This window comes from Planobispora longispora, from assembly GCF_016863135.1.
GTDB lineage: Bacteria > Actinomycetota > Actinomycetes > Streptosporangiales > Streptosporangiaceae > Planobispora > Planobispora longispora.
In genome coordinates this window covers 1-56077 of the sequence record NZ_BOOH01000054.1, presented here as the reverse complement: position 1 = coordinate 56077, position 56077 = coordinate 1, and the positions used below count along the sequence as shown (strand labels likewise).

The window sequence follows — 56077 nt, the reverse complement described above, 5'->3', positions numbered from 1 at the left end:
TGGCTGTCGTAGAAGCGGCCCAGCTCCTCCACCAGCAACTGCATGGAGTGGGCGTCGATGACGATGTGATGGCCGACCAGGCAGACGACGCTGCCGCCGTCGCCGGGCAGGGTGAAGTGGCCGGCCCTGATCAACAGGTCGCGGCCCAGGTCGAACGGCTCGTCCAGGAAGCGCTGCAGGTCGGCGACCAGCGTCTCCTCGGTCGTGGACCGGGTCACGAGCTTGAGCTGCGCGTCCTGCGGCGCGGTGAGGTGCCTGACCGGTGCGCCGCCCACGACGGGGAACCGGAGACGCAGCGCCGGATGCCGTTTGACCAGGCGGTTCACCGCGATCTGCAGCGGCAGCCTGCGCAGGGGCTCGCGCGTCCTGAACGCCACGGCCAGGTTGGAGACGCCGCTGTCCGGGGCGAGCTGCTCCAGGACCCAGAAGGAGTACGGCACCGCCGCGAGCGGGCGGGCCGGTTCCATGGACGGCGGCAGCTCGCTGCCCGGCCTCGGAAGCGGGATGCGCTGCAGCGGGTGATCGGGGTCCAGCGCCCGCCAGTCCACCGGGCAGCCGGCGACCCAGAGCCGGGCGAGGGCGGCCAGGAATCCGCGCCGGTCCCGCCCCCAGACGTCCTCTCCGGGGGGCTCCTGATCGTCGCGGGCCGCCCGGTCCTCCCGCACCACGTCCGCGACCAGCTCGCCGAGCGGGCGCGTGATCGGCGCGGCGACGCCCAGATCCGCGAGGGTCGCGGTCAGCGCGTAGCGCATGGTGAAGGCCGCGGCCGAGCCCGTCCAGTCGGCCGGCAGCTCGACGTCGTGGGCCTCGAAGGCCTCCGCGCAGACGTCCGCCGTCTCGGTGAAGATCCGGTCGGCGCCGTACAGCGCCGCCGCCAGCTCGGGGGACACCGCGCCCGGGGCGACGGCCGGGGCGGCGCCGGCGCGGCCGTGGAAGACCTCGGCCGCGCGGGCGGCGGCATCCGCCGGTCCAGGAGCGGCCTGCGCGCTCTGAGCGGCCTGCGAGCTCTGAGGGGTCGCCGCGGTCAGGACCGCGGCCGCCTCGGCCGCGCTCTCGCATACCGCCGCTCCGCGCACCGGGTGCGCCGCCCTGCCCCGCTGCAGGGTGCCGACGGCGTCGGCGAACAGGTTCTCGGGCAGGCCGGCGAAGAAGCCCGCCAGGCCGCGCCGTACGGCGTCCGCCTCCTCGGGGGTGCGGCCCGACCACACCACCACGCGCGGCCCGGCGGCGGCGGGGACGTGAACGGGCGGGTAACCGTCCTCGACCGACGCGTCGTCCGGCCAGATGATCCGGTGCACGATGTCGCCGTCGAGCAACGCCCGGTCGAGCAGCCGCAGCACCAGCGTCCCGGTGAGCGCGGCGACGTCGGCGCTTTCCGCGACGGCCAGCTCGCACTCTCCCGCCAGCAGCGCGGCGCACGCCTTGCGCACCCCGTCGAACGCGCGGACGGTCTGCGCCGCCGGGTCGTGTCCCGCCTCCTCGACGGCGTCGTCCGGCCCGGTGAACCGGCCCTGGGCGATGACCGCGACCGGCCTCTCCTCCAGCCCGGTCTCGGGCCCGGCGGTCACGGACTCGTGCGCGGGGGCTGGAACGGGTTCGAGCACGGGCTCGGACCGCGGCTCGGGAGTGGTCACCGGCCGCCCTCCCGGAGGCGGGCGCGGATGTCGCGGCGGTTGCCGGCGACCGGCCGCCGCCTGGCGGCGTCGGCTCGCGCCGGCGCGCCGCCCTGGGCGATCAGGCGGGCGAGCGCCGCCAGGTTGGGGTGGGTGAACAGCGCGGTGGCCGGCAGGTCGATGCCGAGGGTGGTGGTGATCTCGTCGTGCAACTCGACCAGGGCCAGGGAGTTCAGTCCCGCTTCGAAGAAGTTCAGGTCCGGGTCGAGGGGGCGGTCCAGCCGCCTTTCCACGAGCTCCGCGAGTCCCGCCACCAGGCGCTGGTGGTCCGTCGGCCGACTGGCATGGGTCATCCGGCATCCTTTGTCTGAGCCTGAAGACTGAAGCCTCCTGCCGGCGGGATCACCGTCCGGCACTACGCATCCTTCCTGAGGCGCACAAGCTCCGACAAGCCCGGATTTTTCGTACTTCCCCGTGAATATCGGTCGTGTCGCTTGAGGGCCTCCGGAACAGGCATGACAGCGCCGCGAAAGGGCAGTCTGCCGGATACGACGGACGTCATCGGGGGTGGGGATGCCGGCGGTACTCGTGGTGGACGACGATGACGACGTCCGGGACCTGATCACCTTCCGGCTGCGGACGGCCGGCTATGAGGTGCACACCGCCGCCGACGGCAACCAGGCCCTGGCCGCGCTGGACCGGCTCCGGCCGGACCTGGTGGTCCTGGATTGGATGATGCCGGGGCTGTCGGGGCCGGAGGTGTGCCGCCACCTGCGCGCCCTGCCGCCGCTGGCGGGTGTGCGGGTGCTGATGCTCACCGCCAAGTTCCTGCCCGGTGACGTGGAGGAGGGCTTCCGCGCCGGCGTCGACGACTACATGACCAAGCCGTTCAGCCCGCGCGAGCTGCTCACGCGGGTGCAGGCGCTGCTGGCCGTCGGCGCCCGCCGGTGAGGCCCGGCGGCCCGCTCGCCTCACAGCACCTTGTCGCCGTACATCTCGCCGAGCGGGTCGGCGATGAGTTCGACGCGGGCGCCGTCGGGGTCGCGGAAGTACACCGAGACACCGCTGTGGATCGCGTACTCGACGCCCGCGTCGCCGAGGCGGCGCACGATCTCCTCCCAGCGCCGCGGCTCCACCGAGATCGCCAGGTGGTGCAGGCCCCGGGCGGTGGACGGCGGGCGCTCGGCGGCCGGGCGGAGGTGGGCGTCCCGGATGCGGCGGCGCTCGGCTTCCAGCGAGGCCGGGTCGGTCTCGGTCATGGGGTCCTCACTCACTGGCTGACGATCTGGCTGACGACGGCAGATGGCGCACACCGTTTATGCCCCGATGTCTGGTACGGCTCCAGCCAGAAGACGCCTTCCCTGGTCGTCTCAATATATATGATGCATCATGCATCTAGGCGGTCCGGGCGGGCGGGGCACCCCGTCCACGAAATAAATGACGTGTCATGCATGTTGACGGGGAAGAACATGACAGGGCACATACGCAAATGGGGAGCATCATGCAGTTCGGTGTCTTTTCGGTCAGCGACATCACCGCCGACCCCACGACCGGGCGGGTGCCCAGCGAGGCCGAGCGGATCCAGGCGGTCGTCACGATCGCCAAGAAGGCCGAGGAGGTCGGCCTGGACGTGTTCGCCCTGGGTGAGCACCACAATCCGCCGTTCTTCTCCTCCTCCCCCACCACCACACTGGGCTACATCGCCGCGCAGACGCGGCGGCTGCAGCTGTCCACCGCGACCACGCTGATCACCACCAACGACCCCGTGAAGATCGCCGAAGACTACGCGATGCTGCAGCACCTCGCCGGCGGCCGCGTCGACCTCATGCTGGGCCGCGGCAACACCGGCCCGGTCTACCCCTGGTTCGGCCAGGACATCCGCAACGGCATCGCGCTCGCGGTGGAGAACTACGCCCTGCTGCACAAGCTGTGGCGCGAGGACGTGGTCGACTGGCAGGGCCGCTTCCGCACGCCGCTGCAGGGCTTCACCTCCACCCCGCGGCCGCTGGACGGCGTCGCGCCGTTCGTCTGGCACGGCTCGATCCGCAGCCCCGAGATCGCCGAGCAGGCCGCCTACTACGGCGACGGCTTCTTCCACAACCACATCTTCTGGCCGAAGGAGCACACCCAGCGGATGGTCGGCCTGTACCGGCAGCGCTTCGAGCACTACGGCCACGGCTCGGCCGACCAGGCGATCGTCGGGCTCGGCGGGCAGGTGTTCATGCGCAAGAACAGCCAGGACGCGGTGCGCGAGTTCCGCCCCTACTTCGACAACGCCCCGGTGTACGGCCACGGCCCCTCGCTGGAGGAGTTCACGCGTGAGACGCCGCTGACCGTCGGCAGCCCGCAGCAGGTCATCGACCGCACCCTGACCTTCCGCGACTACGTGGGCGACTACCAGCGGCAGCTGTTCCTCATCGACCACGCCGGCCTGCCGCTGAAGACCGTGCTGGAGCAGCTCGACATCCTCGGCGAGGAGGTCGTTCCGGTGCTGCGCAAGGAGTTCGCGGCGCTCAAGCCCGCCCACGTCCCCGACGCGCCCACGCACGCCGCCCGGGTCGCCGCGGCGGGCGGCGCCAAGGACGCCACCGTGCACGCGCCCGCCGACGACGTGACCGGCCAGTCCCGTCAGGAGGTCCAGTCCCGATGAGCACCCGCACCCTGGCCGTCGTCAGCGCCGGCCTGTCGGTCCCCTCCTCCACCCGGTTGCTGGCCGACCGGCTCGCCCAGGCCAGCGCCGAGGCGCTGGCCGCGCTGGGCCTGGAGGCCGGCGTCGAGGTCGTCGAGCTGCGCGGGCACGCCCGCGACCTGGCCGACAACCTCGTCACCGGGTTCCCGAACACCGCGCTGCGCACGGCCGTCGACACGGTGGCCGGCGCCGACGCCCTGATCGCCGTGACGCCGATCTTCTCCGCCTCCTACAGCGGCCTGTTCAAAACGTTCTTCGACGTGCTCGGCAAGGAGGCGCTGACCGGCAAGCCCGTGCTGATGGGCGCGACCGCCGGGACCGCGCGGCACTCCCTGGCCCTGGAGCACGCGATGCGGCCGCTGTTCGCCTACCTGCGGGCCGTCGTCGCACCCACCGCCGTCTTCGCCGCGTCGGAGGACTGGGCCGGCGGCGACGCGACCAGCGCGGCGCTGAGCGACCGCATCCGGCGCGCCGCCGGCGAACTGGCCGCTCTGGTCGCGCAGCGCCCGCGGGCCGCCGTCGCCGACCCGTTCGCCGACCCCACCCCCTTCGAGACGCTCCTGGCCGGCCTGTGACCGCCGTGCGCCGGCCGGACGCCGGCACCGGATCAGGACGCCGGCCAGGCCGCTGACAGCGCGCTGTGTGCGCCCTGTGAGCGGCGAGGTGAAGGGTGAGGTCGTCCGCCTCACCTATCACCCGGAGGAACCGGTCGATGTCCCAACGCCTTCTCCCGTCGGACCGCACGATGCGTCCGCGCCGTCCGCGCACGCTCACGGCCGCGGCGCTGGCCGTGAGCCTGGCCGTGGCCGCGGTGTTCCCGGCCGCCGCCGCGGCCGCGCCGTCCACGGCCCGCAGCGACGCCGAGCCACAGCGCGCCCAGCTGCGGCAGCTGGCCCGCAAGCTGGTCGACGCCGGGGCGCCCGGCGTGATCGTGCGAGTGGACGACGGCCGCGGCCGTCCGATCGAGATCGCCGAGCAGGCCCCCTGGAGCAGACGGGATCACCGGCTCACGGCGGGTGACGAGTTCCGGATGGGGTCCAACACCAAGACCATGGTGGCCACGCTCGTGCTGCAGCTGGCCGCCGAGGGCAGGCTCGCCCTGACCGACCCGGTGGACAAGTGGCTGCCCGGCAAGGTGCCCGACGGCGAGGCGATCACACTGCGCATGCTGCTGAACCACACCAGCGGCCTGTTCGACTACACCGAGGACCCCGCTCTCCGGCCGTCGATCCTCGGCACGGACCGGCGGCGCTGGACCTCGGCGCAGCTGCTCGCCCTCGGCGTCAAGCACGATCCGCTGTTCGCGCCGGGCACGGAATGGTCGTACAGCAACACCGACTACGCCGCGCTCGGCGCCGTCCTGGAACGGGTCACCGGCGCGAGCCTGGCCGAGCTGGTCCGCGACCGGATCGCCCGGCCGCTCGGCCTCAAGCGCACCTACTACGCCACGGACTCCACCTGGCGCGGCCCCCACGCCCACGGCTACGAACGGGACGCCGCCCACATGCCGCCGCAGGTGCCGGCCGGGTTCAGGCACTTCGCCGGGCAGCGCCGCCACGGCCACGTGGACGTCTCCGGCAACGATCCCGGGTGGGGCGGGGCGGCCGGGGCGGTGGTGTCCACCGCGCAGGACTGGGCCCGCTTCTCCACCGCGCTGATGTCCGGCGAACTGCTGCCCGCCGCCCAGCTGGCGCAGATGCGCACCACCGTGCCGGTGGACCCGCGGCAGCCGGACGGGCCCGGCTACGGGCTGGGCATCCAGACCGGCGCCACCCCGTGCGGCACGTTCTGGGGTCACGACGGCGGCATCCCCGGCTATCTCACCACCAACGTCACCGACCGCGCCGGCGGCCGCACGGCGACCGTCCTGGTCTCCACGGAGCTCTGGGCGGAATTCGACGCCGACCCGAAGATCGCCAAGGCCGCCGGCGCGCTCCAGAGCGCCGTGATCTGCGCGATGTTCGGCAAACCCGTCCCGGCCGCGGCTCACGCCGGCTGACCGGCGCGGTCCGCCGCGGGCGCGGTGACGACCGCGGACACCAGCTCCTCGGCCTCGGCCCGCGACATCTCCGCGCCCGCGGCGTGCGCGGCCGCGAACCCGGCGATGCCCAGAGCCGCCGCGACCCGCTGCGCGATCGCCCGCACGTCGGCGTCGTCGGGGTCGTCCCGGCCCCGCAGCACGGCGGCGGCCCCCAGGAGCCGTCCCGCCCGCTCCGGCCGGTCGCGGCACAGCTCGATCGCGGCGGCCGCGACCGCGGTCCCGGCCGCGACCGGCGTGTTCCAGGTCAGCGTCAGGTGCACCGCCGGATGGTCGAGCCGGCGCACCGCCTCCTCCGGGAGCCCCTCCGCGGCGTCCGCCTGGGCGAGCACGCCCAGCAGCAGTGCGGTCAGGTGCGGGGTCGACCGGCCGGGCGGCCCCTCGGCCAGGCCGGCCCGGGCGTGTTCGCGGGCCGGCCCGGGCCGCCCGGCCCGCCACTCCAGCCGGGCCAGGCCCAGGCGCACCTGGGCCTGCGACTCCGCCGACCCGCTCCGCTCGGCCTGGCCGAGCAGGTCCGTCAGCCGCCGCCGCCCGCCGTCCGCGTCGCCGGCCCGGGCCCGGTGCAGCGCGGCCGCCACCTCGTTCTCCATCGTGTGCTCGGGCATGCCGAGTTCCCGGAAGCAGCCGGTGGCCCGCTCGGCCAGCGCGGGCGCGCCGGCCGGCTCGCCGGCCCGCTGCAACGCCGAGCTCAGGGTGCTCAGCGTGATCGCCAGGCCCCACCGCTCGCCGAGTTCCTCGAAACCGGTCAGCGCACGCGACAGCAGCCGCACCGCCTCGGCGGCGCGGCCGGTGTTCATCGCCAGCACGCCCCGGGCCAGCAGCGCCAGCGACCGGCTCCAGGGATCCGCCTGCCCGTCCGGGGAGTCGAGCGGGCCCGGCGGGAGCCGATCGCCTCCCGAGCCGATGGCGAGCGCCAGCCCGGCCATCTCCGCGATCGGATGGACGCCGTGGGCGCCGGGGCCGATGCGCTCCAGCGCCTCCCTGATCCGCTCGAAGGCCGCTCCGGCCTCGTCCGGGCGGCTGACCGCCTCGGTGGTGGCGAGCGCGTGCGCGGCGGCGACCAGCGCGCGTGCCCGCGGCTCGGCCGGGCCGCGGGCCCGCAGCACCCGGCCGAGCAGGTCCAGCGACTCCGGTGGGTGATCCCGCAGGAACCAGAACCAGCACAGCGCCACGCCGAAGCGGACGGCCAGAGCGGCGTCGCCGGATTCCACCGCCCAGCGGATCGCGGCCGACAGGTTGTCCCGTTCCGCGGACAGGCGGGCCAGCCAGCGCAGCTGGTCGGAGGTGCGCAGGTGCGGGTCGGCGGTCTCGGCCAGCCGGAGGAGGAACCCGGCGTGCCGCCCGCGCGCGAGGCCGACCTCCGCGCGCCGGGCCAGCCGCCCGAGGCCGTACTCCCGGATGGTCTCCAGCATGCGGTAGCGCGGCTCGGCCGGGTCGGCGGTCTCGGCCGGGTGCAGCAGGGATTTGTCGACCAGCGCCGTCAGCAGCTCCCGCACATCGCCTGAGACATCACCCGAGACGTCTGCGGAGGCGTCTCCCGACCGGCCGATCGCCTCCGCCGCGTCCTCGGTGAAGGCGCCGGGCACGACCGACAGCCGTTCCAGCAGCAGGCGCTCGTCGGCCTCGAGCAGGCCCCAGCTCCAGGCCACCGCGGCGTCCAGGGTCCGGTGCCGCGGCAGCGCGGTGCGGCTGCCCCCGGTGAGCAGCCGGAACCGGTCGTCCAGCCGGGCCGCGACCACCTCGACCGGCAGGGCGCGCACCCGTGCCGCGGCCAGCTCGATCGCCAGCGGCAGGCCGTCCAGGCGGCGGCAGATCTCCACCGCCGCGGCCAGCGCGCCGCCGTCCGCGGTGAAGTCCGGCCGCACCGCGGCGGCGCGGTCGCAGAACAGCCGGACCGCCGCGCAGGCGCGGGCCCGCTCGGCCGTCGCCCCCGGCTCGGGCAGCTCCAGCGGGAGCACCGGGTGCAGGGTCTCACCGTCGATCCGCAGGGGCTCCCGGCTGGTGGCCAGCACCCGCAGCCCCGGGCACCGGCCGAGCAGCGCCCCGGCGAGCGCCGCGGCGGCCTCGATCACGTGCTCGCAGTTGTCCAGCACCAGCACCAGGTCGTCGTCCGCGAGCGTCTCGACCAGGTGGTCCAGGACCGCCCCCGGGGCGACGGGCCGTGCCGGCGCGCCCCCCTCGCGCGCCCGCAGCAGATCGAGCACCACGCGGGGCACGTCGTCCGCGCCGACCGGGGCCAGCGGGACCGACCACACCCCGCCGGACGGCGTGAGCCGCCGCCCGACGGTGCTGGCCAGCCGGGTTTTGCCCGCTCCCGCGGGACCGACCAGCGTGACCAGCCGGACCCGGCCGAGCAGTCCGGCCACGCGGTCTACGTCGTCGTCACGGCCCACGAAACTGGTGAGCGGGACGTCCAGGTTGCCGTGCGGGCGGCGGGGCCGGGGAGCCTCACCGCGCAACACCGCCAGATGGGCCTGCTGGAGCTGCGGACCGGGGTCGCTGCCGAAACTGTCGGCCAGCAGGCCGCGGATCCGCTGGTAGGCGGCCAGCGCCTCGGCGCCGCGGCCGCTGCCCGCCAGTGCCCGGATCAGCTGGGCGTGCAGCCGTTCGCGCAACGGGTGGGCGGCGGCCAGCGCCTCGAGCTCGGCGACCAGGTCGAGGTCCGCGCCCAGCGCGAGTTCGGCTTCGATCCGGTCCTCGAGCGCGGCCAGCCGGGCCCGCTCGAGCCGTTCGGCCTCGGCGGCGGCGAACGGCGCCTCACGCACGTCCGCCAGGGCCGGGCCGCGCCACAGGCTCAGGGCCTCACGCAAGGCGGCGGCGGCCTCCGCGGGCCGGGACTGCGCGTGCGAGCGCCGGCCCTCGCGGACCAGCCGCTCGAACCTGACGGCGTCGACCGCGTCCGGCTCGACGGCCAGCCGGTACCCGGCCGGACCCGAGGTGAGCAGCCCGGGATCGCCCAGGACGCGCCGTAGCCGGGACACCAGCGACTGCAGCGCGTGCAGGTGGTCGGCCGGCGCCTCCTCGCCCCACAGCGCCTCGGCCAGGGTCGCCGGGCGGACGGAACGCCCGGCGTCCAGCACCAGCCGGGTCAGCAACGCCCGCAGCCGCGCGCCGCCGACCCGCGCCGGGCCGGCGGCGGTCTCCAGCACCAGGGGACCGAGGATGCCGACGCGCATCCGTCCACTATCGCAGCACGCCCCGCCCGCCCGGACCGCCGAGGCGGCGGACGACGTGCCCGCCGCCTCGGCGGGCCGTCACCGGCGTCACGGCCGGATACGGCTAGCCGCCCGTCCAGCACAACGCCAGGCGGACCCGGTTGGGGCTGCCGGTCTTGGCCATCAAGCTGGTGATGTGGGTCTTCACGGTGGTGACGCCGATGTGCAGCCGCTCGGCGATCTCCGTGTTCGACAGGCCCTCGGCGACCAGTTCCAGGATGTCGCGCTCGCGGGCGGTGAGGCCGGGCAGCGGCGGAGTGACCGTCCGGGCGTGCACCGCCCGGCGCACGAGCCGCTGGAGCACCTCCGGGCTGAAGGGACTGTCGCCGGCGGCCGCGCGCCGGATGCCGTCCAGCAGCTGCACGGGCGGCGCGTCCTTGAGCAGGAAACCGCACGCCCCGGCGGTCAGCGCGGGGTAGAGGTGGTCGTCGTCGCCGAACGTGGTGAGCACGACGACCCGCACGCTCGGCCGTTCGGCGACGATGCGGCCGGTGGCGGTGATCCCGTCGACCCCGGGCATGCGCAGGTCCATCACCACCACGTCGGGACTGAGCCGCTCGACGAGGCGGGTCGCGTCGTGGCCGTTGCCGGCCTCGCCGACGACCTCGATGTCGGGCTGGGACTCGCACAACATCCGCAGTCCCGCCCGGATGAGCTGCTGGTCGTCCACCAGCAGCACCCGGATCACGCCGCGCCTCCGCTCTCACCGGCCGGTACGGCCGGCAGCACCGCGGCGACCCGCCAGCCGCCGCCCGCCGGGCCCGCCTCGAACCGGCCGCCGAACAGCTCCACGCGCTCACGCATACCGGTCAGGCCGTGCCCGCCGCCGGTGAGCCGGTCGGCCGGATGCCCGCCGGGGCCGCCGTCGGGACGTCCCTCGTCGGTGACCTCGACGTGCACGTCGCCGTCCGCCACCGAGATCGTCAGCCGGGCCCGTGCCGTCGGCCCCGCGTGCTTGGCCACGTTGGTCAGCGCCTCCTGGGTCAGGCGGAGCACGGCCAGGCCGCGCACCGCGTCGAGCGCGCCGGTCTCCGGCGCGATGACGGTCTCGACGGTGAGCCCCGCGCGCCGCGCGGTGTCGACGGCCGCACGCAGGGCCTGCGGCAGCGCGTCGGCCTCGATCGCCGCGGTCGCGGCGTCCGGGCGCGCCCCGTCGGGGTCGCGCAGCAGCGCCACCAGCCGGCGCAGGTCGGTGAGGGCCGCGGTGCCGGTGGCGTGCAGGTCGTCGAAGACCTCGGCCACCCGGGGGTCGACGCCGGGCAGCACGTGCTGGGCCACGCCGACCCGCAGCACCATCGACGCGACGTGGTGGGCGACGACGTCGTGCAGCTCACGGGCGATGGCGCCGCGCTCGCGGGCGACGGCCACGCGGGCCTCGGACTCGCGGCGGCGGCGCTCCTCCTCGGCCTGCCGTCCGGCCTGCCGCTCCAGCTCCCGGGAACTGCGAACCAGCAGGCCGGACAGGACGGGCAGGCCGACCGCGGTGCCGATGCCCAGGGCCGTGTCGGCGAGGGCCCCGGGCCAGCCGGCCGCCCCGTCCGCCACGTGGACACCGGTGAGCAGGGCGACCGCCGGCCAGAGCGCCGCCGGCGCGCGGGAGGACATGACGAGCTCCAGCAGCGCCCAGCTCGCCCCCACCTGATTGACCGTGGGGTCGTCCAGCACGGCGAAGGCCGCGCCGAGCAGCGCCGTCTGCACCACCAGGGACGGCAGCGGCAGCCGGTGCAGCGCCAGGACGGCCGCGAAGGCCGTGACGGCCAGCCACCACTGCGCCGCGGACGGCTGCCCGTCGTGCATTCCGAACAGCAGGTAGCTCAGACCGCTGAGGACGAGCAGCACGAGCCGGACCAGTGTGTCCCGTTCGTCGAAGAGCCGTCCCATCCACCGCACGCCGAACACCTTAGGCGCTCGCGGATGCCCGGCGCCGGGCCGGGTGAGCCGCCGCCGCGGTCACCGGACCGCCTCGACGGCCGCGCGGCGCTCCGGGCGCTCCGGGCGCTCCACCCGGGCGGGCCGCCGTCCCGCCCGGAGCACGGCCGCGACGGCGGCCGCGGTCGCCGCGACCAGCACGGCCAGCGCGGCGAGGGTCAGGGCGTCGGGACGCAGCAGCGGCTGGCCGCGCAGGGCCTGCCAGGTCAGTCCCCCCACGAGCACGGAGTAGGAGACCGCCGCGACGGCCAGGAGCCTGCCCCGGGTCGCCTCGTCCAGGCGCGCCACCCGCCCGGCCCGCCCGGTCAGCCACCAGGCCAGCAGCGGGAGCGCCTGCAGGGCGTGCAGTCCGACGAAGTGGGCGACGCGCAGGTCGCCTCCGGTGGTGCTCCAGCCGGTGACGGGCAGTCCGGGGCCTCCGTCGGGAACGCCGACGCTGTGCGCACCGGTGATCACATCGCTGGCGGCCTGGAACGGCATGGTCATCGGGAAGGCCACCAGCATCCCCAGCAGCGAGACGGCGAGACCGAGGCGGATCCCGCGCGCGGCCGTCCGATCGGGGATCGGCCGGCGGGCCGCCGCCACGGCGAGGGCCAGCTGCGACAGCCACAGGATCATGATGGACACGGACATGATCTGCCAGAGCACCGTGTCGAGACTCGTCGTCTCGTTGAAGTGGCTGGCGCGCCCCCGGGCCGCCTGGGCGGTGATGATGAGCATCTCGACGGCGGACGTCGCGGTGATCAGGACGGCGGCCCCTCCGACCACCCTGCCGCGGGTCGGCAGCACCGACAACATCCACGCCAGGGTCACGCCGTAGAGGGTGAACGAGACGGCGAACTTGAACACCTTCAGCCAGACGGGCGCACCGGTCAGGACCCGGTCGTCGGCGAAGACGCCGACGAGGGCGACGAGGGCGAGGACGGCCATGATCCCCGACAGGACGAGCAGCGGACGGTTCCAACGAGTCATGTCCTCAGCCTGTCGGCGCGGCCCGGACGGATCGCCAACCCTGGGGCCGCTCTTGCGGCCGCGGGTCCGAGGCCGCCTCCACCCTGGGGAGGAGGCGCCTTTCCGACCCGGAGGCCGCCCGTACCCCTTCCGACCCGGAGATGGCCACACCGGAGGTCGCCCGTACCGCACCGACGAGCCGGCGACCCCCGCCCGCGACACATCTCCGGACACCCGGGACCTGGAGGGCGCGCGCGCACGGCCTCCGTCACCGATCCGCGGGACCCGTCACCGGCGGGATCGACGCACCGGCCGACAGCAGCCTCTCCGCCAGCGCGCGGCAACGCCTGCCGAGCTCCGGCGGGTCGAGCACCTCGAAATCGTGCCCCAGCAGGAGCACGTGCATGAGCACGAAGTCGAGGTCACCGCCGCCGCTGAGCACCTCGCAGCGCGCGTCCCCCCGCGGCCGTACGACGGCCGCCGCCGCCGGAATCTGCGCGCGGACCGTGTCGGCCGGCGCGTGCACGAGGAAACGCGCCCGGTGCGGGTAGACCCGGCTCGCCACGCTCTCCTGCACGTACGTCGCCGCGTCGGGCGCCACGCGCGGGCGGAAGCGCCAGGTCCGCGCGGCCACACCGGTCATCCGGTCGACGCGGAAGCTGCGCCAGTCGTCACGGTCGAGATCGTAGGCCAGGAGGTACCAGCGCCGGTCGGAGGCGACCAGGCGGTAGGGCTCGACCCGCCGCTGCCGCACCTCGCCCCCGGACGGGTAGCCGAAGCCGGCCTCGACCCCGTCGCGGCAGGCTCTGGCCAGCGTCATGAGCACCTCGGAATCGACCGGCGTACGGCCCCCGCCGAAGGACTCCACCGAACCGGAGAGCGCGCGCACCTCGTGCCGCAGCCGCGTGGGCAGCACCCGGTCGAGCTTGGTCAGCGCCCGCAGCGCGGCGTCACCGGCGCCGGCGACCGCGCCCCCCGCACCGGCGAGCAGCGAGACCGCGGTGGCGATCGCCTCCTCGTCGTCGAGCAGCAGCGGCGGCAGGTCCTTCCCCGGGCCGAGCCGGTAGCCGCCGCCGACGCCGTGACCGGCGTGCACCGGGTAGCCGAGCGCGCGCAGCCGCTCGACGTCGCGCCGTACCGTGCGCGGCGTGACCCCGAGCCGCTCGGCGAGCTCGGGGCCGGTCCAGAGCTGACGCTGCTGCAGCAGCCCGAGCAGAGTGAGAACCCGCTCCGTCGTCCCCCGCTCGTCACCGCTCGCCGCGTCCACGACACCCACTCTGCCAGAGAAAGCGGACCGATCCTGTCCGCTAGAGGTGTCAGAGTAGTCCCACGGACGCAGCGGAACCCGGCCGCGGTCCGGGGAATCCGGCGCCGCGCATCCACCGCGGGCCGATCCACCGCCCGCCGGAGTTCCGCCCGCACACGAGACCCGCTACGAACGGAGCAGCCCGATGAGCCGCCACATCCAGGTCACCTTCGACGCCCACGACCCGCGGGAACTGTCGTCCTTCTGGCGCGACGCGCTGGGCTACGTCCACCCCGGACCGCCCGGAGTCGACCTGCCCGAGGACGCCGACCCGCTCGCCGCCTGGGACGATTTCCTGGCGCGGGCCGGCGTGCCGGAGGAGGAGCGCAACACGGCATCGGCCATCGAGGACCCCGACGGGCACGGCCCGCGGCTGTTCTTCCAGCGGGTCCCGGAGGACAAGGTCGCCAAGAACCGCGTCCACCTCGACGTCCGCGCGGCTCCCGGACTGCAGGGACAGGAGCGGATGGCGGCGCTGGAGACCGAGTGCGACCGGCTCGTCGCGCTGGGAGCCAAGCGGGTGCGCCGCCACGAGCCCGCTCCCCCGATGAGCGCCGGCTTCATCGTGATGACCGACCCCGAGGGCAACGAGTTCTGCCTGGACTGACACGACCGGCCACCGGCCGCCCGGCGTCGACGGCATCAATGATGTCGTTCATCCAGCCGCCGGGCGATTGGTCGTTCTCCATGAGAATTGCCGGTTCCGCGAAAGCGAATCAAAGAGGAAATACTCATAAATAGAGATTCGCATGTGTTTTACAATGAGTCGTGATCACTGTAAGAGTGGATGTCTTGAGTCTTTCTCGGACCAGGTTCGCACCCTCTCCCGCCGCCGAGGTCACCTCCTGGCTGGGATTCACCGCCTTCAACCAGCGCCACCCGCACTTCGGACTGCCCGGAGCCGGCGCCCGATGCGCGTTACGCGATCCCGACGTGGCGATGATCGCCGCGGTGCTGCCCGGCCGTACCGGCTACACCCTCGACATGCTGACACCACGGCCCTCGATCACCACCGCCTGGCCACGGGCCCTGCGCGAACAACTGGAGATCATCAGAGAGACCCCGGACACCGACGTGGCGCGGCAACTGCTCCTGGGCCGCTACCCCAACAACCCCATGCCGGACGGGATACGCCGGGCGATGGAATCGGGCGCCTTCGCCCGGCGAGCCGTCGACGGCCTCCGCCGCTTCTGGTCGATCACACTCGCCGACCAGTGGAAGGCGCTGAGCGAGAACGCAGCCGCCGACATGGCCGACCGCGCGCGGACCATGGCCACGCACGGCGTCGGCCACGTGCTCCACACCCTCCACCCCGACCTCACCTGGACCGGACAGGAGCTGCGCATCGACAAACCGTACGACGAGATCGGCGAACTACGCGGCCACGAACTGGTCCTGTCGCCCTCCCTGCTGGCCTGGCCGGTCCTGCGCGTCCAGCTGTGCGACCCGGACAACGCGGTCATCTCCTATCCAGTCAGAGAGCCGTTCCCCGCCAGACCGGGACGGCGCTCGGCACTGCCCGATCTCCTGGGACCCAGCCGGGCCGCGATCCTGCGAGATCTCGACGTGCCCAGATCGACCACCGAACTGAGCCACCGCCACGATCTCGCCGCCTCCACGGTCTCCTATCACCTCGGCGTGCTGCTCAACGCCGGTCTGGTGGCCCGCACCCGGCAGGGAGCCAACGTGCGGTACCAGCGAGCCGAGGCGGGAGACACCTTGCTCCGATCGGAACCTCCTCTCACCTGATCGCGGATCCGGGCTCAGGGATCGGCGCGCTGCCCGACGGATTCACCCGGGCGGACCTGGGCTCCCCGCCCGAACGACCGCCCGCCCACGCCGCTCATGCCGGATGATCCACGACACGGGCGGATCCGATGATCAGCGCGACGACAGCGGCGGGATCATCACTCATGGCGACGTGCCCGCAGCCGGGAAGCGCCCCGGCACGAGTACCCGGCGGGAGCTGATCGAGATGACGGGACCGGCGCACGAGCAGGAGGTCGCGCGACCCGAACGCGACGGTCGTCGGCACGCCGAGGGGCGCCCCCGCCCGATAGCAGCGTTCGGCAGGATCCGCCCGCAGCCGTACGGATCACCGCCGACGGGCGACCCGCTGAAGCTTGTCGGGGTTGACCACGAAATCGATCTCAGTGATCAAGCTCTCCGCCACGGTGAACCCCATCACCCCGACCACGACCCCGCCGCTTTCGAAGACCAGGCCGGTCGAGCCGTTGACCGCACTGAACCGCGGCGTGACGGCATGCCTGGCCGCGACGCCGGACAGCAGCCGCGCGACGTTGACCGCGCCGACGACGGGCCGCCGCGCCACGCCGGGAACCAGACCGCCGCCATCGGAGCGCAGGACGACACCCGGATCCAGGACCCGGACCAGTTCCTCGACGCTTCCGTGGAAGCACGCCTTCAAGAACGCCTCGACCGCCTGGACGTGCTGACCGTGATCGGGAGTGAAACGGGGCGCGCGACGGCGGACATGCCCCCGCGCCCTGGCCACCAGCTGACGGCAGGCCGCCTCACTGCGGCCCACGACCGCCGAGACCTCCGGATCGGACAGGCCGAAGACCTCATACAGCACGAAGGCGGTCCGCTCCGCAGGGCTGAGCGACTCGAGCAGGACGAGCATCGCCATGCTGACCGACTCGTCCAGGGTCACCCGATCCTCCGGACCCGGCCCCGGGCACGACAGAGCACGATCCCCGGCGGCCCCGACGAGCGGCTCGGGCAACCACGGCCCGACGCAGCTCTCGCGCCTTACCCGGGCGGAGCCCAGCTCGTCCAGGCAGATCCGGGCGACCACCGTGATCAGCCAGGCCCGCGCATCCCGCAGATCGTCTAAGACGAGGAGACCGGTCCAGTTGTGACATGGAGCGAGACCGGCCCGGGGCCGCCGTCCGGGTCCGGGCAGGTCGGGGCGGCTCTCCCCCGTCGTCGCCTTGGTTTTGTTGATCTTGTTTAGATTCGAGAGATGCCCTTTACTATGTAGATTTATATGTTTGTCCTGACACGCCATCATGTCTCCGGTCTCCAGGCGAGCGATCCCGCTCGCCCGGCACCTTAAGGTGATCTCATGTCTGCCCCGCTGAGCTCAGCGAAGACCCGGTCGGCACTGCGCGTCTCGGCCCGCGTCTCCCTGCGGCTGCTTCTGGTCCTGCTGCTGGCCGCCGTGACGTTGTGGACGCTGGGCAAGATGTGGTCGGTCGTGTGGCCGGTGGTCGTCGCGCTGCTGGTGACCACGCTGACGTGGCCGCCGGCCCGATTCCTGCGCCGGCACGGATGGCCCCCGGCCCTGGCCGCGTCAGTCGTGACCATACTGTTCCTCATACTGGCGGCGGGCATCGTCGTGCTGATCGCGGTGCCGGTCGCGTCCCAGTCCGGCGAGCTGACCGCCGGCGTGGTCAAGGGCATCCAGCAGGTGCGGGAATGGGCGGCCGGCCCGCCGTTGAACATCGGCGACGATCAGATCACCCGGGCGTTCGACACGGCGGTCGCCCGCATCCAGGACAGCGTCGGCAGCATCCTCACCGCCACCGTCAGCGGCGTGGGCACGGTGGCCAACGGCATCGTCACCGCGGTGCTGGCCCTCTTCCTGATGTTCTTCTTCCTCAAGGACGGTCCCCGCTTCCTGCCCTGGCTGACCCGCCAGCTGCCCGGCCGGCTCGCGGTCGACCTTCCGACCATCGCCGAGCGCGGCTGGGACACCCTGGGGGCGTTCGTCCGCTCCCAGGCCTTCGTCGGCCTGCTGGACGCCGTCTTCATCGGGCTCGGCCTGTGGATCATCGGCGTGCCCCTGGTCCTTCCGCTGGCCGTGCTGACGTTCGTGTCGGCGTTCGTGCCGATCATCGGCGCCCTCTTCGCCGGCCTGGTGGCCGTGCTCATCGCCCTGGTCTCCAACGGCCTGACCGACGCGCTCATCGTGCTGGCCCTCATCGTCGTGGTGCAGCAGCTCGAAGGCAACGTCTTCCAGCCCATCGTGCAGAGCCGCGGCCTGGGCCTGCACGCGGCGGTGGTGCTGCTCGCGGTCGTCCTCGGCGGCAGCCTGGCGGGCATCATCGGCAGCCTGCTCGCCGTGCCGGCGGCCGCGCTGATCGCCGTGCTCTGGAACTATCTGCGCGAGCAGCTCGGCGAACCGAACCCGGAACCGGAACCGGTGACGAGCGGACCGCCCCCGGAGCCGGGGACGGGCGAACCAGGTCAGAAGCCGGTGGCGAGCAAGCCGGCCCCGGAGCCGGGGACGGGCGAACCGGGCCGGAAGCCGGGGACGGGCGAACCGGGCCGGAAGCCGGTGACGAGCGAACCGGTGGCGGACGAACCGGGTCGGAAGCCGGCGGCGGGCGAACCGGACGGCGGTCCGGCGCCGGCGTAACGCCCGGCGGGCGCCGTCAGCGCGTCTGCCGCGACGTGCCGGGATCCGTCCTCATCCCGACGGGCTGATCGTCGCCGGGGCCGGGCGCGATACGGCGGGAGCGGGCCAGCGCCAGCCCGCCGAGCACCATGGCGACCAGTCCCACCGCCAGGGCCGCGAAGCCCCCGACTATTCCGTAGCCGGTGCCGGGACCGCCCTCGGCGGCGGCCACGACCAGCCCGCCGATGAGCGCGCCGGCCAGCCCCGCCGCCAGCGCCGCGACGGCGCCCCTTCGCCCGGTGCCGGCCCCGGCACGGCCGGCGGAGCGGGTCAGGGCCAGCCCGCCGACGGCCGCGCCGGCCAGCCCCAGCGCCGCGGCCACCAGCGACCAGAGACGCCCCGAGGTCAGGGTGTAGGCACCGGGGGAATCCGGCTGGGCCAGAACGTGCGCGACCGCCGGCACGGCGAGATGGAGACCTCCGGGGAGGGCGGCCGCGGCGGCGAACAGATGACGGACGGGCATGGGATGGTCCTTTCCACTGGGCTTCCTGCGACTGGACGTCACCTGATCCTGTCCGCCGGCCCCACCACCGGTCGTCCGGCGGACGCGGACAATCCGTGCTGCCGCCGACGCCGCAGCCGGGTACCGCCGATGCCGCAGAAGTCGCGGAGATACCGCGTGCGCGGTAGGCGACCGATCACCCCACGGCAGGAGTCGCCCGCGGCGGTATCCGGCTAAGGTGCGCGCATGAGCACAGGACGGCCCGGTTTCCCGGCCACTGCCGGAGACTGGGCGATCGCCGTCGGCGTGGCGGCGGCGCTGCTGGTCACCGGGCTGTCCGGACGGCACTCCGGCACCTACCTCGACCTGCTCGGCTACGCGCTGCTGGCGTCCGGCGGCCTGGCGCTGGCCGCGCGCCGCCGGGCCCCGGTTCCCGTCCTGGCCGTCACCGGGCTGTGCGCGGCGGGTCACCAGGCCGCCGGGTTCGACGTGCCCGCCGTCGCCTACCTGTTCGCGGTGTACGCCGCCGTGCGGGCGGGACACCGCGCCGTCACGGTGGCGGCGAGCGTGATCGTGCTGGCCCTCCTCCCCCTCGCGGCCATGGCCTCGGGCCTGCACGACACGGGCGAGGCGTTCGCGCAGGCCCGGGGCGCCCTGGAGCTGGCCTGGCTGATCGCGGCCGGCGCCGCGGGCGAGGCGCTGCGGCAGGCCGAGCGGCGGGCGGACGAAGCCGAGCGCACCCGGGAGGAGACCGCGCGCCGCCGCGCCGACGAGGAGCGGCTGCACATCGCCCGGGAGCTGCACGACTCGCTCACCCACCAGATCTCGATCATCAAGGTGCAGGCCGAGGTCGCCGTCCACGTGGCCCGCAAGCGGGGCGAGCAGGTGCCGGAGGCGCTGCTGGCGATCCGGGAGGCCGGTCGCGAGGCGGCCCGGGAACTGCGGGCGACCCTGGAGGTGCTGCGCGAGGACGGCAAGAGCCCGCCGCACGGGCTCGACCACGTCCCGCAACTGGTGGAACGGGCCCGGACGACCGGCCTGGACGCCAAGCTGACGATCGAGGGACGGCGACCCGACGTGCCGGACGCGGTGGAGCGGACCGCTTACCGGATCGTCCAGGAGTCGCTGACCAACGTCGCCCGTCACGCCGCCGCCGCGACGGCGTCGGTCCGGATCGACTACCGTCCCGACGTCCTGGTCATACAGGTCGACGACGACGGCAGGGCCACGCCCGGCGCCGCGCCCGTGCCCGGCGTCGGACTGCTCGGGATGCGCGAACGCGTCGCCGCCCTCGGCGGCAGCCTGCGGGCGGCGCCGCGCAGCGAGGGCGGCTTCTCCGTGCAGGCCGAGCTCCCCGTGGACCGGACTCCGTGATCCGCGTCCTGCTGGTCGACGACCAGCCGCTCATCCGCGGCGGGTTCCGCGCGCTCCTCGACCTCGAAGACGACATCGAGGTGGTGGCCGAGGCCGCCGACGGGCAGGAGGGCCTGGCCCTGGCCAGGCGGCACCTGCCCGACATCGCGCTCGTCGACGTCCAGATGCCGGTCGTCGACGGCATCGAGGCGACCCGGCGCATCGCCGCCGACCCGGCCCTGGCCGGGGTGCGCGTCGTCATCCTGACCAACTACGGCCTGGACGAGTACGTCTTCAACGCGCTGCGCGCCGGCGCGGCCGGATTCCTCGTCAAGGACATCGTGCCGGAGGACTTCCTGCACGCCGTGCGCGTCGCCGCGCGCGGCGACGCCCTGCTCGCACCGTCGATCACCCGCAAGCTGATCGACCGGTACGTCGCCCAGCCGCCGCACACCGGCGCCGGCACGGGGCTGAAGGAGCTGACCAACCGCGAACGCGAGGCCGTCACCCTGGTCGCGCGGGGCCTGTCCAACGACCAGATCGCCGACCGCATGGTGATCAGTCCGCAGACCGCGAAAACCCACGTCAACCGGGCCATGACCAAGCTCCGCGCCCGTGACCGCGCCCAGCTGGTGATCTTCGCCTACGAGTCCGGCCTGGTGGTCCCGCGCGGCTCCTGACCGTCGCGGCTCGGGGTCCGGCCCGCCCGGTCTACTGGTGGGCGCCTCCGTCGACGCGGATCTCGGTGCCGGTGATGAAGGAGCCGTCGTCGGAGACGAGCATCGCCACCACGCCGGCGACCTTCTCCGGTCCCGGGATGCCGCCGGGCAGGGCGGGGGTGAGCTTGCCGAACAGGTCCCAGTCGGTGTCCTCGGGCACCAGGTCGCGGATGTTGGCGGTGATGCCGCTGCTGATGCCGCCGGGCACCACGTTGACCGCGCGCAGGCCCTGCTTGCCGTACTCCTGGGCGATGCTGTGGGTGAAGGAGAAGATGCCGCCCTTGCTGGCCGAGTAGGCGGCCATGAACGGGTGGGCGAAGAAGGCCGCGGTGGAGCTGAAGTTGACCACCACTCCCCTGCCGGATGCCAGCAGGTGCGGCAGCGCCGCCCGGGTCATCAGGAACGTGCCGGTCAGGTTGATTCCGATGACCCGGTTCCACAGCTCCAGCGAGCACTCGTGGGTGTGCGCGCCGCGCAGGATGGCGGCGGCGTTGACCAGGGCGTCCAGCCCGCCGAGCTCGGCGGCCGCCGCGCTCACCAGCGAGCCGACGGACGCCTCGTCGGCGATGTCGGCGGTGGCGACGGTGAGCCGGTCGGTGCCGGCCAGGGCGAGGGTCTCCTTCAGGCCGTCCTCGGAGACGTCGGCGGCGACCACCCGGGCGCCCTCGGCCAGCAGCCGCAACGTCGTCGCCCGGCCGATGCCTGAAGCCGCGCCGGTGATCAGAATCCGCCTGCCGGTGAGCCGTTCCACTTCCATGACCTCCTCGGACGGTGCCGGCCGGGGCCGTCGGGCGGCCGGCGTTACCTTGATCGATTCTGCCGTCCCCCGCGGCGCAGCAGAAGGGACTGCCGCGATCCCGGCGAGGCGGACATCGCGCCCGACGCTCCCGGCCGGGCGGCGCACGGAATCGGGCCCGGCCCCCACGGGACCGAGGTCGGCCCTCCACGCGATCGGGCTCAGCCCTCCACGAGCCGGGCGAGCCGGTCCCAGGCCGGGGATGAGGCTCCGGGCAGGGATTGCGCGGCCAGCCGGGCGATGGCCGGGTTGTGGACGGGCCGGGCCTCGGACCGGCTGTGCCGACCGGCGAACCAGTTCCGGATGCGGTCCGCGAGGGCGGCGAGGCGGGGATCGTCCGGCGGCCAGTCGTAGGCGGCGTCGTGTTCGAGGTAGAGGGCGCGGAACTCGGGATCGGCCATCAGCTCGCGTTTTTCGGCGATCCACAGGGCCGCGTCCTCGGGCGAGGCCGTCTGCATGAGGATCCAGCCGTCGCGTTCCACCCGGATCGCGCGCTCGCTGACGCCGAGACCGCGTAGATCGTCGAGGTGGTCGGCGACCTCCGGGGAGACGAAAAGCCGGTCACCGCCGCGCAGCTGGGCGAGTTGGCCGCGGGCTCGCCGCAGCTGCGCGATGCGGTCCTCGAGGTCGTGGTCGATCTCGGCGATGGCCGCCGTGAGCGTGTCCGGGTCGGCGTCGAGAAGCTCCTTGACGCGGGCCAGCGGCACGCCCGCATGGGCCAGCGTCCTGATCTTGACGAGCTTGACGGCATGCTCGGCGGTGTAGCGCCGGTAGCCGGACGAGTCGCGGTCGGGCTCGGCGAGCAGACCGCGCTCGTGATAGTGGCGGATGGCCTTGACGGTCACTCCGGCGTAGTCCGCGAGCCGGCCGATCGTGAGCATGCCGGACATCCTTCCACTCCGGTGGGGAACGGTCAGGCCCGCCGGGTCAGGCGGCCGCCGCCGTTGCGGAAGCGCGCCCGGCCGTCACGGACGTCGTGGTAGGAGACGAGCAGCAGTCGCAGATATCCGTCGAACGTCTCCATGGGGTATCCGGCGGGCGCGAAGAGGCCGGGCCGGATCGGCACGTAGCGCTGCGGCGGGGCGGAGGTCGTCCCGCCGGCGAACTCGGTGAAGATCCGCTTCTGCGACTCGTCCGCCGGTTCGTAGGTCACCCGCTCCTCCAGCTGGCCGTCGACGACGCTGACGTCGATGCGGAGCTGATCGGAGCGGTAGGTGCCCGCGTACGGGGTGAGGTCGACGTCCTGCTCCGTCTCGGTGATCAGAGCGGGGATCCGGACGCCGAGGTGCTCGCTCAGCAGCCACCGCAGGATCCGGTCCTGCAGCATGATCGCCCCCGGGGTGTTGCCGAAGGCGGTGAAGACCAGGTCGTGCTCGGGCACGACGCACAGGATGGACACCCCGCCCGGCGACGCGCCCGACATGGCGAGGACGGTCGTGCCGCCGAACGGGTAACGCACCCAGCCCAGGCCCATCGGCGGGACGTTCGGGCTCGCCATGTCGTACGAGACCCGCTGCATCAGCGCGGTCGACTCCGCCGACAGGACGCGCGCGCCGGACGGGGACACGCCGCCCGCGAGGTGGGTGCGCCCGACGGCGAGCAGGTCGGCGACGGTGCCGATCGGCGTCCCGCCGGCCGGGCCCCAGGTCTCGGGCAGCGTGAACATGCGCGTGGGCCTGGCCGCCATGGTCTCGGGGTCCGGGAAGTGGCCGACGGCCGTGCTGCGCAGGATGGCCCGTTCGGCCGAGGTGCTGGAGTCCTTCATTCCGACGGGCGCGTAGACGTCGCGTTCGAGCAGGTCGGGGAAGGGCACGCCGGTCACCGCCTCCAGCAGGCGGCCCGCGACGATCATGCCGCCGTTGGAGTAGCTGAGCTGCTCGCCGGGCTCGAACATGGTGCCGCAGCTGTTCGCGAGGCCGTCGACGTAGGTCTTCAGGGCGTCGGGGCCCTTGGCGTCGGGGAAGAACAGGTCCGCGTCGATGCCGTTGGTGTGCGAGATCAGGTGCCGGACCAGGATCTTACCGGCCGCGCCCGGGTCGGTCAGGGCGAATTCGGGGAGGTACTTCACCACCGGCGCGTCGAGGTCCAGCGTTCCGCGGTCGGCCTGCTGCAGGACCAGCATGGTGGTCAGGACCTTGGTGACCGAGCCGAACAGGAAGCCGGTCTCCTCGAGCATCGGCGCGCCGGTGGCGACGTTCGCGATGCCGTGCGCGACGACGATCTGCTCGCCGGCGTGGTAGACGCCGGCGACGAACCCGGGGACTTCCCCGGACTCGCAGTGGGCGGCGACCTGCTCGCGGATCCCGGCTTCGACGGTGTGCAGCGCGTTGGTGTGCAGTGCGTTGGTGTCCATGCGGACCATCGTCGAACCCTGCCCTAGGGGCAGGGTCAAGCCCCGATGTCTCGCGATCTTCCGGGCGCGGGCGCCGGCCGGTCAGTGACCGCCGCCCGCCAGGTTGAGGCCGACGACTCCGGCGAGGATGAGGGCGATCGAGGCGATCTTCATGGGCGACGCGTTCTCTCCCAGCACCACCATGCCCGCGACGGCGGTGCCGACGGCGCCGATCCCCGTCCAGACGGCGTAGGCCGTACCGACCTCGAGGCTTCTGAGGGCGAGCGCGAGGAGGCCGAAGCTGAGCACGGCCGACACGGCGAAGCCGATGCTCGGCAGCGGCACGGAGAACCCGGCGCTGAGCTTGAGCGAGTAGGCCATGACGACCTCGAACAGACCGGCGGCGATGATCATGAGCCAGGCCACGACGGCTCCCTTCCCAAGGAGCGTCGTCTTTGCAGGCCGGGTACGGCGCGTCTCGTCCGGACGGCCCCCGATCGGGGCCGCACCGGTGACAACGGCGGCGACCGCGCGCGAATTCCCGGCGGCTCCCGCCCCCGGCCGGAGACCCGCCGCCGGGCGCGGGCGGCGGGTGATCCTCTGACATGATGCGTCCATGAGCGATCCCCTCGGCGACCTGGCGGCGTTGCGGGAGCGCGCCGCCGACCGGCTGGCGGCCCACCGGCACACGACGCTGCCCGACGCACCGGGCGTGCGGCGGGCGGCGGTGGCGTTGTGCGTGGTCGAGCATTCCGGCGCGCCCTCGGTGATCGTCATCAAGCGGGCCTACCGGGGCCGCAACGCGGGCCAGTGGGCCCTGCCGGGCGGACGCCTGGAGGACGGCGAGAGCCCCCTGCAGGCGGCGCTGCGCGAGCTGCACGAGGAGATCGGGCTGGCCGCCGCGCCGGAGGCCGTGCTGGGACGGCTCGACGACTTCCCCGCCGCCTCGAACTTCACGATCACCCCGCTCGTCGTGGCGGTGGCGGATCCGGGACCGCTGGCGCCCAGCGCCGAGGAGGTCCACTCCGTGCACCACGTGCCGCTGCGCCGGCTGGCCGCGCCGGACGCGGTGCGGTGGGTGCCGCAGCCGGACGGCGGGCGGCTGCTGCAGATGCACCTGGGCCCCCGGATGGTGATACACGCCCCCACCGGGGCGCTGCTGTGGCAGTTCCGCGAGATCGTGCTGCTCGGGCGCACCGCGCGGGTGGCCGACTTCCTCCAGCCGGAGTGGACGCACCGCTGAGCCTCGCCCCTCCGGTCGGGCGCGAGGGCTGAGGAGCGCCCCGCGAGCCCGTGCCCCCTCCTCAGCCGTCGAGGAGCCGCCAGGCGGTGAGGGCGATCCTGGCCCGCACCAGCCCGGTGGGCTCGGTCAGCTCGATGCCCAGGGCCTTCCCGATCTGTTCGAGCCGCCGGGCGACGCTGCTGTGATGCAGGTGGAGCACGTCGGCGGCCCGGCGCAGCGAGCCGGTGGCGCAGTAGGCCTCCAGCGTCTCCAGGTCCCCCGGGGCGTCGGCCATCCGGGCGATCGCGGCCACGTCGGCGTTGTCGCGCGCCGCCTCCTGGGGCACCTGCGCGAGCAGCGCCAGCGCGCCCAGGCCGCCGTAGTGGACGACCGGCTGACGGGCGGTGGTGAAGCGCAGGGCGGCGCGCGCCTCCCACCAGGATCGATCGGGGCTCTCGGCGGAGCCGATGCCCGCGCGCACCCCCGCGGGGAAGCGGGCCGGATCCACGGTGGTGGCCAAGATGACGCCCACCTCGGCCAGCGGCGCCGCCTTCACCGGACGGGCCGGGCAGATGAGGCCGCCGACCCGGTCGAGCGGGAGGGGCGAACGCACGGCGACGACGCGGACCGGCAGATCGGCGGCGAACCCCAGCAGCCGCAACGCCCGGGCCCGGGCCGCCTCGTCGCTGTCGGCGCTGATCACCAGCTCGACGAGGGCGGGATCGGCCATGGTGGTGCGGGCCGGGCCGTACCTCTCCACGACCGCCCCGGCCGCGATCGCCAGCCGGTCCAGCAGCACCTCGTCGAGCGGGCCGGGCGGGCCCGGCCGCTCCAGCCACACCGTGCCGATCTCCTCCTCGTCGAGGAGGATCGGCACGGTGGTGGACGCCGCCGCCGGCGGAACGGAGGCCTCCCTGCCGTCGGGCGCCGTACGGATGATCCGCCCCGTGCCGGACAACCGGATCCCGGCCACGCACTCGGCCAGCCCCGCCGAGGCCCGGGCTAGCGCCGGCAGATCCACCCGCCGGCGCATCAGCGTGTCATAGAACGCGACGACGCGGACCACACCCTGGACGTGCGGATCCAGGTGCGACAGCCGTGCGGCCAGAGCCTCCATGGCAGGAGGATACGGCTCCCGCGGCACGAGGAGGCGCGCCGGTCGGTGCGCGATCGGGGCCGGACACCCGACGGATGTCGGATGATCTCGCGGGCCACGGCCGTGAGGATGGCCGACATGGATCCCGAACTGGAAGTGTTCGTCCCCCTGTTCCCCCGGGCCGACCTGACCGATCCGGTCACCGAGCGCGAGAACCTCGCCCGGCTGGCCGGGGCGGTGGCGGCGCCGGACACCTCGAACCTCGAAATCGAGGACCGCACGGTCCCCGCCGACCCGGGCGTGCCGGTGCGGATCTACCGCCCGCACCGGACCCAGGGCGCCGTCGTCTGGCTGCACGGCGGCGGATTCGTCATGGGCGACCTGGACACCGAACACCCCTGGGCCGCGCGCCTGGCGGACGCCTCCGGCGCGACGGTGATCTCGGTGGGCTACCGCCTGGCGCCCGAGAACCCGTTCCCGGCCGCCCTGGACGACGCCTGGGCCGTACTGAACTGGACCGCCGAGAACGCCGCCGAGCTCGGCGTCGACCCGGAGCGGATCGCGGTCGGAGGCCACAGCGCCGGTGCGAACCTCGCGGCCGCGACGGCGCTGCGGGCACGCGACGAGCAGGGACCGCCCATCCGTTTCCAGCTGCTCAACCAGCCCGGGCTCGACGACCGCCAGCAGACCTGGTCCCAGCGGAACTTCACCGACACCCCCTGGATGAATCGCGACAAAGTCACCGCATCGTGGCGGCACTACCTGGGCGCGCGACCCGCCACCCCCTACGCCGCCCCGGCACGGGCCGCCGACCTGTCCGGCCTGCCCCCGGCCTACCTCGCCACCGCGGAACTCTGCCCCAGCCGCGACGAGGGCATCGACTACGCGCTGCGGCTGCTGCAGGCGGGCGTCTCGGTCGAGCTGCACCAGTGGCCCGGCACCTTCCACGGCTCGCAGGCGATCCTGTCCGCCGAGGTGTCGCAGCGGCAGCTCGCCGAACTCGGCGCCGCCCTGCGCCGCGCCCTGGCCGGGTGAAGCCCTCGCGGGCGGTCCCGCATACGACCCCCACCGGCCCGGCCGCGACGAGATCGACGGGAACGGAGACGGGAGAACGATGACCACCACCGACCTCGCCCCGGCGGCAGAACAGCCCGCGCCGCCACCGGACACCGGCTCCCCGGCGGAACAGAGCATGGCAGGACTGCTGCGCCCCCACGCGCGCGGTTTCGCCGCCGTCGTCATCCTGCAGGTGATCGGCGCCGTCGCAGGACTGGCGCCGCTGCTGGCGGTCGCCGAACTGGGCCGCGCCCTGCTGTCGCCCGGCCCGATCGACCACGGCCACGTCCGGACCGTCGTGGTCGCGGGCGCGGCCGGCCTGTTCATCCGGCTGCTGTTCACCGCCGCCTCATCCGGAATCGGGCATCTCCTCGACGGCCGGGTGCAACTGGCGTTCCGCCGCCGCCTGGCCGCCCAGCTGGGACGCGTGCCGATGGACTGGCTCTCCCACCGCCGGACCGGCGAGCTCGCCAAGGTGGTGGGAGAGGACGTGAGCGCGGTGCACCCCTTCATCGCCCACGCCCCCGGCGAACTCGTCTCCGCGTTCGCGGTGCCGCTGGTATCGCTGGTCTATCTGCTCACCGTCGACTGGCGGCTCACCTTGATCACACTGATCCCGGTGGCGCTGGCGGTGGCCCTGGTCCCCCTGATGATGACCCCCGCCCGGTTGCGCGAGCAGGAGACGCTCGACGCCGCCATGGGACGCATCGCGAGCTCCGTCGTCGAGTTCGTCCAGGGGATCTCGGTCGTCAAGGCGTTCGGCGGGACCGAACGCGCCCACCGCGCGTTCCTGTCGGCCGCGGACGATTTCGTCGGCGACTTCGTCCGCTGGGTCCGCGGCATGTCCCCGATCGCCGCCGGAATGCAGCTGGCGCTGTCACCGCCCTTCGTACTGCTGGTCGTGCTGACCGGCGGCACGGTTCTGATCACGACCGGCGGCATGGTCCCGGCCGACCTGCTCCCCTTCCTGCTGCTCGGACTGGGCCTGACCGCCCCGGTGGCGGCCCTCGGCCACGGCTTCGACGATCTGCAGAGCGCCCGGCGCGCCGTCGGACGGATCCGGGACGTGCTCGCGGTCCGGCCGCTGCCCGAGCCCGCGCGCCCGCTCGTGCCGCGGGGGCACCGGGTGGAACTGCGCGACGTCCGATTCGCCTACGAAACCGGCCACGAGGTGCTGCGCGGGATCGACCTGGCACTCGAACCGGGCACGATCACCGCGATCACGGGGCCGTCGGGAAGCGGGAAGTCCACACTGGCCCGGCTGCTGCCGCGGTTCTCCGACCCGACCCACGGCTCGGTCACCCTGGGCGGCGTCGATCTCCGCGATCTCGACAGCCGCGAGCTGTACCGGACGGTCTCCTTCGTCTTCCAGGACGTTCGCCTGCTGCGCGCGTCGGTCGCCGACAACATCGCACTGGCGGTGCCCCACGCCGGCCTCGACGAAGTGATCCACGCCGCCCGGCTGGCGAACATCCACGATCGGATCCTCGAACTGCCGCACGGGTACGAGACCGTGATCGGCGAAGACGCCGAACTGTCGGGCGGAGAGGCGCAGCGGATCTCGATCGCACGCGCGCTGCTGGCCGACACACCCGTCCTGGTCCTCGACGAGGCCACCGCCTTCGCCGACCCGCACACCGAACGGGCGGTGCGCCGGGCCCTGGCGACGCTGAGCGGCGACCGGACGATCCTGGTCATCGCCCACCGCCCGGAGACGATCGCCGACGCCGACACCGTCGTGGTGCTGGAGAACGGATCGATCACCGAGCGCGGCAGCCCCGCCGACCTGCTGGCACGGGACGGGAGGTTCGCCGCCTTCCGGCGATCCCACGAGTCGGCGACGACCGGCGAGACCGAAGCCCACGGTGACGCACCGCGAGGAGACACGACCCGATGATCCGAATGCTGCTGCGCGTGCTGGGACACGAGCACGCCCGGCCGATGCGCCGCACCGTGGCCCTGATGACGGCGACCGCGACAGCCGAGGGCCTCTCCTACGCCCTGCTGGTCCCCGTGCTGCGAGCGCTCTTCGGAGGCGACCCCGCGGCCGCCCGGCCCTGGCTGATCGCCTTCGGGGCCGCCATCGCGGTCTACGCGGCACTCCGCTACCTCAGCGACCTGTCCGGCATGCGCGTCGGGACCACGCTGCTGCGCGGCATGTACCACCGGCTCGGCGATCACCTGGCCCGCCTGCCCATCGGCTGGTACAGCCCCGGCCGGGTCGGCGAGGTGTCCGTCCTGGCCAGCCGCGGCCTCCTGGAGGCGATGGGCGTGGCGGCGCATCTGCTGGCGCCGTTCGTCTCCGCCCTGGTGACACCCCTGACGATCGTCGCCGTCATGCTCGCCTCCGACTGGCGGCTGGGCCTGGCCGCGCTGGCCGCCGCCCCCGTCGTGGCGGCGATCCAGATCTGGACGGCGCGCTCGGCGACCGCCGCCGACGCGGAACGCCACCGGCGCGACCACGAGGCCGCCGGGCGGGTCATCGAATACCTCCAGGCCCAGCCCGTGCTGCGCGCCGGCGGCCGGACCGGCGAACGCTTCGAGCTGCTCGACGGCTCACTGCGGGAACTCCAGCGCGCATCCCGCCGCACCGTGCTGTCGGCGCTGCCCGGCGTGCTGGGCCTGACGCTCACGGTGCAGGCGATGTTCACCCTGGTGCTGGCGCTGGGCGCCCACCTCGCACTCGGCGGGGACATCGGCGCGGCGGAGCTTCTGGCGATCCTGGTGCTCGCCGCCCGCTGCGCCGATCCACTGCTGTCGCTGTCGGACATCGCCGGCAAACTGCGCGGCGCGCGCTCCGTACTGGCCAGACTCGACACGGTGCTGCGCACCGAACCGCTGCCGGAGGCCCGCGAACCGATCCGGCCGGCCCGCCACGACCTGGAGCTCGACTCCGTCACCTTCCGGCACGGCGACCGCACGGTGATCGACGACGTGTCGCTGTCCGTGCCCCAGGGGCAGCGGCTGGCCGTCGTCGGCCCCTCGGGCGCCGGTAAGAGCACGCTGCTCCAGCTGCTCGCACGGTTCTACGACGTGGACGCGGGCGCGGTGCGCGTGGGAGGCGTGGACGTGCGCTCCATCAGCACCCGGGTGCTGATGGAGCGGATCGCCATCGTCTTCCAGGACGTCTACCTCTTCGACGGCACGATCGAGGAGAACGTGCGCCTCGGCCGTCCCGACGCCGACGACGCCGACGTGCGGGCGGCGGCGGCCGCCGCCCGGCTGGACGAGGTCGTCGAGCGACTGCCCGGCGGATGGGCGGCGAACGTCGGCGAGGGCGGCGCGCTGCTGTCGGGCGGTGAGCGCCAGCGCGTCTCGATCGCCCGGGCGCTGCTGAAGAACGCGCCCATCGTGCTGCTGGACGAGGTCACCTCCGCGCTGGACCCGGTGAACGAGGCGGCCGTCCACGAGGGCGTCGAGCGCCTGATGGCGGGGCGGACGGTGGTGATGGCGGCGCACCGGCTGCGGACCGTCCGGCGCGCCGACCGCATCGTCTTCCTGGACGGCGGCCGGCTCGTGGAGGAAGGCGGCCACGACGAGCTGCTGCGCCGCGGTGGCCGCTACGCCGATTTCTGGGAAGCCTCCCTGACGCACGCGGCGAGGGGATGAGCCGGAGTCGCCGCGCGGCTCCCCCGTCCCGTGGCGGCCCCGCGGGGCCCTATCCCGTGGCGGCCCCGCGGGCGGCGGCGACGAACTCCCCGATGCGCCCGGCGTCCTTGACCCCGGGCGCGCTCTCCACCCCGCTCGACACGTCCACCCCCCACGGGCGGGCCGCGGCGATCGCCCCGGCCACGTTCGCCGGGTCCAGTCCCCCGGCGAGCATCCAGCGGCCCGACGGGCGCCCGCGCACCGCCGCCCAGTCCCACGGCTCGCCCGAGCCGGGCCGGGGCGCGTCGACGATGAGCAGGTCCTCGTCGAAGGCCCCGCAGCGCAGGTCCACCCCCGCCGCCCCGGCGCGCACCAGCGTGAGGCCGAGGTCGCGCAGCGCGGTGAAGTCCTCGTGCGGATGGTCGCCGTGCAGCTGGACGGCGCGCACCCCCGAGGCCAGGGCGTCCTCCCGCATCTGCTCCGGACTCTCCCCGGCGAACACCGCCACGGTCAGCACGTGCGGGGGCACCGCCGCGGCCAGCTCCCGCGCCCGCTCGGGGGTGACCCGCCGGGAGCTGCGGGTGAGGACGAAACCGACCGCGTCCGCGCCCGCCTCCACGGCGGCCGCCACATGCCCGGGCTCGCGCAGCCCGCAGATCTTCACGTACACCCTGTGCAGGGTAGCGGCACCGCCGGGCTCCGGCGGCCGGGGCACCGGCCGTCCTGGCGTCCCGCGGCCCACGGGATGTATGGTGCGATTCCTCCCTTATGGGATTCACGGGAAGAGCTGACGACAGTCGAGGACAGGGTGGCCGACGATCTGGCGGGGGCGTTCCTCCGACAGCACCGCCGCTACACAAGCCGCCAGGTAGCCGCGATGACCGGCATACCGATGTACCGCGCGCGGCGGTTCTGGCGCGCCTTCGGCTTCGCCGACGTCGCCGACGACGCGGTGGAGTTCACCGACTCCGACGTCGAGGCGCTCCTGACCCTGATCGGCCTGGTGCGCGACGGGACCTACGACGAGGAGCACGCGCTCCTGGTGACCCGGTCGCTGGGCAGGGCCACCGCCCGGCTCGCGGAGTCGCAGGCCGTGATCGGCGTCGAGGCGCTCGACCAGGCCGGCGTCCCCCTGCGGGAGCGCGCGGACACCTGGCGCACGCGGGCCGACCGGGTGGTGCCGGACCTGGAGCGGCTGCTCGTCTACGCCTGGCGGCGGCAGCTGGCCGGCGCCGCGGGGCGCGTCGTGGACCAGGAGACCGGCACCGTACGGCTGGCCGTGGGCTTCGCCGACCTGGTCGGGTTCACCCGGCTGAGCCGCCAGATCTCCGAGAAGGAGCTGGCCGCCCTCGTCGAGCGGTTCGAGAGCCGCTCGGCCGACGTCGTCACCTCCTCGCAGGGCCGGGTGGTGAAGACGCTCGGCGACTCCGTGCTGTTCGTCGCCGACACCGCGGCCGTGGCGGCCGACATCGCCCTGCGGCTCGTGGAGGTCCACTCCCGCTCCAAGAACACGCCCGCGCTGCGGGTGGGGCTCGCGATCGGCCAGGTGATCGGCCGCATGGGCGACGTGTTCGGCACCACGGTCAACCTGGCCAGCAGGCTCACCGCCCTCGCCGCCGCCGACGCCGTGCTGGTCGACCCCGCGATGGCGGAGGAGCTGGCCGGCGACGGCGCGTTCGCGCTCCGGCCGATGGACCGCCTCGTCGTGCGAGGGCTGGGCGAGCTGGTGCCCTCCACCGTCACCAGAGGCTGACCGGAGGCGAGGGAGGGCTCGCACGGCGTCGCCGCGCGCCGGGACGGCCTCCCTCCTCCCCCGCCGGCGCGGCCCCGGCGGTCACGCCCCGGCGATGTCCGCCGCGTCGTGCAGTCCCAGCAGATCCACGGCCATGTCCCGCATCTCGACCTTCCGGATCTTGCCGGTGACGGTCATCGGGAACCCCTCCACCGGATGCACGTACCGGGGGATCTTGTAGTGCGCCAGGCGGCCCGCGCAGAACTCCCTGACCGCCTCGGCGGTGAGCGGCTCGGCGCCGGGGCGCATGACGATCCAGGCCATCAGCTCCTCGCCGTACTTCGCGTCGGGGACGCCGATCACCTGGACGTCGGCGATGTCGGGGTGGGTGTACAGGTACTCCTCGATCTCGCGCGGGTAGACGTTCTCGCCGCCCCGGATGACCATGTCCTTGATCCGGCCGACGATGTTGACGTAGCCCTCGGCGTCCATGGTGGCCAGGTCGCCGGTGTGCATCCAGCGGGCGGCGTCGACGGCCTCGGCGGTCTTGTCCGGCTCCTGCCAGTAGCCGAGCATCACGGAGTAGCCGCGGGTGCACAGCTCGCCGGGCTCGCCGCGGCGCACCGGCCGCCCGGTGTCGGGATCGACGATCTTGACTTCCAGGTGCGGCACGACCCGGCCGACGGTCCCGGTGCGGCGCTCCAGCCCGTCGTCGCGCCCGGTCATCGTGGACACCGGGGAGGTCTCCGTCATGCCGTAGCAGATGGCCACCTCGCTCATGTGCATCTCGCCGACGACCCGCTTCATCACCTCCACCGGGCAGGGCGAGCCGGCCATGATGCCGGTGCGCAGCGACGACAGGTCGTACTCCGCGGCCACCGCGAGCTCGGCGATGAACATGGTGGGCACGCCGTACAGAGAGGTGCAGCGCTCCTGCTGTACGGCCCGCAGCGCGGCCTCCGGGTCGAAGCCGGGCGACGGCAGCACCACGCACGCGCCGTGCGAGGTCGCCGCCAGGTTGCCCATGACCATGCCGAAGCAGTGGTACAGCGGCACCGGCAGGCAGACCCGGTCGGCCTCGGTGTACCCGAGCCCCTGGGCGACGGAGTAGCCGTTGTTGAGGATGTTGTGGTGCGACAGCGTGGCGCCCTTGGGGAAGCCGGTGGTGCCCGAGGTGTACTGGATGTTGATCGGGTCGTCGAAGGCCAGCGCGGCCGCCCGGTCACGCAGGGCGGCCGGGTCGGCACGGCGCCCGGCCTCCACCAGCTCGTCCCATCCGGGCTCGCCGACGAACACCACCGGCTCGAAGCCGATCCCGGCGAGCATCGCCCGGTAGTCGCTGCCCTTGTGCGCGACGGCGCTGATGAGCAGGCGCATGCCGGACTGGCGGACCACGTAGTCCAGTTCGTGGCTGCGGTAGGCGGGGTTGACGTTGACCAGGATCGCGCCGATCTTCGCGGTGGCGTACTGCGTCAGCACCCACTCGGCGCAGTTCGGCGCCCAGATGCCGACCCGGTCGCCCTTGGCGACGCCCCCGGCCAGCAGGCCGAGGGCCAGCTCGTCGACGGCGGCGTCGAACTCGGCGTACGTCCAGCGCCGGCCGGCGGCCACGTCCACCAGCGCCTCGCGGTCGGGGAAGCGCGCCGCGGTGCGCTCCAGGTTCTCCCCGATCGTCTCGCCCAGCAGGGGCGTGGTGGAAATGCCGCAGGAGTAGGAGAGCGGTGAGTGAGCCATGTTCCGAGCATCAGACAGAGCCGGTGACCGCGCCACCCCCCGTGCGGGGACACGCGATCTGAGGATTTCCCCCTGTGGGAACCATCACGGTCTCATTGCGACCAATATGGTCGCATAGCGTCTATTGTGGTCCTATGCCGCGTCAGACCCGGGAGCAGATCGATGAGGAGATCATCGACTGCGCCGCCATGTTGTTCGCCCGCCACGGTTTCCAGGAGACGTCGATCCAGCGCGTCGCCGACGCGGTGGGCTACTCCAAGAGCGGCCTGCTGCGCCACTACCCCTCCAAGGAGGCGCTGCAGGAGGAGGTCGCCGCCCGGTGCCTGTCCGAACTGCAGGACATCACCCGCCAGGCCGCCGGCCACGCTCCCGGGCCGGAACGCGACCGCGCCGCGCTGACCGCTCTGGCGCGGCTGGCGCTGCGCCGGCCGGGCTTCATCGCGCTGCTGCTGTCGATCCTGCTCCGCGACCTGCCGGACGGCACGAACGATCCCGGCAGCGGCGGGAGCACCCCGCTGGAGCCCGTGGCCGAGGTGATCGTCGAGGCGTTCCTGCTCAGCCCCGACACGGACCCGGGCCGGCTGGTCCGGGTCGCCGGCGCGGTCGGCGCGCTGGCGGTGGCCCGCACCGCGCTGGGCGCGCACCTGCCCTCCGACGCCCTCGGCCATCTCATCGGCGTCAGCTACGACGCCCTGGGCCACCCGGACCCCGCCGGCCGCTGAACCCGGGAAGAGCACGGCAGCCCCGTTCCGGCGGAGCCGCCGCGCCGGAGCGCGCCGGGACCTCACCGGACCGGAGCGCGGCCCCGACCCAGACCTTGCACCATCCAGTCCCAGACCCGCACGACTCACCGTCGTTCCCTATAAAAGGTGTCTCACAGTGGCGACTCTGCTCTACCGGCTCGGCCGGTTCTCCTTCCACCGGCGGGGCCGGGTGGTGGCCGTCTGGCTGCTGCTGCTGGCGCTGCTCGGCGGCGCCGCCGCGGCGTTCAGCGGCTCCACCAGCAGTGAGTTCACGATGCCCGGGACCGAGTCCCAGCGGGCGATGAACGTCCTGCGCCAGCAGTTCCCGCAGGCCGGCGGCGCGACCGGCACCGTCGTCATCGCCTCGGCCACGGCGGAGAAGCTGACCCCCGACCAGGTCAAGCCCGTGGTGGCCCAGGCCGCGGCCGTGCCCGGCGTGCTGGCCGCCGTCGACCCGTTCACCGCCCGATCGCTCTCCCCCGACGGCCGCTACGCCCTGGTCCAGGTGCAGTTCTCGGCCAAGGTCACGGATCTGACCGACGCCCAGCGCGAGGCGTACGAGAACGTCGGCGAGGGCGTGACGGGCCTGCGCGTCGAGCCCGGCGGCGAACCGGTCAGCGGCGGCGCGCCGGAGGTCGGCTCGTCCGAGGCGCTGGGCGTGCTGGTCGCCGCGGTGGTGCTGGTCGTCACCTTCGGCTCCCTGGTGGCCGCCGGCATGACGATGGTGAACGCTCTGGTCGGCGTGGGCGCGGGCATGGCCGGGCTGTTCGCCCTGACCGGCGTGGTGGAGCTCAACAGCGCCGCCCCGACCCTGGCGCTGATGCTCGGCCTGGCCGTGGGCATCGACTACTCTCTGTTCATCACCTCCCGCTACCGGCAGTTCCTGGCCGAGGGCATGGAGGCCCGCGAAGCCGCCGGTCGCGCGACCGGCACCGCCGGATCGGCCGTGGTGTTCGCCGGCGTCACCGTGATCATCGCCCTGGCCGGCCTGTCGGTGGTGGGCATCCCGTTCCTGACCGCCATGGGCCTGGCCGCCGCCGCCACCGTGGCCGTGGCCGTGGCCGTCGCGCTGACCCTGCTCCCGGCCGTTCTCGGCTTCGTCGGCGAGCGCGTCCTGCCCCGCAGGCACCGCACCGGGCAGGCCCGGCAGGCGACGCGGGAGGCGTTCGGGTTCCGCTGGGGCCGCCTGGTCATCCGCCTGCGCGTGCCGATCCTGCTGGCCGGGGTGGTGGCGCTGGGGGCGCTCGCGCTGCCCATGCAGGACATGCGCCTGGCCCTGCCCGACGCCGGCACCGCGGCCGAGGACTCCCCCGCCCGCCGGGCCTACGACCTGACCAGCGAGGGCTTCGGCCCCGGCTTCAACGGCCGCCTGATCGCCGTCGTCACCGCCGCCGACAAGGAGGCCACCACCGCCGCGGCCACCCGGGCCGCCAAGCTGATCACCGGCACCGAGGGCGTGCTCGCCGTCGCCCCGCCGCAGCTGAACGCCGCCGGCACCGCCGCGCTGCTGCCCGTCATCCCCACCGCCGGGCCCACCGACGCCGCCACCGAGGAGGCCGTCCACGCCATCCGCGACAAGGTCGCCACCGTCACCGGCGCCGACATCGCCCTCACCGGCGTCACCGCGATCGGCATCGACATCTCCGAGAAGCTCGCCGACGCGCTCCCGGTCTACCTGCTGCTCGTGGTCGGGCTGTCGGTCCTGCTGCTCATGCTGGTCTTCCGGTCCATCCTGGTGCCGGTCAAGGCCGCGGCGGGCTTCCTGCTCACCGTCGGCGCGACCTTCGGCATCACCGTCGCGGTCTTCCAGCAGGGCCACCTGGCCGACCTGGTCGGCGTCGACACCCCCGGCCCGCTGGTCAGCTTCCTGCCGATCCTGCTGATCGGCATCCTGTTCGGCCTGGCCATGGACTACCAGGTGTTCCTGGTCTCACGCATGCGCGAGGACTACGTCCACGGCGACACCCCGCAGCAGGCCACCGTCAACGGCCTGGGCCACAACGCCCGCGTCGTCACCGCCGCCGCCCTGATCATGATCGCGGTGTTCGGCGGGTTCGTGCTCATGCCCGACCCCATCATCAAGTCCATCGGCTTCGCCCTGGCCGTCGGCGTGTTCATCGACGCCTTCGTCGTCCGGATGACCCTGGTGCCCGCGGTGATGTCCCTGCTCGGCCGCTCCGCCTGGTGGCTGCCCCGCCGGCTGGACCGGGCCCTGCCCAACCTCGACATCGAGGGGGAGAGCCTCGCCGCCGCCTCGGCCGCCTCGCCGCGCGAGCACTCCCTCGTGTGAGACGCGCCCGCCGCTCCACCCGTGACGCGGCCCGGCCGGGAACCCCGGCCGGGCCGCGTCCGCCGTTCCCGGCCGGAGCGGACGCCCGCCGGAACCGCTGACGCGTCGGAGCGGGCGCGGTCACCGGCGGTCGAGGACGTGGGCGTTGACCCGGCGGACCGAGGCGGCCAGCTCGCCGATCTCGACGACCTCCGCCCCGCCCTCGCGCAGGGTCTCCACACCGCGGCAGTCGGCGAAGAGCGGCGGCTCGCGCAGGGCGAACACCACCCGTCCGATGCCGGCGGCCAGGATCAGCTCCGCGCACGGGGCCGGCCGGGACTTGCGGACGGTGCACGGCTCCAGGGAGCTGTAGACGGTGGCGCGGGACAGGTCGAGGCCCCGCCGGCCGGCGAGCTTGCTCAGCGCGACCTCCTCCGCGTGGTGGAGGGGGTCGGCCTCGCCGGTGTAGCCGGTGGCCAGCACGGCGCCGTCATCGCCGACGACGACCGCGCCGACGACGTAGCGGTCCGGGGCCGGAGGCGACAGCCGCGACAGCTCGATCGCCGACTCCAGCCACCGCCGGTCGTCCCGGGCGGGCCCGCTCATGCCGCACCGTACCGATCGGACAGCGCGTAACGCAGCAGTACGACGTCGTCGATCCGGACCACCTCGGCCAGGCGGGCACGGTGCTCCGAGGTCCACGGGAAGGAGCCGTCGCCCACGAACCGCGGGGCGCGGGAGTCGCCCACGAAGAACGGCGCCACGGCCAGTTGCAGCTCGTCGGCCAGGCCGCGGGCGAGGAACCGGGTGTGCGTGCCGGATCCGCCCTCGACCATGAGCCTGCCGACGCCGCGGTCGGCCAGGTCGCCCAGCACCCGCGCCAGATCGACGGGGTCGCCGGCGTCGACGACGCCGGCCAGGCCGCCGACGTTGTGGCGGGCCTTCTCCAGCGCCGGCGTCGCGGCGTAGACGATCACATCGGCCTCGTCGGCCGTGAAGAACTGCGCGCCGGCGTCGAGGTCGCCGCTGCCGGTCACGGTGACCTTCGCCGGCGTCTCCGGCAGCCCGCGCGCGAGGCGGGCCTCCCGGCGCTCCCGCGAGCGCACCGCCAGCCGGGGATTGTCGGCGCGCAGCGTCCCCGAGCCGACCAGGATGGCGTCGCAGCCGGCCCGCTGGGCGTCGACCCGGTCGAAGTCGGCCTCGTTGGACAGCAGCAGCCGGTTCTCACTGGCGTCGTCGATGTAACCGTCGATCGACACCGCGCAGCTCAGCAGCACGTACGGCCGCTTGCTCATGAGCGATGACCCCCTGAATGCGGATGTCCGGCCGCCGCGTCGGCACGGCGGCCGGGCGCGCGGCGGGGCCGTGCGGCGGCGTCCGAGCGGCCCGCCGTACGGCCCGAAGCCCGCGACCGCGAGCAGTACAGCAGCTAGGAGCGGTACATGTCCATGTGGTCGCGCCCGCGCACGAGCTTCATCGCCTGGCTCCAGGCCGCCAGCTGGTCCAGCATCGTGGTCAGGGGCTGCTCGTGGTGGGCGGCCGGCTGGAAGGCGGAGAAGTTCTCGAAGTCGGTGAACAGCGACAGCGCCACCTGGGTGCGCACGGTCGCCACCTGCAGCTCGGCCATGATCAGGCGCAGCTGCTCGACCGCCCGGGTGCCCCCGGCGCTGCCGTACCCGACGAAGCCGGCGGCCTTGTTGTTCCACTCGGCGTACAGGTAGTCCAGGGCGTTCTTCAGCGCGCCGGAGGTGGAGTGGTTGTACTCCGGGGTCACGAAGACGTAGCCGTCGAACTCGGCGATCCGGGCGGCCCAGCGCTTGGTGTGCTCGTTGTTGTACTGGCCCATCGAGGGCGGGACCGGCTCGTCCAGCAGCGGCAGGCTGTAGTCGGCGATGTCGACCAGCTCGAACTGCGCGTCGGTGCGCTTGGCGGCGAAGTCGTAGACCCATTGGGCCACCGCCTGCCCGATGCGGCCGGGCCGGGTGCTCCCCAGGACAATCGCGATCTTGACCATTCCCTGCTCCTTTTACGAAGGCCGGCGTTGCCGCGTTCCGGGGGTTCGCGGCATCAGTTACCCTCGGCTCCGGCCGGTACACGGGCAGTGGTCTTTCCTGGTCGTTCCTTGACGGCGCCGCCGGCGTCCGGGTGGTGGACGCTGAGGTCGCCGTAGGCCGACAGGACGCCGGCCAGGTCACCGGGCTCGTGACGCAGGGTGGCGTCCAGGAAGGCGAGAGTGGTCGCGGCGACGACGTGCGGGCTGCCGGCGCGGCCCAGGGAGCCGGCTATCGAGGGCACAGGCGGCAGGTACAGGGGGCCGTCCATGAAGGTGAGGTGTGCGGCGCCGGGGATGGTGAGCCGGTAGTTCGTCGCGGTGCCGAGCTCGAGGACCTCGGTGAGGCGGGGTAGGTAGCGCGGGTCGGTTCCGGGGGTGACGGCCTGGGTGAGCGCGAGCGTCGGCTGGCGGAGGGAGGGGGAGACGGGGCCGTGGGGGTAGCCGTCCAGATCGATGGCGGCGTCGACCCGGCGGTCCTGCCGGGCCGCCTGCAGAGCGGCGGCGCCGCCCATGGAGTGGCCGGTGACCGCGACCCGATCGGTGTCCAGGCGCCCGGTCAGCGGGCCGGTGATCTCCCCCCGGCCCAGACGGTCCAGCTGGGTGAGGACGAAGCTGAGGTCGGCGGCCCGGACAGCCGTCCAGCCGGCCGCCAGCTCGGCGTCCTCGTCCCGGTCTCCGGTGGAGGCGATCGTGGCGTGAATCGTCCGGCCGTCGGCGAGGACGACGGCGGCGGAGTCGTACGGGTGGTCGAGCGCGGCGACCGCGTAGCCGTGGCTGGCCAGCTCCTCCGCCCAGGCCGTGTTCTGGGTGCGCACTCCGCCCGACCCGGGAGAGAACAGCACGATCGGGAACCGTTCGTCCCCAGCGGCCACCGGGGCGTCGAAGACCGAATGGGTGCGGGCACGCGGGACGCCGTCGACCAGGAAGCCGGGCAGGCCGACCCCGCGGGCCAGGGCGCCGGAAACGGTGCGCGCCTCGCGCTCCGCGCGTCCGAGGTACTGGGCGCGCCGCGCGCCTGCGGGGCTCTTCCGCGCGGGATACCAGAGCTGGACCACGACCGTGCGCCGGTCGTGCGGATCGGCGGTGAAGCTCTCGGGGCGGTGGGGGTCGGTCCACTGCACCACGTGGGCGCCGACCGCGAAACGGCCCGACGGCTCGGGGAACACGGGCACGGGGAAGGCCCAGGCGGCCACCGGGCCCGTGGCGATCAGGCCGACGCAGGCCGCCGACCCCGGCAACGCCAGCCACCATCGGGCCCGCCACGCCGGCCGGCCGGCACGGCGCCGCAGCAGAGGAGAGAAGGCGAACGGCGACGCGACGGCGGCGCCTGCCAGTACCGGCAGCATCTGCCAGCGGATCCCCACCGCGCTCAGCGCGATCGCGGACGGCACGAGAACCGCCGCCGCCGCGATCGTGACGCGCGGGCGGGCGACGGGGGGAAACCAGCGCGCCGCCACCAGCGCGACGGCCCCCAGCAGGACGAGGAATTCCAGAGGGGACAGGTGCAGTCCCGCGATGATCTCGGTCACCCGGCCATCCTCGGGGCGGGGCGCGCGATGCCGCATCGTTCCCGGAGCTCCACCGCGTGCGACCGGAGTCGCAATCCGAGGCATGTCCCCTGTGCGACCGGAGTCGCAATCGAGCACGCCGGGTGAGCGGCCGCTTTGCGACCGCGGAAGGCAGCGGGCCTCCTCCTGCGGTCGTACCTCGGCGCGACGCGATCAGACGGTGGGCTCATGCGCTCGGCGGGCCGGTGGCCTACCGTGACAGGGCCGCGGTACACGCCGGGGAGCGCGGGGTGCGGGTTTCTCGTACCCGACCCGGCTCCGGCCGCACGCGGCACCGGCCCCGACCGGGGCCGCCATGACGCTGAATCGACAGGGACGTGTGATGACCGAGGCGGCCGCAGAGCCCGGGGATGCCCATCCGGTGCGCTACCGGGACCGCGTACGGCGGACGAGGACGGCCGTACGGCTGACGGGGTCCGCCGGCCTGGCCTCCGTGCGAGCGGCGAGAGTGGTGAGAGCCGCCCGGCGCAGGGCCCTCCGGCTGCCTCCCATGGTGGGGGACTCGCTGGTGCCGGCGCTGCTCCTGCTCACCATCATGACCACGCGCGCGCCGCGAGAGCTTCCGGTGGCCGCGGCCCTCACCGCCGCCCTCGCACTGCCGCTGATATGGCGGCGCCGGGCCCCGCTCACGGTGTTCGGCGCCGTGGCGGCCGCGGCCTTCGTCCAGTGGCTGATGGACGTCCCGCTGCCGGCGGACGTCGCCTTGCTGGTGGCTCTCTACACGGTGGCCGCGAACTCGGACCGGCGCGGCACGTTCGCCGCCGCTGCCGTCGTGGAGGGCGGGGCCCTGCTGGCCTGCCTGCGCTGGACGACGGAAGGCGCGTTCCTGACCCCCTTCGTCGCGGTGACCGCGATGGTCGTCGCCGCCGCCGTCCTGGGGGTGAACGCGCGGACCACGCGCGCCTACCTCGCGGCCCTGGAGGAACGGGCCGCGCGCCTGGAGCAGCAGCAGGACCAGCAGGCGCGGCTGGCCGTCGCCGAGGAGAGGACGCGTATCGCCCGGGAGATGCACGACATCGTCACCCACAACCTGTCCGTCATGGTCGCGCTCACCGACGCCGCCGTCTACGCGCAGCACCGGTCGCCCGACAAGGCCACCGCCGCGATGCTCCAGATCTCCGAGACGGGCCGGCAGGCCCTGACCGACATGCGGCGTTCGCTGGGCATCCTGCGGACCGACGAACCGGACGCGGAGCGCCACCCGTTGCCCGGCATCGCACAGCTGGAGACCCTCGCCGACCAGATGAGCGCCGCCGGGCTGCCGACCCGCGTCGAGGTCGAGGGCGGCCACACCCACGTGCCCGCCACCGCGCAGCTGACCGTCTACCGCCTGGTGCAGGAAGCCCTGACCAACACCCTCAAGCACACACCCGCCGGCACACACGCGAAGGTCCGGATCCAGTGCTCGGCTGAGACCGTCACCGTGGACGTCACCGACAGCGGCCCGTGCCCGCCGCTTCCCGGCGTCACACCGTCCGGTCACGGCATCCCCGGCATGCGCGAGCGCTCGGCCGCCTACGGGGGGACGTTGCGGGCCGGACCGCTTCCGGGCGGCGGCTGGGGAGTCCACACCCGGCTCTTCCTCGGCAGCGGCGGAGCGGCGTCCGCATGACGATCCGCATCCTGATCGCCGACGACGAAGCGCTGCTCCGGATGGCCTTCGGCACGGTTCTGGAGGCCCAGCCCGACATGGCGCCGGTCGGCGAAGCCGCGGACGGCGCCCAGGCCGTACGCCTCGCCCGGGAGCTGCGCCCCGATGTCGTCCTCATGGACGTCCGGATGCCCGGGACCGACGGGATCGAGGCGACCCGGCAGCTCATCCGGGTCTCCCCGCAGAGCAGAGTGCTGATCCTCACCACCTTCGACCTGGACGAATACGCCTTCGCCGGGCTCCACGCCGGAGCCTCGGGCTTCCTGCTGAAAAACGCCAGGCCCGAGGAACTGCTCACCGCGATACGCAACGTGGCCGCGGGCGACGCGGTGCTCTCCCCGCGGATCACCCGCCGCCTGCTGGAGGACTTCCGCCCGTACATCCCCGGCGGCGGCTCCGACCGCGACGAGCGGCTGAGCCGGCTCAGCGCCCGTGAGCGCGAGGTGCTCGTCCAGGTGGGCCGTGGCCTGTCCAACACCGAGATCGCGTCCGCCCTGTACCTCGCGGAGGCGACCGTGAAGTCCCATCTGGGACGGATCCTACAAAAGCTCGAACTCCGCGACCGGATACAGGCCGTGATCTTCGCCTACGAAAGCCGCCTCATCCGCCCGGAATGACGCGGCCGCCCTCCGAGGTCATCTCATGATGCCTTCCGGATTTGTCCCGGCGATCTCCGTCTTCGCCCGGACGGAAAGACGTCAACCTGTCTCGCGCGCAGCTCCGGGGGCATACGCGGAGTGGAGCAATCCGGCGACCGGCCGACGAGCGAAAGCAGCAATGACGATGACGACGATCCACGTCGAGGTGGTGGAGACCTCCTCCCTGGGCGACCGCAGCTACCTGGCCCACGACGGGCGGGTGGCGCTGGCGGTCGATCCGCAGCGCGACATCGACCGGATCCTGGCCCTGGCCGGCCGGCTCGGGGTGCGCGTCACCCACGTGGCCGAGACCCACCTGCACAACGACTACGTCTCCGGCGGCCTGGCCCTGGCCAGGGTCACCGGCGCGGCCTACCTGGTGGCCGGCGCCGACGCGGTGGACTTCGAGCGGCTGGCGGTGGCCGGCGGCGACGAGATCGCCGTCTCGGAGAGCATGCGGATCGCGGTGGTGGCCACCCCGGGCCACACCTTCCACCACCTGTCCTACGTCCTGTCCGGCCCCGGCGGCCCGCAAGGGGTGTTCACCGGCGGCTCGCTGCTGTTCGGCACCACCGGCCGCACCGACCTGCTCGGCGAGCAGCACGCCCGCACCCTGGCCCACCGCCAGCACGCCTCGGCCCGCCGCCTGGCCGACCTCCTTCCCGACGGCGCCCAGATCTGGCCCACCCACGGCTTCGGCAGCTTCTGCTCGGCCACCCAGTCCGACGCCGCGGCCTCCACCATCGGCCGCGAGAAGCAGGCCAACCCCGTGCTGCGGCTGGAAGCCGACGCCTTCGTCACCCGGACCCTGGCCGGGCTGGACGCCTATCCGGCCTACTACGCCCACATGGGCGCGCGCAACAGCGCCGGGGCCGGACTGATCGACCTGACCCCGGCGCAGCCGGCCGACGCCGAGCAGTTGCGGGAGCGCATCGCGGCCGGCGAGTGGGTGGTGGACCTGCGCTCCCGCAAGGCCTTCGCCGCCCGCCACCTGACCGGCACCGTCAGCTTCGGCCTGGACGGGCCGATGGCCACCTGGCTGGCCTGGCTGGCCCCCTGGGGCGCGCCCATCACCCTGCTCGGCCACGACCCCGAGCAGATCGCCGCCGCCCAGCGCGAGCTGGCCCGCATCGGCATCGACCGCCCGGCCGCGACCGCGACCGGCACCCCCCACGACTGGGCCGGCGGCGAGCAGACCCGCCTGACCACGCTGGCCACGGCCACCTTCGCCGACCTGGCCGCCGCCCGCGCCGGCCGCATCCCACGCCATCTGCCCGCCCCCGACATCGTGCTGGACGTGCGCATGAGCGGCGAGTGGCGGGCCGGGCACATCGAGGGCGCGACGCACATCCCGCTGCCCGAGCTGCCCGCCCGCCTGGCCGAGATACCCGGCGGAACCGTGTGGGTGCACTGCGGCTCCGGCTACCGGGCCGCGGCCGCCGCCGGCCTGCTGACCCGCGCCGGACGGCGCGCGGTGCACATCGACGACGCCTACGCCGGCGCCGCCGCCGCCGGCCTGGCCATCGCCGGCTCCGGGAACTGACCTCCGGGGCCGGGACGCCCGGGACGACGGCCGGTCCCCGGCTTCCGGACCGGCAGGACGACCGCCGCCGGCCGTACGGCGGACGATTGATCGAGCCGGTCGTACGGCGGGCGATTGATCGGGCTCTCCCGGGTAGGCGACAGGGATACCAGCGTTCGCACCGGGAGGCTCCATGGCCACCGCACGCCCGACCGTCACGCTGCCCGGCATCGTCCTGGGAGCCGGCCTCGGCGGGTTCCTCGACGGCATCCTGCTCCACCAGATACTGCAGTGGCATCACATGCTGACCAGCACCGACACCGACAACATCGGGGTGGCCCACTATCCGGCCACCACCGTGCACGGCCTGCGGATCAACACCCTGTGGGACGGGCTGTTCCACACCTTCACCTGGCTGGCGGTGCTGACCGGGCTGGCGCTGCTGTACTCCCGGGTCACCCGCGCCCGCGGCCGCCTGTGGACCTCCCGGGCGCTGTGGGGCTGGGTGCTGGTCGGCTGGGGGCTGTTCAACCTGGTCGAAGGCGTCGTCGACCATCACCTGCTGGGCATCCACCACGTGCGCACCGGCCCCGGCCAGCTCTGGTGGGACCTGGGCTTCCTGGCGCTGGGCGCGCTGCTGGTGGCCGGGGGCTGGCTGCTGCAGCGCGGCGCCCGCCCCGTGACCGCCGAGCCGGCCGAGCCGGCCGAGCCTGACACGGCGGCGCGCCGACCGTCATGACCTCTCCGCACGCGCACGCCGGGCCGGACGCGCTGCCGGCGCTCCTCCTCGCCCTGCCGGCCGCCGGGTACCTGCTCACCGCCGCCCGGCGCCGCGCCGCCGGGCGACCGTGGAGTCGCCGGCGCGAGGCGGCCTTCCTGACCGGCTGCGCCCTGCTCGCCCTGGCCCTGGGGAACGCGCTGCCCTTCGGCGAGGGCGACTTCCGCGGGCACATGCTGCAGCATCTGCTGATCGGCATGCTGGCGCCGCTCGCCCTGGTGCTGGCCGCGCCGCTCACTCTGGTGCTCGGCGCGCTCCCGCCGCGCCGGGGCCGGCGTCTCGGCCGCCTGCTGCGCAGCCGTACGGCCCGCCTGCTCGCCCACCCGGTCACCGCCCTGCTGCTCACCCTGGGCGGGCTGGCCGCGCTGTACTGCACTCCCCTGTACGGCCTCGCCGCCGCCACCCCGTGGATCCACCACTTGGTGCACGCGCACTTCCTGCTCTCCGGCTACCTGTTCGCCTGGGCGATCGCCGGTCCGGACCCGGCCCCGCACCGGCCGTCGGTCCCGGCCCGCCTGGTCGTGCTCGGGGTGGCCGTCGCCGGCCACGCCGCGCTGTCGCAGCTGATGTACGCCGGGGTCCTGGTCTCCCTGGACGTCCCGGCCGCGCAACGCCGGGGCGGCGCCGAGCTGATGTACTACGGCGGCGACATCGCCGAGCTCCTGCTCGCCCTGGCGCTGCTGGTCACCTGGCGGCCCCGGAGGCCCGCGCCGGCCCGGGCCCCGCTCGGCGGATCCGCGGCCGGCTGACGTCTCATTCGCCGTCGGCGGCGTCGAGCCGGGCCAGGACCTGGGTGGACAGCCGCCGCAGCGCGTCGACCTGGCCGGGGTCGAGGATGTCGAAGAACAGGCTTCGGACGGTCTCGACGTGGCCGGGGGCGGCGGCAGTGATCGCCTCCCGGCCGGTCGCGGTGAGCGAGACGAAGGCGCCGCGGCCGTCGTCGGCGCACTCTTGGCGCTCGACCAGGCCGCGGCGCTGCATCCGGCTCAGGTGGTGCGAGAGGCGGCTCTGCTCCCAGTCGAGCGCGCGTTGCAGCTCGTAGGGGCGCAGCCGGCCCTCGGGCGCGTCGGTGAGGTGGACCAGCACGTCGTAGTCTGCCAGGGAGAGGCCCGAGGCCGTCTGCAGCTGGCGGTTCAGCGCGGCGCTCAGCCGTCCCTGCATGCGCAGGTAGGCCCGCCAGGCGCGCTGCTGGTCGTCGTCGAGCCAGCGAGGGGTGGTCATGCCTCCACCCTACCCAAAAGTGCATGACACATCATTAATATTTCGGAATGAACGACGCACCGTGGAGGTTGAGGCAGATACATGATGCATCATCTTCTATCGTCGGCGGCGCCGGAAGCGGCCCGCCCCCCACGGGAAGGACCTCCGCCATGCACACCTCGCTGACCCCGCAGGTCGACGTGCGCCGCGCGAGCGAGCGCTTCACCACCGAGATCGGCTGGCTGGACTCCAAGCACTCCTTCTCCTTCGGCCACCACTACGACGACGCCAACACCCACCACGGCCTGCTGCTGGTCAACAACGACGACGTCGTGCGCCCCGGGTTCGGCTTCGACACCCACCCGCACCGGGACATGGAGATCGTCACCTGGGTGCTGCAGGGCTCCCTGGTGCACCAGGACTCCGAAGGGCACAACGGCATCATCTACCCCGGATTGGCCCAGCGCATGAGCGCCGGAAGCGGCATTCTGCACTCGGAGAAGAACGACTCCTGGCGCCTGGCCGGGGCCGTCCACGACGAGCCGGTGCATTTCGTGCAGATGTGGGTGGTGCCCGACGAGCCCGGCATCACCCCGGGCTACGAGCAGCTGGAGATCGACGCCGAGCTGCTCGGCGGCGGCCTGGTGCCGGTCGCCTCCGGCATGGACAAGCACGACGGCGCCGCGGCCATCCGCATCAAGAACCGCTACGCCGCGCTGCACGCCGCCCGCCTGCGGCCCGGCCGGCACGTCGAGCTGCCCGAGGCGCCGTTCGTGCACCTGTTCGTGCCGCGCGGCGCCGTCGAGCTCGAAGGCGCCGGACGGCTGGAGACCGGCGACGCGGTGCGCTTCACCGCCACGGGCGGGCAGAAGGTGACCGCGACCGAGCCGGCCGAGATCCTGGTGTGGGAGATGCACGCCTCCCTCGCCGCCTGACCCGCGGAGCCGCGCGAACCGCCGGCCGTACGCCTCGCGCCCGGCGGAGACGACCTGGCGTCCATTGCGACGATCACGCAGTTCCCGTACGCCTCGCGCGTCCGGCGGAGATCCTCGTCATCGGCCCCGGCGGCCGGACGCCGGGGTCATCGCGCCTCCAGCAGGAGCGGCAGCAACAGCAGCAGCCACACGACCGCCGTCGCGGCCAGCCTGAGGATGACGCGGACGGCACGCCCGGCGGCCGGCGGCCGCCGGAGTCCCTCGCGACCGGAGGCTCCCGGCCGGTCGCCGAGGTCGTCGGGGTGGATTCGCGCCCGCACGGCCGTACTCACCGCTCGGGGGAATCGGGACCGATACGCCGCTCCAGGCGTTCGAGCCGCGCGACGAGCGGTTCCAGCTGCCGGCTCACGGCCGTGGCCAGCGCCTGCGCGGGATCGGCCGCGGCGGCGGGGGTCTGGGCGCGCAGGTGCACGTAGCCGGCCAGGGCGGCCGTCACGGCCCGCCGGGTCAGCCGGGGCTCGGCTCCCAGCGCCCGCAGCACCTTCCCGGCGACGCCGTCGGGCTCGGCGACCAGGCCGAGCAGCAGATGCTCGCAGCCCACGTAGTTGTGCCCCAGCGCGGTCGCCTCGGTCACCGCCAGCTCGAGCACGCCGGCGGCCGGGCCGCTGAAGTGCGTGGAGGAGCCCTCCTCGGCTCCCCCCTCCTCGGGATCCGTCTGCCGTTCCACGTCACGTCGCGCCTGGGCGGGATCGATCTCTATCGCCCGGAGCACGTGCAGCGCCAGGTTCTGCCCCTCGGCCACCATGCCGGTGAGCAGGTGCCCGGTCCCGACGTTCGGCGCGGCGTCGGCGCCCGCCCGGTCGATCGCCATCTTGACGACGGCGCGGGCGCGGGCGGTGAAGTGGGGCAGGCGTTCGCCCAGATCGCCGGCCTCCAGCTCGCCCAGGGCGGTCTGCCTGATGGCGGTGATCCGGCGCACCGCCTGCTCCAGCGCGCGCTGGCAGACCGCCGACACGGGCACGCCGACGTTCTTGACCGCTTCCGCCAGCTCGTCGGGCAGATACACATTGATCTTCGGCATGGCGCCCTCCGCCTCTCAACAGGGTTATCCGAGGGGGTACATAGTAGGTATAACCCTATCGGGGTTATCTGTCCAGAGAAAGTAACCCCACTTACGAAAGATCTGGCTCGTCAGGAGACGGCGGTTCCGAAGGGGCCGGGGACCGCGCGGATAAATCGATTGCGGCCCGGCGGGCGATCACATAACTTGCGGTCGGCATAGCCGAATCTGTCGAGCCCGTCGTGAGGACCCCGCGTGACCCCGCCTGCTCTCTCCGCCTGACGCCTTTCCCGTAGCGCTTCGTCGCCGACCCCGCCGGTGCGCCGGGCCGTCCCGGCCCGCCCCGCCGAGGCCGTCGGCTCCGCCGGCATTCCCCGGCTTCTCAGCGTTCCAGGCCGTGTGACGACGGCCTTTCGTCAGGTCTTAGAGAGATCATGTCCTCACAACCCCATACAGATCATTCCGTGCTGTCCTGGACGGTGCGCCGCACCCGCCTGCCGCTGCTCTCCTTGCGCTGCCTGGAGTGCCGATCGGAGACGGCCACCGCCGCGGAGGGCTCGTTCCGGGTCAACGCCAACGGCAAGCTCCTCGACGTGTGGCTGCTCGTCCGCTGCGTCTCCTGCGACGAGACCTCGAAGATCACGGTGCACGAGCGGGTCCCGGTCCGCTCCCTCGATCCGGTCCGGCTGCGCGCGTTCGAGAACAACGATCCGGCGCTCGTCGCCCGGGCGCTCCTGGACCCGTCGATCGCCCGGCGCAACCGGTTCGCCCTCGACTGGACGGGCGCGTGGCGGCTGGACACGCCGCCGGATCCGCTCGCGGACACGAGCTGGCCGGTCCGGGTGGAGGTCGGCTTCCTCGATCCCGTGCCCGTCCGTCCCGAGCAGCTGATCGCCTGCGGCCTCGGCATCAGCCGGGGCGAGACCGGCCGCCGGGTCAAGTGCGACATCCCGCTCAACCGCAGGACGAGCACGGGGTTCACCTTCGTCGTCCTTCCCGACGCCGGCCCGGAGACCGGCCGGTGAACCGCCCGGATCGGCGCCGCCGCCCGCGGGGGCCGCCTCCGCGAGGCCGGGCGGGCCGGATGACGGGATCGCGCCGCCGGGTCGTCTCGTCCCGGCGGCCGGTCGCGCGACAATTGCCTGTGGACCGTCCTCGCCGAGGCCGTATGGGAGGCGCGATGAACTCCACTCCGCACGACGAGCGGCTGCGTCGCTTCTGGGACAGGGCCGCTGTCTCCTACGACCGGCAGATGGCCTTCTGGGACCGGGTGCTGTTCGGTGACACCCGGTCCTGGGTCTGCGGGCGGGCCCGCGGCGACACGCTCGAGGTCGCCGTGGGCACCGGCATCAACCTCCCCCTCTACCCCGGCGGCGTACGGCTGACCGGCGTCGAGTGGAGCCCCGCGATGCTCGCCCGGGCGCGGCTCCGCGCCGCCGGCCTCGGCCTCGACGCCGATCTGCGCGAAGGGGACGCCCGGGCGCTCGAGTTCGGCGACGCCGTCTTCGACACGGTCGTGTGCACCTTCTCCCTGTGCGCGATCCCCGACCACCGGCTGGCGATCGCGGAGATGGTCCGGGTGCTCCGCCCCGGCGGAGTCCTGCTGCTCGCCGACCACGTGGCCGGGGCGTCCCGGCCGGTGCGCGCGGCGCAACGGCTGCTGGAGACGGTGACGGTGCCGATGGCGGGCGAGCACTACCTGCGCCGCCCCCTCGACCATCTCGCCGGCCACGGCCTGTCCGTCGAGCTCCGCGACCGCTTCAAACTGGGCGTCGTGGAGCGGCTGGCCGCCCGGAAACCGGCCACGACGGCCGGCTGAGCCTGCGGGGGCGGACCAAGTACGCCGGACGGGGCCAACGGCCGGCGTGACGCGGCTGTGACGTCCGTCAGACGTCCCTGACGCGATCGACGCACTCTCGTGCCGATGTGCGAGTGCTGCCGGTGCTAGACCTGGTCGAGGTACATCGGTGCCGGCTCTCCGTACTGCACCCGTCGGACAGCACCGGGCAGGGCTTTGGCCAGAGCCTGGGACGCCTCGACGGAACATCCGACGGTGAACTCGATCTCCTCGTCGACCTCGCAGGCCAGGCACCAGGCTTGATCTTCGGGCCACACGAGGTGGGGGTCTTGATAGACCCGCGCAGAGCCGTACCAGGCGAGGGCGGGCGCCTCGCTCAGTACGTCGACAGGGCCGGTGAACAGCAGCATCTCTCGATTCGGAATGTCCACCCGCGGCGCTTCGGGAGCCGGCGGGTCTCCGCCCCAGCCCTCCCAGACCGCCGCGTATCCGCTGGAAGGCGTGGCCGTGCATGTCGCGAGAGTCGCCAGTGCCACGCGAACGGCGCGATCTTCTCCCTGTGAGTCGACACCCTCCACCCCATGGCCAAAGGCGATACGCACGTACACCTCGAAGCCCGGTGGGCCGTAGCGAACAAGATCCCACCACTCGACATCAGCCCGGAGCAGCCATCGAGCCGCGTCGGCATTCGGAGCGGGTCGCACCTGGGTCATGTCCTCAGTCTGTCGCAACCGCAGGCGGTAACCGAGACGGGCTTGAGCAGCGATCGAACGGCCAGTGACGCTTATGCCCACTGCCGTTGTCCCTTTCCGGCGTACCTGGTCTGCCGCCTGCCTGGCCCGCACCAGCCACACCCTGGCCCACGCACTGCGCAGCCACCTGTCCGCCTGGCGCCTGGCCGCCTCCGTCGACGACCCAACCGTGCCCCTGACCGACCTGATCCCCCAGGCGCTGGGCTGGGCCGAGCGGGAGGCCGGAGTGGTGCTGTGGCTGGATGCCATCGGCACCGACCGGCGTCGTCGTGGTACGCCTGCCTGGCCGACTGAGCGGGCAGTCGATGCGGTTGGGCAGGGTTTCGGGACTTTCGGGACACCCCTACGCGCGGGCGTGCAAGCTTGTCGACGATTCCGATGTGTCCCGCAACGCACTCTGGCCGGGAGTCTGCAACATTATTTGGCCATGTACGTCACGGTCAGCGACGGGTGGGGTGTTCACGAATGACCGCTGACCTACGGGAAGTGGCGTCGCCAGAGATCGCTTCCAGACGATCATTGATCGATTCCCCCTCCTGCCGTGATGACGATCGGATGGACCGCTCTCGGACGGCTGCTCACTTCGACGACCGGGCTTTGCTGCGGCCGCATGGGCTGATCGGCTCCTCCGCGATGCAGGCGGGGTTTCCAGTGCTCGCCGGGGTGTTTCGCGCGTGCGCTACTGAATTCGGCGTGAATCTAGCCGATCCGATGGCCGAGCTCGGCACCGAGCAGCGCTGCGCGCAGGCGTTGGTTCGTGCCGGCTTCACCGACGTGCGGATGGCAGCGGAGAGCGTGAGGCTGCCCCGTACGGATGAGGCCCAACTGTGGCGACTGCTGAGCAGAAGTCCGCACTATCCCGGGCTGCGCACCCTTGGCTCGGGCGAGCCGGCTGGTCTGGAAGCCCGGTTCACCTTCGAGGCGCGCCGAGCCGTTGACCGGGATGCGGTCGCCGCCCTGACCGCGCCGGTCGTCTATGCCTTCGGATAGCAGTTCCATCAGCCCTCTCCGGCGTGCTTGGTCTGCTCCCTCCGGACGCCGTGGCCGGAACCCCGGGGCTCGCGGCCCCGGGAACCGGGCGGTGACGGCCCCGGCCGGTTCAGGAGGGATCGGCCACGGTGAGGGGGAACCGGACGGTGACCACGGTGCCGCCGCCTTCCCGCGGGCCGGCGGCGATCGTGCCGCCGTGGGCTTCGACGATGGCCTTGGTGATGGCCAGGCCCAGGCCGGTGCCCTTGATCCCGGCCGCGCGGGCGGTGGACGCGCGGAAGAACCGGGAGAACAGCTGGCCGTACTGTTCCGGCGGGATGCCGATGCCGGTGTCGGCGACCGTGACGACCGCGCTCTGGCCGTCCGGGTCGCCGGTGCCCGGGTCGCCGCCGCGGGGCCCGGCGGTGATGGTGACGGCTCCGCCGTCGGGGGTGTACTTGATCGCGTTCGACAGCAGGTTGTCCAGCACCTGGCGCAGCCGCAGCGGGTCGGCGTGCACCGGCAGGGGCGGGGCCGTCTCGACGTCGACGGTCAGGCGCTTGGCGACGGCGGCGCCGCGGTGGTCGTCGACCGCCTGGCGCACCAGCCGGGTCAGCGACACGGGGCGGGCCTCGACGGTGATCTGGCCGGTGTCCAGGCGCGTCAGATCCAGCAGGTCGTCGACCAGGTGGAGCAGGTGCGCGCTGGTGCGGTCGATGATGTCGGCGAACTTGCGCTGGGTCTCGCTCAGGCCGGCGGTCTCCAGCAGCATCTCCACGTAGCCGCGGATCGTGCCGATGGGGTTGCGCAGCTCGTGGCTGACCAGCGCCACCAGCTCGTCCTTCATCCGGTCGCGCTCGTCGGCCAGCCGGTGGCGCTCGGTGACGTCGGTGGAGATGCCGTCGACGAAGGTCTGCTCCCCCTCCCGGCGCGGAGTGCCCCGGATCCAGATCCAGCGGGTGACGCCGTCCAGGCCGAGGACGCGGCATTCGGCCTGCGCGGGCCGCCCGGCGGTCAGCTCGTTCTGGAAGCGGGCCCACGGCTCCCGGTCGTCGGGGTGGAGCCGCTCACCGATCAGGATGCCCACGTTGACGTCGCCGGGCGGGTCGACGCCGAGCACGGCGGCGATGTTGGAGCCCCGGAACAGCGAGCGCAGCTGCCCGTCGGGGGTGATCTGCGCCGTCCAGATGTTGTCGTCGAGCTGGGAGACGACCCGGGCGAAGTGGCGGCGGCTCTCGGCCAGGTCCATGGCCAGCTCCTCGGCGCGCCGCCGTTCCAGGTGGCGGCCCACGTGCGCGCAGACGCCGTCCAGCAGGTCGACCAGCTGGTCGTCGGGCTCCTGTACGGCGTCGGCGCAGAAGATCAGCACCCCGAGGACCTGGTCGCCGCTGCGCACGGGCAGGGCGATGGTGGCGCGCAGGCCCGCGTCCAGCGCGGCCTGCTTCAGCAGGAAGGGCCGCGCCTCGGCCCTGAGATCGCGGATCCACGTCGCCTCACCGGCCTTCCACACCCCTCCGGGCAGGCCGTCGCCGCAGCGGACGCGGGCCTGCTGGTCGTCGGCGAAGGCGGAGACGTCCCGGTCGGGCCGGCTCCACCAGCTGGTGCGCACGATGCTCTGCCGGTCGGGGGCGACCTGCCAGTATTCGCCGTAGGTCCATCCCAGCGCCCGCACCACCGCGATCAGCACCCCGGTGGCGGCCTCCTCGGTGGAGGAGGCCCCGGCCAGGGCCTGGACCACCGCGTGCCGGGCCTCGTTCAGCATCTGGGCGCGGTGCTCGCGGGTGATGTCGCGTACGGCCAGCACCGCGCCCAGGCGGCGCCCGTCGCCGGTGACGATGGGCCGGGCGTTGACCAGGCAGCGCCGCGCCGCCCTGCCGGGCGGACAGATCATCAGCTGCTGGCCGTCGACGTGCTCGCCGGCCAGCGCCCGGGCCAGCGGCACCTGATCGGGGTGGAGCGGGGTGCGCCCGTCGGGGGTGAACAGGTGGTAGAGCCGCGGCCACTCCTCGCGGCGCGCCGACGGATCGGGCATGTCCCGGTAGAGCCCGCGCGCCGCCTGGTTGGTCACGGTCGCCCGGCCCTCGGCGTCGCAGGCCACCACCCCCACGTCCAGGCTGTCCAGCAGCGCCTGCAGGAAGGTGCGTTCGGCCTCCAGCTGCCGCTGGGCCTCCTGCCGGGCGCTGATGTCATGGAGGAACGCGTGCACGGCCATCTCGCCGTGAGAATCGCGGCCCGCCTGCAGGGACATCTCGACGGGGAACTCCCGGCCGGAGCGGTCGGCCACGACCAGCTCCAGCCGCTCGCCGGGCAGGACGCCGGGGCCGTGCTCGTACAGGGCGGCCAGGCCCTCCCGGTATCGGGAGCGCGACTCGGCGGGAGCGATCAGGTCGCTCACGTCGCGGCCGAGGGCCTCGTCGGCGCTCCAGCCGAACAGCCGCTCGGCCGCGGCGTTCCACGCCCGCACCGCGCCGGCGCCGTCCAGCGAGATGAACGCCTCGTGGGCCTGCTCCAGGATCGACTGCAGGACGGCGCTGTCGCCCAGCTGCGCCACCGATCCCATGAGCGTCCTCCCGCGACTTTCCGATCACGCTATTACAATAAGTGCCCAATCGACTACACTGCGCGCTCAGGGGTGGCACAGGGGATCCGGCCGGGCGCACCGGCGAAGCCCTAGCCGGCCCGCCTGCGCCGCCAGAATCTGAGGGTGGCCTGCAGCGCCGCGAGGGCCGCCGATCCCACCGCGCCCACCAGGGGCTCGCGCTCCTGCTCGGCGGTGGGACCGGGATCGGGCGCGCAGGGGGTGGAGTCCCCGGCCCGGCACGCCTCCAGCTGGGCGGCGAAGGCCAGGCCGACGAACAGGGCCGTCGAGCCCAGGAAGGACCACAGCAGCAGGGCCATCACCGCGGTGAGCGGACCGTAGGTGGCGCCGAAGGTGCCGCTGGTCTCGGTGTACAGGGCCAGCAGGAACGTGAAGCCCATCCACAGCATGAGGGCGACCAGCGCGCCGAAGGCCAGCCAGGTGTGACCGGGCTGCCTGCGGCGCGGGGAGGCGCGGAACAGCACGGAGGTCGACAGCAGCGACAGCAGGAACCCGACCGGCCACCGTGCCAGCGAGAAGGCCTGCCGCATGTCCTCGTCCCAGCGGTAGACCTCGGCCAGGGCCCGGCCGATCGCGCCGCCGCCGACCATCGCGACGAAGCTCGCCGTCATGAAGGCGCCCGCGCTCAGCGCCAGCAGCAGGGCCCGGCCGTACTTGCGGTGGAACGGGCGGTCCCGTTCGACGCCGTAGATGCGGTTGGCGCCGCGCTCGATCTGCGCCATGGCGCTGGTCAGCGAGACCAGGGCGACGATCAGCCCGAGCCACAGGGCCAGGGCGCCGTCGGTCTGGCCCGCCTGCCGGTGGCTGCCGTCGAGCACGTCCTGGACGGCCGCGACGCCGGGCCCGGGCGACAGGTAGCTCAGCGTCAGCCCCAGGACCCGGCCCAGCCGCTCCTGGCCGATCACCGAGCTCAGCCCGACCAGGGCGATGGCTCCGGGGATGATCGACAGGCAGATCTGGAAGGCCAGCGCGCGGGAGTTGGTCAGGCCGTCGCCGTAGCGGAACCGCGTGTAGGAGTCGCGGACCAGATGCCAGCCACCGTAAGCACGCAGCGTCGCCCAAGCGTGGTCGGCGGAGAGCTCTTCGCCGCTCATGCTCTGCGTCTGCGGCACCTGCGTTGCGGTTCCCATATCGATGAGAAGAATGCCGGAAAAGTCATGACATGCCTATCGAATCGCGGAATCGGTCCCGCTCGAGGAAGGCGCTGACCGCTTCCACGAACCGGCGGGGCTCGAACCGGCGGGGGTCGAACCGGCGGGGCTCGAACCGGCGGGGGTCGAACCGGCGGGGCTCGAACCGGCGGGGCTC

The 56077-nt window shown here is 73.6% G+C and carries 52 protein-coding genes and 1 riboswitch (1 of these 53 cut by a window edge); of the genes, 25 read left to right on the top strand and 27 right to left on the bottom strand.

The window, feature by feature from the left end:
* Positions 1 to 1634, bottom strand: the beginning of a protein-coding gene (locus tag Plo01_RS31920) for a non-ribosomal peptide synthetase (RefSeq protein ID WP_203894461.1). The gene continues 2638 nt to the left of window position 1, outside the view; the window shows 1634 of its 4272 coding nt (coding positions 1-1634); its start codon is at positions 1632 to 1634; its stop codon lies beyond the left edge, outside the window.
* Entirely contained in the window at positions 1631 to 1966 is a 336-nt protein-coding gene (locus Plo01_RS31915) for an acyl carrier protein (protein WP_203894460.1), read from the bottom strand. Before Plo01_RS31915 ends, Plo01_RS31920 begins: the two co-directional genes overlap by 4 nt.
* Before the next feature lie 220 nt (positions 1967 to 2186).
* Between Plo01_RS31915 and Plo01_RS31910 the strand changes: the two genes are divergently transcribed.
* Positions 2187 to 2564 carry a response regulator transcription factor gene (locus Plo01_RS31910; RefSeq protein ID WP_203894459.1) on the top strand — a complete coding sequence of 126 codons (378 nt, stop codon included), beginning with the start codon at positions 2187 to 2189 and terminating at the stop codon, positions 2562 to 2564.
* 20 nt (positions 2565 to 2584) lie between these two features.
* On the opposite strand, the gene Plo01_RS31905 is transcribed toward Plo01_RS31910, so the two are convergent.
* Entirely contained in the window at positions 2585 to 2887 is a 303-nt protein-coding gene (locus Plo01_RS31905; protein ID WP_239317468.1) for a VOC family protein, read from the bottom strand.
* A gap of 227 nt (positions 2888 to 3114) precedes the next feature.
* On the opposite strand from Plo01_RS31905, the gene Plo01_RS31900 reads away from it, so the two are divergent.
* The 3 genes from Plo01_RS31900 (at position 3115) to Plo01_RS31890 (ending at position 6301) form a co-directional block, all read left to right on the top strand.
* Complete coding sequence (locus Plo01_RS31900) at positions 3115 to 4263, top strand: LLM class flavin-dependent oxidoreductase (RefSeq protein WP_203894458.1); 1149 nt, start codon at positions 3115 to 3117, stop codon at positions 4261 to 4263.
* Positions 4260 to 4877 carry an FMN reductase gene (locus tag Plo01_RS31895; protein WP_203894457.1) on the top strand — a complete coding sequence of 206 codons (618 nt, stop codon included), beginning with the start codon at positions 4260 to 4262 and terminating at the stop codon, positions 4875 to 4877. The genes Plo01_RS31900 and Plo01_RS31895 overlap by 4 nt, the downstream gene beginning before the upstream one ends.
* Before the next feature lie 137 nt (positions 4878 to 5014).
* Positions 5015 to 6301, top strand: coding sequence for a serine hydrolase domain-containing protein (locus Plo01_RS31890; RefSeq protein WP_203894456.1), 1287 nt, complete (start codon positions 5015 to 5017; stop codon positions 6299 to 6301).
* Here the strand turns inward: Plo01_RS31890 and Plo01_RS31885 are convergent.
* The 5 genes from Plo01_RS31885 to Plo01_RS31865 form a co-directional block, all read right to left on the bottom strand.
* Complete coding sequence (locus tag Plo01_RS31885) at positions 6289 to 9516, bottom strand: AfsR/SARP family transcriptional regulator (protein ID WP_203894455.1); 3228 nt, start codon at positions 9514 to 9516, stop codon at positions 6289 to 6291. The two genes, Plo01_RS31890 and Plo01_RS31885, sit on opposite strands and share 13 nt — an antisense overlap.
* 103 nt (positions 9517 to 9619) lie before the next feature.
* Positions 9620 to 10243, bottom strand: coding sequence for a response regulator (locus Plo01_RS31880; protein WP_203894454.1), 624 nt, complete (start codon positions 10241 to 10243; stop codon positions 9620 to 9622).
* Positions 10240 to 11436, bottom strand: a complete 1197-nt coding sequence (locus Plo01_RS31875; RefSeq protein ID WP_239317470.1) for a sensor histidine kinase — start codon at positions 11434 to 11436, stop codon at positions 10240 to 10242. Before Plo01_RS31875 ends, Plo01_RS31880 begins: the two co-directional genes overlap by 4 nt.
* Positions 11437 to 11505: 69 nt before the next feature.
* Positions 11506 to 12456 carry a hypothetical protein gene (locus tag Plo01_RS31870; protein WP_203894452.1) on the bottom strand — a complete coding sequence of 317 codons (951 nt, stop codon included), beginning with the start codon at positions 12454 to 12456 and terminating at the stop codon, positions 11506 to 11508.
* Between the two features lie 247 nt (positions 12457 to 12703).
* Positions 12704 to 13702 carry a helix-turn-helix transcriptional regulator gene (locus Plo01_RS31865; RefSeq protein WP_203894451.1) on the bottom strand — a complete coding sequence of 333 codons (999 nt, stop codon included), beginning with the start codon at positions 13700 to 13702 and terminating at the stop codon, positions 12704 to 12706.
* Between the two features lie 184 nt (positions 13703 to 13886).
* Between Plo01_RS31865 and Plo01_RS31860 the strand changes: the two genes are divergently transcribed.
* Positions 13887 to 14348, top strand: a complete 462-nt coding sequence (locus tag Plo01_RS31860; RefSeq protein WP_203894450.1) for a VOC family protein — start codon at positions 13887 to 13889, stop codon at positions 14346 to 14348.
* A 185-nt stretch (positions 14349 to 14533) separates the two neighbouring features.
* Positions 14534 to 15490, top strand: coding sequence for an ArsR/SmtB family transcription factor (locus Plo01_RS31855; RefSeq protein WP_203894449.1), 957 nt, complete (start codon positions 14534 to 14536; stop codon positions 15488 to 15490).
* 346 nt (positions 15491 to 15836) lie between these two features.
* Here the strand turns inward: Plo01_RS31855 and Plo01_RS31850 are convergent, their stop codons facing one another.
* Positions 15837 to 16415, bottom strand: a complete 579-nt coding sequence (locus Plo01_RS31850; protein ID WP_203894448.1) for a sigma factor-like helix-turn-helix DNA-binding protein — start codon at positions 16413 to 16415, stop codon at positions 15837 to 15839.
* A gap of 414 nt (positions 16416 to 16829) precedes the next feature.
* Here Plo01_RS31850 and Plo01_RS31845 point away from each other — a divergent pair, with 414 nt between their 5' ends.
* Positions 16830 to 18125 carry an AI-2E family transporter gene (locus Plo01_RS31845; protein ID WP_203894447.1) on the top strand — a complete coding sequence of 432 codons (1296 nt, stop codon included), beginning with the start codon at positions 16830 to 16832 and terminating at the stop codon, positions 18123 to 18125.
* 16 nt (positions 18126 to 18141) lie between these two features.
* Here Plo01_RS31845 and Plo01_RS31840 read toward each other — a convergent pair whose 3' ends face one another.
* Positions 18142 to 18627, bottom strand: a complete 486-nt coding sequence (locus Plo01_RS31840) for a DUF6223 family protein (protein WP_203894446.1) — start codon at positions 18625 to 18627, stop codon at positions 18142 to 18144.
* A gap of 225 nt (positions 18628 to 18852) precedes the next feature.
* Between Plo01_RS31840 and Plo01_RS31835 the strand changes: the two genes are divergently transcribed.
* Positions 18853 to 19980, top strand: coding sequence for a sensor histidine kinase (locus Plo01_RS31835; protein ID WP_203894445.1), 1128 nt, complete (start codon positions 18853 to 18855; stop codon positions 19978 to 19980).
* Positions 19977 to 20639 carry a response regulator gene (locus Plo01_RS31830; RefSeq protein ID WP_203894444.1) on the top strand — a complete coding sequence of 221 codons (663 nt, stop codon included), beginning with the start codon at positions 19977 to 19979 and terminating at the stop codon, positions 20637 to 20639. Before Plo01_RS31835 ends, Plo01_RS31830 begins: the two co-directional genes overlap by 4 nt.
* A 31-nt stretch (positions 20640 to 20670) precedes the next feature.
* Here Plo01_RS31830 and Plo01_RS31825 read toward each other — a convergent pair whose 3' ends face one another.
* From Plo01_RS31825 to Plo01_RS31810, 4 genes are all read right to left on the bottom strand, one after another.
* Positions 20671 to 21435, bottom strand: coding sequence for an SDR family NAD(P)-dependent oxidoreductase (locus Plo01_RS31825; RefSeq protein WP_239317466.1), 765 nt, complete (start codon positions 21433 to 21435; stop codon positions 20671 to 20673).
* Positions 21436 to 21635: 200 nt separating this feature from the next.
* Positions 21636 to 22355, bottom strand: coding sequence for a MerR family transcriptional regulator (locus Plo01_RS31820; protein WP_203894443.1), 720 nt, complete (start codon positions 22353 to 22355; stop codon positions 21636 to 21638).
* 32 nt (positions 22356 to 22387) lie between these two features.
* Entirely contained in the window at positions 22388 to 23827 is a 1440-nt protein-coding gene (locus tag Plo01_RS31815; RefSeq protein WP_203894442.1) for a serine hydrolase domain-containing protein, read from the bottom strand.
* A gap of 81 nt (positions 23828 to 23908) precedes the next feature.
* Positions 23909 to 24232, bottom strand: coding sequence for a DMT family transporter (locus tag Plo01_RS31810; RefSeq protein ID WP_203894441.1), 324 nt, complete (start codon positions 24230 to 24232; stop codon positions 23909 to 23911).
* A 17-nt stretch (positions 24233 to 24249) separates the two neighbouring features.
* Positions 24250 to 24315, bottom strand: a riboswitch (guanidine-III (ykkC-III) riboswitch).
* 107 nt (positions 24316 to 24422) lie between these two features.
* Between Plo01_RS31810 and Plo01_RS31805 the strand changes: the two genes are divergently transcribed.
* A complete protein-coding gene (locus Plo01_RS31805; protein WP_203894440.1) occupies positions 24423 to 25049 on the top strand; it encodes an NUDIX hydrolase in 627 nt (208 codons plus the stop codon).
* A 61-nt stretch (positions 25050 to 25110) separates the two neighbouring features.
* Here the strand turns inward: Plo01_RS31805 and Plo01_RS31800 are convergent, their stop codons facing one another.
* Complete coding sequence (locus Plo01_RS31800) at positions 25111 to 26145, bottom strand: helix-turn-helix domain-containing protein (protein ID WP_203894439.1); 1035 nt, start codon at positions 26143 to 26145, stop codon at positions 25111 to 25113.
* Between the two features lie 117 nt (positions 26146 to 26262).
* Here Plo01_RS31800 and Plo01_RS31795 point away from each other — a divergent pair, with 117 nt between their 5' ends.
* The 3 genes from Plo01_RS31795 (at position 26263) to Plo01_RS31785 (ending at position 30789) form a co-directional block, all read left to right on the top strand.
* Positions 26263 to 27159, top strand: coding sequence for an alpha/beta hydrolase (locus Plo01_RS31795; protein WP_203894438.1), 897 nt, complete (start codon positions 26263 to 26265; stop codon positions 27157 to 27159).
* 79 nt (positions 27160 to 27238) lie between these two features.
* Positions 27239 to 29077, top strand: coding sequence for an ABC transporter ATP-binding protein (locus Plo01_RS31790; RefSeq protein WP_203894437.1), 1839 nt, complete (start codon positions 27239 to 27241; stop codon positions 29075 to 29077).
* Positions 29074 to 30789, top strand: a complete 1716-nt coding sequence (locus Plo01_RS31785) for an ABC transporter ATP-binding protein (RefSeq protein ID WP_203894436.1) — start codon at positions 29074 to 29076, stop codon at positions 30787 to 30789. The genes Plo01_RS31790 and Plo01_RS31785 overlap by 4 nt, the downstream gene beginning before the upstream one ends.
* Positions 30790 to 30838: 49 nt before the next feature.
* Here Plo01_RS31785 and Plo01_RS31780 read toward each other — a convergent pair whose 3' ends face one another.
* A complete protein-coding gene (locus tag Plo01_RS31780; RefSeq protein WP_203894435.1) occupies positions 30839 to 31438 on the bottom strand; it encodes a phosphoribosylanthranilate isomerase in 600 nt (199 codons plus the stop codon).
* Positions 31439 to 31576: 138 nt separating this feature from the next.
* Here Plo01_RS31780 and Plo01_RS31775 point away from each other — a divergent pair, with 138 nt between their 5' ends.
* Positions 31577 to 32521: an adenylate/guanylate cyclase domain-containing protein gene (locus tag Plo01_RS31775; protein WP_373871743.1), complete on the top strand. Its 945-nt coding sequence runs from the start codon at positions 31577 to 31579 to the stop codon at positions 32519 to 32521.
* 81 nt (positions 32522 to 32602) lie between these two features.
* Here Plo01_RS31775 and Plo01_RS31770 read toward each other — a convergent pair whose 3' ends face one another.
* Positions 32603 to 34234: an AMP-binding protein gene (locus tag Plo01_RS31770; RefSeq protein WP_203894433.1), complete on the bottom strand. Its 1632-nt coding sequence runs from the start codon at positions 34232 to 34234 to the stop codon at positions 32603 to 32605.
* A gap of 134 nt (positions 34235 to 34368) precedes the next feature.
* On the opposite strand from Plo01_RS31770, the gene Plo01_RS31765 reads away from it, so the two are divergent.
* Positions 34369 to 34956 carry a TetR/AcrR family transcriptional regulator gene (locus Plo01_RS31765; protein ID WP_203894432.1) on the top strand — a complete coding sequence of 196 codons (588 nt, stop codon included), beginning with the start codon at positions 34369 to 34371 and terminating at the stop codon, positions 34954 to 34956.
* Between the two features lie 157 nt (positions 34957 to 35113).
* Positions 35114 to 37267, top strand: coding sequence for an MMPL family transporter (locus Plo01_RS31760; protein WP_203894431.1), 2154 nt, complete (start codon positions 35114 to 35116; stop codon positions 37265 to 37267).
* A 120-nt stretch (positions 37268 to 37387) separates the two neighbouring features.
* Here the strand turns inward: Plo01_RS31760 and Plo01_RS31755 are convergent, their stop codons facing one another.
* The 4 genes from Plo01_RS31755 to Plo01_RS31740 all read right to left on the bottom strand — a co-directional run bounded on the left by Plo01_RS31755 (position 37388) and on the right by Plo01_RS31740 (position 40828).
* Positions 37388 to 37852, bottom strand: coding sequence for a deaminase (locus tag Plo01_RS31755; protein ID WP_203894430.1), 465 nt, complete (start codon positions 37850 to 37852; stop codon positions 37388 to 37390).
* Entirely contained in the window at positions 37849 to 38541 is a 693-nt protein-coding gene (locus tag Plo01_RS31750; RefSeq protein ID WP_203894429.1) for a RibD family protein, read from the bottom strand. Before Plo01_RS31750 ends, Plo01_RS31755 begins: the two co-directional genes overlap by 4 nt.
* 134 nt (positions 38542 to 38675) lie before the next feature.
* Positions 38676 to 39260, bottom strand: a complete 585-nt coding sequence (locus Plo01_RS31745; protein ID WP_203894428.1) for an NADPH-dependent FMN reductase — start codon at positions 39258 to 39260, stop codon at positions 38676 to 38678.
* 53 nt (positions 39261 to 39313) lie between these two features.
* Positions 39314 to 40828 (bottom strand): alpha/beta hydrolase, encoded by a 1515-nt coding sequence (locus Plo01_RS31740; protein ID WP_239317463.1) that lies wholly within the window; start codon positions 40826 to 40828, stop codon positions 39314 to 39316.
* Between the two features lie 361 nt (positions 40829 to 41189).
* On the opposite strand from Plo01_RS31740, the gene Plo01_RS31735 reads away from it, so the two are divergent.
* From Plo01_RS31735 to Plo01_RS31715, 5 genes are all read left to right on the top strand, one after another.
* Positions 41190 to 42479 carry a sensor histidine kinase gene (locus tag Plo01_RS31735; protein ID WP_239317460.1) on the top strand — a complete coding sequence of 430 codons (1290 nt, stop codon included), beginning with the start codon at positions 41190 to 41192 and terminating at the stop codon, positions 42477 to 42479.
* Entirely contained in the window at positions 42476 to 43135 is a 660-nt protein-coding gene (locus tag Plo01_RS31730; protein WP_203894427.1) for a response regulator, read from the top strand. Before Plo01_RS31735 ends, Plo01_RS31730 begins: the two co-directional genes overlap by 4 nt.
* Before the next feature lie 166 nt (positions 43136 to 43301).
* The gene (locus Plo01_RS31725; RefSeq protein ID WP_239317458.1) at positions 43302 to 44699 is read left to right on the top strand and encodes an MBL fold metallo-hydrolase; all 1398 of its coding nucleotides are present in this window, start codon (positions 43302 to 43304) and stop codon (positions 44697 to 44699) included.
* Between the two features lie 172 nt (positions 44700 to 44871).
* Positions 44872 to 45417 carry a DUF2243 domain-containing protein gene (locus Plo01_RS31720; protein WP_203894425.1) on the top strand — a complete coding sequence of 182 codons (546 nt, stop codon included), beginning with the start codon at positions 44872 to 44874 and terminating at the stop codon, positions 45415 to 45417.
* A complete protein-coding gene (locus tag Plo01_RS31715; protein WP_203894424.1) occupies positions 45414 to 46205 on the top strand; it encodes a cytochrome c oxidase assembly protein in 792 nt (263 codons plus the stop codon). Before Plo01_RS31720 ends, Plo01_RS31715 begins: the two co-directional genes overlap by 4 nt.
* Positions 46206 to 46209: 4 nt before the next feature.
* Here the strand turns inward: Plo01_RS31715 and Plo01_RS31710 are convergent, their stop codons facing one another.
* On the bottom strand, positions 46210 to 46677 hold the full coding sequence (locus tag Plo01_RS31710) for a MarR family winged helix-turn-helix transcriptional regulator (RefSeq protein ID WP_203894423.1): 468 nt from the start codon (positions 46675 to 46677) through the stop codon (positions 46210 to 46212).
* A 149-nt stretch (positions 46678 to 46826) separates the two neighbouring features.
* Between Plo01_RS31710 and Plo01_RS31705 the strand changes: the two genes are divergently transcribed.
* Positions 46827 to 47591, top strand: coding sequence for a pirin family protein (locus Plo01_RS31705; protein ID WP_203894422.1), 765 nt, complete (start codon positions 46827 to 46829; stop codon positions 47589 to 47591).
* 146 nt (positions 47592 to 47737) lie between these two features.
* On the opposite strand, the gene Plo01_RS31700 is transcribed toward Plo01_RS31705, so the two are convergent.
* Together Plo01_RS31700 and Plo01_RS31695 are read right to left on the bottom strand one after the other, a co-directional pair.
* Positions 47738 to 47911: a hypothetical protein gene (locus Plo01_RS31700; protein ID WP_203894421.1), complete on the bottom strand. Its 174-nt coding sequence runs from the start codon at positions 47909 to 47911 to the stop codon at positions 47738 to 47740.
* Between the two features lie 8 nt (positions 47912 to 47919).
* Complete coding sequence (locus Plo01_RS31695) at positions 47920 to 48672, bottom strand: Clp protease N-terminal domain-containing protein (RefSeq protein WP_203894420.1); 753 nt, start codon at positions 48670 to 48672, stop codon at positions 47920 to 47922.
* A 443-nt stretch (positions 48673 to 49115) separates the two neighbouring features.
* Between Plo01_RS31695 and Plo01_RS31690 the strand changes: the two genes are divergently transcribed.
* Positions 49116 to 49676 (top strand): DUF1062 domain-containing protein, encoded by a 561-nt coding sequence (locus tag Plo01_RS31690; RefSeq protein ID WP_239317456.1) that lies wholly within the window; start codon positions 49116 to 49118, stop codon positions 49674 to 49676.
* Positions 49677 to 49831: 155 nt separating this feature from the next.
* Positions 49832 to 50470, top strand: a complete 639-nt coding sequence (locus Plo01_RS31685) for a class I SAM-dependent methyltransferase (protein ID WP_203894418.1) — start codon at positions 49832 to 49834, stop codon at positions 50468 to 50470.
* Between the two features lie 125 nt (positions 50471 to 50595).
* Here the strand turns inward: Plo01_RS31685 and Plo01_RS31680 are convergent, their stop codons facing one another.
* Positions 50596 to 51162: a hypothetical protein gene (locus Plo01_RS31680; RefSeq protein WP_203894417.1), complete on the bottom strand. Its 567-nt coding sequence runs from the start codon at positions 51160 to 51162 to the stop codon at positions 50596 to 50598.
* 504 nt (positions 51163 to 51666) lie between these two features.
* Between Plo01_RS31680 and Plo01_RS31675 the strand changes: the two genes are divergently transcribed.
* Positions 51667 to 52191, top strand: a complete 525-nt coding sequence (locus Plo01_RS31675) for a hypothetical protein (protein ID WP_203894416.1) — start codon at positions 51667 to 51669, stop codon at positions 52189 to 52191.
* A 109-nt stretch (positions 52192 to 52300) separates the two neighbouring features.
* Here Plo01_RS31675 and Plo01_RS31670 read toward each other — a convergent pair whose 3' ends face one another.
* Both Plo01_RS31670 and Plo01_RS31665 read right to left on the bottom strand, forming a co-directional pair.
* Positions 52301 to 54730: a PAS domain-containing sensor histidine kinase gene (locus tag Plo01_RS31670; protein ID WP_203894415.1), complete on the bottom strand. Its 2430-nt coding sequence runs from the start codon at positions 54728 to 54730 to the stop codon at positions 52301 to 52303.
* Between the two features lie 110 nt (positions 54731 to 54840).
* On the bottom strand, positions 54841 to 55899 hold the full coding sequence (locus tag Plo01_RS31665) for a YihY/virulence factor BrkB family protein (protein WP_203894414.1): 1059 nt from the start codon (positions 55897 to 55899) through the stop codon (positions 54841 to 54843).
* Positions 55900 to 56077: the final 178 nt, after the last annotated feature.

Excerpts from the sequence above, each read along its gene's own strand:
- Plo01_RS31915 (WP_203894460.1), bottom strand. The coding sequence starts at position 1,966 with ATGACCCATGCCAGTCGGCCGACGGACCACCAGCGCCTGGTGGCGGGA.
- Plo01_RS31910 (WP_203894459.1), top strand. The coding sequence starts at position 2,187 with ATGCCGGCGGTACTCGTGGTGGACGACGATGACGACGTCCGGGACCTG.
- Plo01_RS31900 (WP_203894458.1), top strand. The coding sequence starts at position 3,115 with ATGCAGTTCGGTGTCTTTTCGGTCAGCGACATCACCGCCGACCCCACG.
- Plo01_RS31895 (WP_203894457.1), top strand. The coding sequence starts at position 4,260 with ATGAGCACCCGCACCCTGGCCGTCGTCAGCGCCGGCCTGTCGGTCCCC.
- Plo01_RS31890 (WP_203894456.1), top strand. The coding sequence starts at position 5,015 with ATGTCCCAACGCCTTCTCCCGTCGGACCGCACGATGCGTCCGCGCCGT.
- Plo01_RS31885 (WP_203894455.1), bottom strand. The coding sequence starts at position 9,516 with ATGCGCGTCGGCATCCTCGGTCCCCTGGTGCTGGAGACCGCCGCCGGC.
- Plo01_RS31875 (WP_239317470.1), bottom strand. The coding sequence starts at position 11,436 with ATGGGACGGCTCTTCGACGAACGGGACACACTGGTCCGGCTCGTGCTG.
- Plo01_RS31870 (WP_203894452.1), bottom strand. The coding sequence starts at position 12,456 with ATGACTCGTTGGAACCGTCCGCTGCTCGTCCTGTCGGGGATCATGGCC.
- Plo01_RS31860 (WP_203894450.1), top strand. The coding sequence starts at position 13,887 with ATGAGCCGCCACATCCAGGTCACCTTCGACGCCCACGACCCGCGGGAA.
- Plo01_RS31845 (WP_203894447.1), top strand. The coding sequence starts at position 16,830 with ATGTCTGCCCCGCTGAGCTCAGCGAAGACCCGGTCGGCACTGCGCGTC.
- Plo01_RS31840 (WP_203894446.1), bottom strand. The coding sequence starts at position 18,627 with ATGCCCGTCCGTCATCTGTTCGCCGCCGCGGCCGCCCTCCCCGGAGGT.
- Plo01_RS31835 (WP_203894445.1), top strand. The coding sequence starts at position 18,853 with ATGAGCACAGGACGGCCCGGTTTCCCGGCCACTGCCGGAGACTGGGCG.
- Plo01_RS31825 (WP_239317466.1), bottom strand. The coding sequence starts at position 21,435 with ATGGAAGTGGAACGGCTCACCGGCAGGCGGATTCTGATCACCGGCGCG.
- Plo01_RS31820 (WP_203894443.1), bottom strand. The coding sequence starts at position 22,355 with ATGCTCACGATCGGCCGGCTCGCGGACTACGCCGGAGTGACCGTCAAG.
- Plo01_RS31815 (WP_203894442.1), bottom strand. The coding sequence starts at position 23,827 with ATGGACACCAACGCACTGCACACCAACGCGCTGCACACCGTCGAAGCC.
- Plo01_RS31805 (WP_203894440.1), top strand. The coding sequence starts at position 24,423 with ATGAGCGATCCCCTCGGCGACCTGGCGGCGTTGCGGGAGCGCGCCGCC.
- Plo01_RS31800 (WP_203894439.1), bottom strand. The coding sequence starts at position 26,145 with ATGGAGGCTCTGGCCGCACGGCTGTCGCACCTGGATCCGCACGTCCAG.
- Plo01_RS31795 (WP_203894438.1), top strand. The coding sequence starts at position 26,263 with ATGGATCCCGAACTGGAAGTGTTCGTCCCCCTGTTCCCCCGGGCCGAC.
- Plo01_RS31790 (WP_203894437.1), top strand. The coding sequence starts at position 27,239 with ATGACCACCACCGACCTCGCCCCGGCGGCAGAACAGCCCGCGCCGCCA.
- Plo01_RS31785 (WP_203894436.1), top strand. The coding sequence starts at position 29,074 with ATGATCCGAATGCTGCTGCGCGTGCTGGGACACGAGCACGCCCGGCCG.
- Plo01_RS31770 (WP_203894433.1), bottom strand. The coding sequence starts at position 34,234 with ATGGCTCACTCACCGCTCTCCTACTCCTGCGGCATTTCCACCACGCCC.
- Plo01_RS31765 (WP_203894432.1), top strand. The coding sequence starts at position 34,369 with ATGCCGCGTCAGACCCGGGAGCAGATCGATGAGGAGATCATCGACTGC.
- Plo01_RS31755 (WP_203894430.1), bottom strand. The coding sequence starts at position 37,852 with ATGAGCGGGCCCGCCCGGGACGACCGGCGGTGGCTGGAGTCGGCGATC.
- Plo01_RS31750 (WP_203894429.1), bottom strand. The coding sequence starts at position 38,541 with ATGAGCAAGCGGCCGTACGTGCTGCTGAGCTGCGCGGTGTCGATCGAC.
- Plo01_RS31745 (WP_203894428.1), bottom strand. The coding sequence starts at position 39,260 with ATGGTCAAGATCGCGATTGTCCTGGGGAGCACCCGGCCCGGCCGCATC.
- Plo01_RS31735 (WP_239317460.1), top strand. The coding sequence starts at position 41,190 with ATGACCGAGGCGGCCGCAGAGCCCGGGGATGCCCATCCGGTGCGCTAC.
- Plo01_RS31730 (WP_203894427.1), top strand. The coding sequence starts at position 42,476 with ATGACGATCCGCATCCTGATCGCCGACGACGAAGCGCTGCTCCGGATG.
- Plo01_RS31725 (WP_239317458.1), top strand. The coding sequence starts at position 43,302 with ATGACGACGATCCACGTCGAGGTGGTGGAGACCTCCTCCCTGGGCGAC.
- Plo01_RS31720 (WP_203894425.1), top strand. The coding sequence starts at position 44,872 with ATGGCCACCGCACGCCCGACCGTCACGCTGCCCGGCATCGTCCTGGGA.
- Plo01_RS31715 (WP_203894424.1), top strand. The coding sequence starts at position 45,414 with ATGACCTCTCCGCACGCGCACGCCGGGCCGGACGCGCTGCCGGCGCTC.
- Plo01_RS31710 (WP_203894423.1), bottom strand. The coding sequence starts at position 46,677 with ATGACCACCCCTCGCTGGCTCGACGACGACCAGCAGCGCGCCTGGCGG.
- Plo01_RS31705 (WP_203894422.1), top strand. The coding sequence starts at position 46,827 with ATGCACACCTCGCTGACCCCGCAGGTCGACGTGCGCCGCGCGAGCGAG.
- Plo01_RS31695 (WP_203894420.1), bottom strand. The coding sequence starts at position 48,672 with ATGCCGAAGATCAATGTGTATCTGCCCGACGAGCTGGCGGAAGCGGTC.
- Plo01_RS31685 (WP_203894418.1), top strand. The coding sequence starts at position 49,832 with ATGAACTCCACTCCGCACGACGAGCGGCTGCGTCGCTTCTGGGACAGG.
- Plo01_RS31680 (WP_203894417.1), bottom strand. The coding sequence starts at position 51,162 with ATGACCCAGGTGCGACCCGCTCCGAATGCCGACGCGGCTCGATGGCTG.
- Plo01_RS31675 (WP_203894416.1), top strand. The coding sequence starts at position 51,667 with ATGACCGCTGACCTACGGGAAGTGGCGTCGCCAGAGATCGCTTCCAGA.
- Plo01_RS31670 (WP_203894415.1), bottom strand. The coding sequence starts at position 54,730 with ATGGGATCGGTGGCGCAGCTGGGCGACAGCGCCGTCCTGCAGTCGATC.
- Plo01_RS31665 (WP_203894414.1), bottom strand. The coding sequence starts at position 55,899 with ATGGGAACCGCAACGCAGGTGCCGCAGACGCAGAGCATGAGCGGCGAA.